Annotated in this window: 51 protein-coding genes (1 of these 51 only partly in view); 27 read left to right on the top strand and 24 right to left on the bottom strand. The window is 64.5% G+C overall.

What is annotated here, in order from left to right:
• Positions 1-195 precede the first annotated feature (195 nt).
• The gene (locus tag ACE3P0_RS11255; protein ID WP_374402711.1) at positions 196-807 is read left to right on the top strand and encodes a Crp/Fnr family transcriptional regulator; all 612 of its coding nucleotides are present in this window, start codon (positions 196-198) and stop codon (positions 805-807) included.
• A gap of 30 nt (positions 808-837) precedes the next feature.
• Here the strand turns inward: ACE3P0_RS11255 and ACE3P0_RS11260 are convergent, their stop codons facing one another.
• Positions 838-1,548: an ABC transporter ATP-binding protein gene (locus tag ACE3P0_RS11260; RefSeq protein WP_374402712.1), complete on the bottom strand. Its 711-nt coding sequence runs from the start codon at positions 1,546-1,548 to the stop codon at positions 838-840.
• On the opposite strand from ACE3P0_RS11260, the gene ACE3P0_RS11265 reads away from it, so the two are divergent.
• Positions 1,535-2,140 carry an arylesterase gene (locus tag ACE3P0_RS11265; RefSeq protein WP_374402713.1) on the top strand — a complete coding sequence of 202 codons (606 nt, stop codon included), beginning with the start codon at positions 1,535-1,537 and terminating at the stop codon, positions 2,138-2,140. The genes ACE3P0_RS11260 and ACE3P0_RS11265 overlap by 14 nt on opposite strands.
• Positions 2,141-2,155: 15 nt before the next feature.
• Here the strand turns inward: ACE3P0_RS11265 and selD are convergent, their stop codons facing one another.
• The gene (gene selD / locus ACE3P0_RS11270; RefSeq protein WP_374402714.1) at positions 2,156-3,193 is read right to left on the bottom strand and encodes a selenide, water dikinase SelD; all 1,038 of its coding nucleotides are present in this window, start codon (positions 3,191-3,193) and stop codon (positions 2,156-2,158) included.
• A gap of 67 nt (positions 3,194-3,260) precedes the next feature.
• Between selD and mnmH the strand changes: the two genes are divergently transcribed.
• Positions 3,261-4,316 carry a tRNA 2-selenouridine(34) synthase MnmH gene (gene mnmH / locus ACE3P0_RS11275; RefSeq protein WP_374402715.1) on the top strand — a complete coding sequence of 352 codons (1,056 nt, stop codon included), beginning with the start codon at positions 3,261-3,263 and terminating at the stop codon, positions 4,314-4,316.
• On the opposite strand, the gene ACE3P0_RS11280 is transcribed toward mnmH, so the two are convergent.
• Positions 4,309-4,545 (bottom strand): RNA recognition motif domain-containing protein, encoded by a 237-nt coding sequence (locus ACE3P0_RS11280; protein ID WP_374402716.1) that lies wholly within the window; start codon positions 4,543-4,545, stop codon positions 4,309-4,311. The genes mnmH and ACE3P0_RS11280 overlap by 8 nt on opposite strands.
• A gap of 33 nt (positions 4,546-4,578) precedes the next feature.
• Positions 4,579-5,145: a class I SAM-dependent methyltransferase gene (locus ACE3P0_RS11285; RefSeq protein WP_374402717.1), complete on the bottom strand. Its 567-nt coding sequence runs from the start codon at positions 5,143-5,145 to the stop codon at positions 4,579-4,581.
• Between the two features lie 177 nt (positions 5,146-5,322).
• Between ACE3P0_RS11285 and ACE3P0_RS11290 the strand changes: the two genes are divergently transcribed.
• The 13 genes from ACE3P0_RS11290 to mobA all read left to right on the top strand — a co-directional run bounded on the left by ACE3P0_RS11290 (position 5,323) and on the right by mobA (position 20,104).
• Positions 5,323-8,028, top strand: coding sequence for a GNAT family N-acetyltransferase (locus ACE3P0_RS11290; protein ID WP_374402804.1), 2,706 nt, complete (start codon positions 5,323-5,325; stop codon positions 8,026-8,028).
• Entirely contained in the window at positions 8,025-8,336 is a 312-nt protein-coding gene (locus ACE3P0_RS11295; RefSeq protein ID WP_374402718.1) for a putative quinol monooxygenase, read from the top strand. Before ACE3P0_RS11290 ends, ACE3P0_RS11295 begins: the two co-directional genes overlap by 4 nt.
• Before the next feature lie 4 nt (positions 8,337-8,340).
• The gene (locus tag ACE3P0_RS11300) at positions 8,341-8,922 is read left to right on the top strand and encodes a DNA-3-methyladenine glycosylase I (RefSeq protein WP_374402719.1); all 582 of its coding nucleotides are present in this window, start codon (positions 8,341-8,343) and stop codon (positions 8,920-8,922) included.
• Positions 8,923-8,935: 13 nt separating this feature from the next.
• Positions 8,936-9,781 (top strand): D-hexose-6-phosphate mutarotase, encoded by an 846-nt coding sequence (locus tag ACE3P0_RS11305; RefSeq protein WP_374402720.1) that lies wholly within the window; start codon positions 8,936-8,938, stop codon positions 9,779-9,781.
• A gap of 64 nt (positions 9,782-9,845) precedes the next feature.
• Positions 9,846-10,646 (top strand): phosphatase PAP2 family protein, encoded by an 801-nt coding sequence (locus tag ACE3P0_RS11310; RefSeq protein WP_374402721.1) that lies wholly within the window; start codon positions 9,846-9,848, stop codon positions 10,644-10,646.
• Positions 10,643-11,560 (top strand): lysylphosphatidylglycerol synthase transmembrane domain-containing protein, encoded by a 918-nt coding sequence (locus ACE3P0_RS11315; protein ID WP_374402722.1) that lies wholly within the window; start codon positions 10,643-10,645, stop codon positions 11,558-11,560. Before ACE3P0_RS11310 ends, ACE3P0_RS11315 begins: the two co-directional genes overlap by 4 nt.
• The gene (locus ACE3P0_RS11320) at positions 11,557-12,609 is read left to right on the top strand and encodes a glycosyltransferase family 2 protein (RefSeq protein ID WP_172199310.1); all 1,053 of its coding nucleotides are present in this window, start codon (positions 11,557-11,559) and stop codon (positions 12,607-12,609) included. Before ACE3P0_RS11315 ends, ACE3P0_RS11320 begins: the two co-directional genes overlap by 4 nt.
• Positions 12,606-14,153 carry an ArnT family glycosyltransferase gene (locus tag ACE3P0_RS11325; RefSeq protein WP_374402723.1) on the top strand — a complete coding sequence of 516 codons (1,548 nt, stop codon included), beginning with the start codon at positions 12,606-12,608 and terminating at the stop codon, positions 14,151-14,153. Before ACE3P0_RS11320 ends, ACE3P0_RS11325 begins: the two co-directional genes overlap by 4 nt.
• Entirely contained in the window at positions 14,150-15,631 is a 1,482-nt protein-coding gene (locus ACE3P0_RS11330; protein ID WP_374402724.1) for a glycosyltransferase family 39 protein, read from the top strand. Before ACE3P0_RS11325 ends, ACE3P0_RS11330 begins: the two co-directional genes overlap by 4 nt.
• Positions 15,631-16,332, top strand: coding sequence for a phosphatase PAP2 family protein (locus ACE3P0_RS11335; protein ID WP_374402725.1), 702 nt, complete (start codon positions 15,631-15,633; stop codon positions 16,330-16,332). The genes ACE3P0_RS11330 and ACE3P0_RS11335 overlap by 1 nt, the downstream gene beginning before the upstream one ends.
• 150 nt (positions 16,333-16,482) lie before the next feature.
• Positions 16,483-18,339: a methyl-accepting chemotaxis protein gene (locus tag ACE3P0_RS11340; RefSeq protein ID WP_374402726.1), complete on the top strand. Its 1,857-nt coding sequence runs from the start codon at positions 16,483-16,485 to the stop codon at positions 18,337-18,339.
• A gap of 230 nt (positions 18,340-18,569) precedes the next feature.
• Positions 18,570-19,538, top strand: coding sequence for a GTP 3',8-cyclase MoaA (gene moaA, locus ACE3P0_RS11345; protein ID WP_374402805.1), 969 nt, complete (start codon positions 18,570-18,572; stop codon positions 19,536-19,538).
• A complete protein-coding gene (gene mobA / locus ACE3P0_RS11350; protein ID WP_374402727.1) occupies positions 19,535-20,104 on the top strand; it encodes a molybdenum cofactor guanylyltransferase MobA in 570 nt (189 codons plus the stop codon). The genes moaA and mobA overlap by 4 nt, the downstream gene beginning before the upstream one ends.
• A gap of 3 nt (positions 20,105-20,107) precedes the next feature.
• On the opposite strand, the gene malE is transcribed toward mobA, so the two are convergent.
• The 4 genes from malE to rmuC all read right to left on the bottom strand — a co-directional run bounded on the left by malE (position 20,108) and on the right by rmuC (position 25,003).
• Positions 20,108-21,301 (bottom strand): maltose/maltodextrin ABC transporter substrate-binding protein MalE, encoded by a 1,194-nt coding sequence (malE, locus tag ACE3P0_RS11355; RefSeq protein ID WP_374402728.1) that lies wholly within the window; start codon positions 21,299-21,301, stop codon positions 20,108-20,110.
• 10 nt (positions 21,302-21,311) lie between these two features.
• The gene (locus tag ACE3P0_RS11360; RefSeq protein WP_374402729.1) at positions 21,312-22,928 is read right to left on the bottom strand and encodes a methyl-accepting chemotaxis protein; all 1,617 of its coding nucleotides are present in this window, start codon (positions 22,926-22,928) and stop codon (positions 21,312-21,314) included.
• Positions 22,929-23,060: 132 nt separating this feature from the next.
• Positions 23,061-23,567, bottom strand: coding sequence for a DUF1993 family protein (locus ACE3P0_RS11365; RefSeq protein WP_374402730.1), 507 nt, complete (start codon positions 23,565-23,567; stop codon positions 23,061-23,063).
• A gap of 32 nt (positions 23,568-23,599) precedes the next feature.
• A complete protein-coding gene (gene rmuC / locus ACE3P0_RS11370) occupies positions 23,600-25,003 on the bottom strand; it encodes a DNA recombination protein RmuC (protein WP_374402731.1) in 1,404 nt (467 codons plus the stop codon).
• Between the two features lie 116 nt (positions 25,004-25,119).
• On the opposite strand from rmuC, the gene ACE3P0_RS11375 reads away from it, so the two are divergent.
• Together ACE3P0_RS11375 and ACE3P0_RS11380 are read left to right on the top strand one after the other, a co-directional pair.
• Positions 25,120-25,548 (top strand): hypothetical protein, encoded by a 429-nt coding sequence (locus ACE3P0_RS11375; protein WP_374402732.1) that lies wholly within the window; start codon positions 25,120-25,122, stop codon positions 25,546-25,548.
• A 135-nt stretch (positions 25,549-25,683) separates the two neighbouring features.
• Complete coding sequence (locus ACE3P0_RS11380) at positions 25,684-26,910, top strand: sensor histidine kinase (protein WP_374402733.1); 1,227 nt, start codon at positions 25,684-25,686, stop codon at positions 26,908-26,910.
• A gap of 13 nt (positions 26,911-26,923) precedes the next feature.
• On the opposite strand, the gene ACE3P0_RS11385 is transcribed toward ACE3P0_RS11380, so the two are convergent.
• Entirely contained in the window at positions 26,924-29,311 is a 2,388-nt protein-coding gene (locus ACE3P0_RS11385; protein WP_374402806.1) for an ABC transporter permease, read from the bottom strand.
• Positions 29,312-29,655: 344 nt separating this feature from the next.
• Between ACE3P0_RS11385 and ACE3P0_RS11390 the strand changes: the two genes are divergently transcribed.
• The 3 genes from ACE3P0_RS11390 to ACE3P0_RS11400 all read left to right on the top strand — a co-directional run bounded on the left by ACE3P0_RS11390 (position 29,656) and on the right by ACE3P0_RS11400 (position 33,440).
• Positions 29,656-30,519 (top strand): PEP-CTERM sorting domain-containing protein, encoded by an 864-nt coding sequence (locus ACE3P0_RS11390; protein ID WP_374402734.1) that lies wholly within the window; start codon positions 29,656-29,658, stop codon positions 30,517-30,519.
• A 77-nt stretch (positions 30,520-30,596) separates the two neighbouring features.
• Positions 30,597-31,553 (top strand): TIGR01212 family radical SAM protein, encoded by a 957-nt coding sequence (locus ACE3P0_RS11395; protein WP_374402735.1) that lies wholly within the window; start codon positions 30,597-30,599, stop codon positions 31,551-31,553.
• A gap of 159 nt (positions 31,554-31,712) precedes the next feature.
• Positions 31,713-33,440 (top strand): alpha-amylase family glycosyl hydrolase, encoded by a 1,728-nt coding sequence (locus ACE3P0_RS11400; RefSeq protein WP_374402737.1) that lies wholly within the window; start codon positions 31,713-31,715, stop codon positions 33,438-33,440.
• Positions 33,441-33,505: 65 nt separating this feature from the next.
• Here the strand turns inward: ACE3P0_RS11400 and ACE3P0_RS11405 are convergent, their stop codons facing one another.
• The 3 genes from ACE3P0_RS11405 to ACE3P0_RS11415 form a co-directional block, all read right to left on the bottom strand.
• Complete coding sequence (locus ACE3P0_RS11405; protein ID WP_374402738.1) at positions 33,506-34,834, bottom strand: glutamine synthetase family protein; 1,329 nt, start codon at positions 34,832-34,834, stop codon at positions 33,506-33,508.
• 172 nt (positions 34,835-35,006) lie between these two features.
• Positions 35,007-36,665, bottom strand: a complete 1,659-nt coding sequence (locus tag ACE3P0_RS11410; RefSeq protein WP_374402739.1) for a DEAD/DEAH box helicase — start codon at positions 36,663-36,665, stop codon at positions 35,007-35,009.
• Between the two features lie 289 nt (positions 36,666-36,954).
• Positions 36,955-37,491: an N-acetyltransferase family protein gene (locus tag ACE3P0_RS11415; protein WP_374402740.1), complete on the bottom strand. Its 537-nt coding sequence runs from the start codon at positions 37,489-37,491 to the stop codon at positions 36,955-36,957.
• A 166-nt stretch (positions 37,492-37,657) separates the two neighbouring features.
• On the opposite strand from ACE3P0_RS11415, the gene ACE3P0_RS11420 reads away from it, so the two are divergent.
• Positions 37,658-38,110, top strand: coding sequence for a DUF962 domain-containing protein (locus ACE3P0_RS11420; RefSeq protein ID WP_374402741.1), 453 nt, complete (start codon positions 37,658-37,660; stop codon positions 38,108-38,110).
• 110 nt (positions 38,111-38,220) lie between these two features.
• Here ACE3P0_RS11420 and ACE3P0_RS11425 read toward each other — a convergent pair whose 3' ends face one another.
• Complete coding sequence (locus ACE3P0_RS11425) at positions 38,221-38,889, bottom strand: HAD family hydrolase (protein WP_374402742.1); 669 nt, start codon at positions 38,887-38,889, stop codon at positions 38,221-38,223.
• Between the two features lie 11 nt (positions 38,890-38,900).
• The gene (locus ACE3P0_RS11430; RefSeq protein WP_374402743.1) at positions 38,901-39,980 is read right to left on the bottom strand and encodes a hypothetical protein; all 1,080 of its coding nucleotides are present in this window, start codon (positions 39,978-39,980) and stop codon (positions 38,901-38,903) included.
• 152 nt (positions 39,981-40,132) lie between these two features.
• Between ACE3P0_RS11430 and ACE3P0_RS11435 the strand changes: the two genes are divergently transcribed.
• The 3 genes from ACE3P0_RS11435 (at position 40,133) to ACE3P0_RS11445 (ending at position 43,704) form a co-directional block, all read left to right on the top strand.
• Positions 40,133-42,511 (top strand): LuxR C-terminal-related transcriptional regulator, encoded by a 2,379-nt coding sequence (locus ACE3P0_RS11435; protein ID WP_374402744.1) that lies wholly within the window; start codon positions 40,133-40,135, stop codon positions 42,509-42,511.
• Between the two features lie 100 nt (positions 42,512-42,611).
• The gene (locus tag ACE3P0_RS11440) at positions 42,612-43,151 is read left to right on the top strand and encodes a hypothetical protein (RefSeq protein ID WP_374402745.1); all 540 of its coding nucleotides are present in this window, start codon (positions 42,612-42,614) and stop codon (positions 43,149-43,151) included.
• Complete coding sequence (locus ACE3P0_RS11445; RefSeq protein ID WP_374402746.1) at positions 43,132-43,704, top strand: hypothetical protein; 573 nt, start codon at positions 43,132-43,134, stop codon at positions 43,702-43,704. The genes ACE3P0_RS11440 and ACE3P0_RS11445 overlap by 20 nt, the downstream gene beginning before the upstream one ends.
• On the opposite strand, the gene frdD is transcribed toward ACE3P0_RS11445, so the two are convergent.
• From frdD to ACE3P0_RS11485, 8 genes are all read right to left on the bottom strand, one after another.
• Positions 43,701-44,060: a fumarate reductase subunit FrdD gene (gene frdD / locus ACE3P0_RS11450; RefSeq protein ID WP_374402747.1), complete on the bottom strand. Its 360-nt coding sequence runs from the start codon at positions 44,058-44,060 to the stop codon at positions 43,701-43,703. The genes ACE3P0_RS11445 and frdD overlap by 4 nt on opposite strands.
• Positions 44,057-44,455: a fumarate reductase subunit C gene (locus ACE3P0_RS11455; protein WP_374402748.1), complete on the bottom strand. Its 399-nt coding sequence runs from the start codon at positions 44,453-44,455 to the stop codon at positions 44,057-44,059. The genes frdD and ACE3P0_RS11455 overlap by 4 nt, the downstream gene beginning before the upstream one ends.
• Complete coding sequence (locus tag ACE3P0_RS11460) at positions 44,452-45,213, bottom strand: succinate dehydrogenase/fumarate reductase iron-sulfur subunit (RefSeq protein WP_374402749.1); 762 nt, start codon at positions 45,211-45,213, stop codon at positions 44,452-44,454. The genes ACE3P0_RS11455 and ACE3P0_RS11460 overlap by 4 nt, the downstream gene beginning before the upstream one ends.
• Entirely contained in the window at positions 45,206-46,990 is a 1,785-nt protein-coding gene (frdA, locus tag ACE3P0_RS11465; protein ID WP_374402750.1) for a fumarate reductase (quinol) flavoprotein subunit, read from the bottom strand. The genes ACE3P0_RS11460 and frdA overlap by 8 nt, the downstream gene beginning before the upstream one ends.
• A gap of 146 nt (positions 46,991-47,136) precedes the next feature.
• Positions 47,137-47,565 (bottom strand): PaaI family thioesterase, encoded by a 429-nt coding sequence (locus ACE3P0_RS11470; RefSeq protein ID WP_374402753.1) that lies wholly within the window; start codon positions 47,563-47,565, stop codon positions 47,137-47,139.
• 57 nt (positions 47,566-47,622) lie between these two features.
• Entirely contained in the window at positions 47,623-50,250 is a 2,628-nt protein-coding gene (alaS, locus tag ACE3P0_RS11475; RefSeq protein ID WP_374402754.1) for an alanine--tRNA ligase, read from the bottom strand.
• A gap of 119 nt (positions 50,251-50,369) precedes the next feature.
• Positions 50,370-51,107, bottom strand: coding sequence for a glycerophosphodiester phosphodiesterase (gene ugpQ, locus ACE3P0_RS11480; RefSeq protein ID WP_374402756.1), 738 nt, complete (start codon positions 51,105-51,107; stop codon positions 50,370-50,372).
• Positions 51,108-51,115: 8 nt separating this feature from the next.
• Positions 51,116-52,390 carry an extracellular solute-binding protein gene (locus ACE3P0_RS11485; protein ID WP_374402758.1) on the bottom strand — a complete coding sequence of 425 codons (1,275 nt, stop codon included), beginning with the start codon at positions 52,388-52,390 and terminating at the stop codon, positions 51,116-51,118.
• Between the two features lie 146 nt (positions 52,391-52,536).
• On the opposite strand from ACE3P0_RS11485, the gene ACE3P0_RS11490 reads away from it, so the two are divergent.
• On the top strand, positions 52,537-53,004 hold the full coding sequence (locus ACE3P0_RS11490) for a hypothetical protein (RefSeq protein ID WP_374402759.1): 468 nt from the start codon (positions 52,537-52,539) through the stop codon (positions 53,002-53,004).
• Positions 53,005-53,031: 27 nt separating this feature from the next.
• Here ACE3P0_RS11490 and ACE3P0_RS11495 read toward each other — a convergent pair whose 3' ends face one another.
• Positions 53,032-54,837 (bottom strand): putative bifunctional diguanylate cyclase/phosphodiesterase, encoded by a 1,806-nt coding sequence (locus ACE3P0_RS11495; RefSeq protein ID WP_374402760.1) that lies wholly within the window; start codon positions 54,835-54,837, stop codon positions 53,032-53,034.
• A complete protein-coding gene (locus ACE3P0_RS11500; RefSeq protein WP_374402761.1) occupies positions 54,834-56,336 on the bottom strand; it encodes an HD-GYP domain-containing protein in 1,503 nt (500 codons plus the stop codon). Before ACE3P0_RS11500 ends, ACE3P0_RS11495 begins: the two co-directional genes overlap by 4 nt.
• A 71-nt stretch (positions 56,337-56,407) precedes the next feature.
• Here ACE3P0_RS11500 and rlmM point away from each other — a divergent pair, with 71 nt between their 5' ends.
• Positions 56,408-57,300: the 5' portion of a 23S rRNA (cytidine(2498)-2'-O)-methyltransferase RlmM gene (rlmM, locus tag ACE3P0_RS11505; RefSeq protein ID WP_374402763.1), read on the top strand. The gene runs 178 nt beyond the window's last position; 893 of the gene's 1,071 nt are visible here — the first part of the coding sequence; its start codon is at positions 56,408-56,410; its stop codon lies off the right edge, out of view.

Below are 57,300 nucleotides of genomic sequence, written 5' to 3' on the forward strand. Positions count from 1 at the left end.
ATTGAACTAGCCCGATTTTTGCTTAGGGGGAGATACACCCGACCATTGAGGTGTGTCGTGTCGTGCGCGCCGTAGGCTTCGCGCCGACACGGGACTCGCCCGCCGATCGTCGTCGCAACAAAAACCGGATTCTCTCGAATCCACCAACGATGCTCGCGCCAGCCGAGCGCACCGTGCAGCAGTGGAGTAAGAGGCATGCCTCTCCAGATCGTGCAGGCCAAGCTCAGCCGCCCATGCGGTATTCGCCGCATTGCGCGCGGACAGTGCATCTATTTCGAAGGCGACAAGGGCCTTCCGTGGCATCTGATCTCCGGCATCGTGCGGCTTGACCGCAGCGAGCAAGGTGATATCCAGTTCGCGAGCCTCGCGCTGGCCGGTGATGTAATCGGCAGCGAAACACTGCTCGATGCGGACTACGCATTTCAGGCAACAGCGCTGACTGAGTGCGCAATCGAGCCCTGGAGCCTGCCACTGGCCGATGCGGGCCGCCGTGCAGTCATTCGGTCCCTGGTTGCCGCCGAACAGCGTGCGGCGGATCTGATTGCAATCCGCACGGGCCAACCGCTGGAACGGGTACGACGCCTGATGCTACTGCTTGCAGGGGGCAGCAACGCCGGCCTGATGCCGACGAAGCTGATGCTGCCAAAACTGTGCGACATGGCCGACATCACCGGACTTGCCGCCGAAACGGTCTGCCGCTCGATCAGCGAGTTACGCCGTCAAGGGGTGCTGACGCGGGAGGGGCAGCGCAGCGCACTCGTCTCGATGGTCGACCTGTCCGAACTGGAATGTCCGACCGAACAATAGGCGCAGTGGCCCTAAGCAGGATTAGCCGGATCAGTTAGCCGCTACGGTATCGCTCAGCAACTGCCCTGCCGCAAGGCGGATTACCCGGGAACAACGCGCTGCAAGGCGCTCATCGTGCGTCACCAGCACGAGCGTCGTGCCCGTCTCGCGATTCATGTCGAACATCAGGTCGGCGATCTGCTGGCCGGTTGCGGCATCGAGATTCCCGGTCGGCTCGTCCGCCAACAGCACGGCCGGCTGCACCGCGAACGCGCGCGCAAGCGCAACGCGCTGCTGCTCGCCGCCCGACAGATGTTTCGGGTAGTGGCCAACGCGATGCGAGAGCCCGACGCGCTCAAGCCAACGGGTCGCCAGCGCCGCAGCATCGCGCCGACCGGCAAGCTCAAGCGGCATCATCACGTTTTCCAGCGCGGTCAGCGCGGGCAACAACTGGAAGGACTGGAACACAAAACCGAGCGCCTCGCCGCGCAGGCGGGCACGGTCATCTTCGTTCAACTCGAATAGATTGGTGCCGCGCAGGCTGACATACCCTGACGTCGGCATATCAAGCCCCGCGAGCAGCCCCAGCAGCGTGCTCTTGCCGGAACCCGACTCACCGACGACAGCCACCGTCTCGCCCGCGCCCACCGCAAAGCTGATCTGCTGCAGAATCGTGAGCTCACCGTCGACACCGTCGACGCGCTTGAGCAGATCAACTGCTTCCAACACCAACGAGGTATTCGGGTTCATGTTGCGTTCCATTATTGCGCTTGTCTTTCTGTGCTCCGGAGTGTGCCACGCGGCCACGATTCTGGTATTCGGCGACAGCCTTTCGGCCGGCTTTGGTCTACGCACGCAAGACGAGGCATGGGCAAGCCTGCTGCAAAAGCGGCTCAGCACGGCGGGTTACCGCTATACCGTCGTCAACGCCAGCGTGAGCGGCGAGACCTCTGCCGGCGGCCGCACGCGTTTGCCGGCGGCACTGAGCCAGCACAAACCCGCAATCGTGATTCTCGAACTCGGCGCGAACGACGGCCTGCGCGGCCTGCCGCTCAAGCCGATGCAGGAGAACCTCGGCGAAATGGTGCGTATGGCAAAAAAGGCCGGCGCAAAAGTCGTCGTGGTCGGCATGCGCTTACCGCCGAACTACGGCCCCGACTACACCGAAAAGTTCCGCACCAGTTTCGCGGATATCGCAAAGGCAGAGGGCACCGCCCTTGTACCCTTCCTGCTGGAAGGCTTCGCGCAGACGAACGAATACTTCCAGGCAGACGGCCTGCACCCCACGGCCGCTGCGCAGCCGAGGGTGCTCGACAACATCTGGCCAGCGCTCAAGCCGCTGCTCAAGCGCTGAGCCGGTCACCACAGATCAGGCGATCCTGACCAGAGCAGGCCCTTCGACCAGCTGGCCGATCACGGAGGCCTCGCCAAAACCATCGGCGCGGAACGCAGCGAGCACCGCTTCTGCGCCCTCAGGCGCGCAGCTCACCAGCAAGCCGCCGGATGTCTGCGGATCGGTCACCAGCGTGCGCTGCCAGGGCTCGAAACCATCCGGCGTCAGCACCTCGGCGCCATAGCCGTTCCAGTTGCGGCCCGTCGCGCCGGTTGCCATGCCCTCCTTGGCGAAGGCGACCGCTTGCGCGATCAAAGGTAACGCGTCGAACGCCACCATCGCGGCAAGCTTGGAGCCACGAGCGATCTCAAGCAGATGACCCGCAAGGCCGAAGCCGGTGACATCGGTGAGCGCATGCACGAAATCCATCTTCGCGAGCTGCACACCAACGCGATTGAGTTGCGTCGTGTGGCGGATCATTTCGGCGTACCCCGCTTCATCGAGGCGCCCTTTCTTCAGCGCCGCGCTCAGAACCCCAACGCCGAGCGGCTTGCCGAGGATCAGCACGTCACCCGCACGCGCGTCGGCGTTGCGTTTGACCTGATCCGGATGCACCAAGCCCAAGGCGACGAGGCCGTAGATCGGCTCCGGGATGTCGATCGAATGTCCGCCCGCGATCGGAATACCCGCTTCGCGACACACCGCGGCACCACCTGCCAGTATCCGGCCGACGACCTCCAACGGCAGTTTGTCCAGCGGCATACCGACGAGTGACAAAGCCATGATCGGCTGGCCGCCCATTGCGTAGACATCCGAAATCGCGTTGGTTGCTGCGATGCGGCCGAAGTCGTACGGATCATCCACGATCGGCGTGAAGAAATCGGTCGTCGCAACCAGCGCCTGCTGATCATTGAGGCGATAGACGGCAGCGTCGTCGGAGGTTTCGTTTCCGACCATCAAGGCCGGCGGCACGATACCGGCCGGTGCGCTGGCAAGCAGGCGCGACAGCACGGCGGGCGCGATTTTGCAGCCGCAGCCGCCGCCGTGGGAAAATTGCGTGAGTTTGATATCCATATCCGGACCCTGGCGGAGAAGCCCCGGATTTTACCTGCGCGCCGCTCACCTGCTTTCCGGAGTTTTCATGCAGACACCCCGCGGCATTGCCCGCATCACCGATCTCGCTGACTTCGACGCGATCATCGACGTTCGCTCACCCGCCGAGTTCGCCGACGACCACATTCCCGGCGCGATCAACTGCCCGGTACTGGACAACGAACAACGCGTCCAGATCGGCACGATCTACAAGCAGGTTTCCGCGTTCGAGGCACGCAAGCTCGGTGCCGCCATGGTGGCGGAGAACATTGCGCGGCATCTGTACAAGCATTTCCAGGACAAACCCAAAGATTGGCGCCCGCTGCTCTACTGCTGGCGCGGCGGCCAACGCAGCGGCAGTTTCACGACCTGGATGCGGATGATCGGATGGGATGCCTGCCAGCTCGAAGGTGGCTACAAGGTATTTCGTCGCCACGTAATCGACCGCATCGCCGAACTGCCAGCGCAACTCCGCTTTGTCGTGGTGTGCGGCGCGACCGGCAGCGGCAAGACGCGACTACTCGACGCGCTGACCGCGCAAGGGGCGCAGGTACTGGATCTGGAAGGCCTTGCGCGCCACAGGGGCTCGGTGCTTGGCCGTCTTCCGGGTATCGACCAGCCAAGCCAGAAGGCCTTTGAGACCGAGCTCTGCGCCCAACTGTCCCGCATCTCGACCGAGCGACCGGTGTTCGTTGAAGCAGAAAGCCGAAAGATCGGCGTGCTCCAGGTGCCGGAGCCACTGATCGAGCAGATGCGCGCAAGCGAGTGCGTAGCGGTCGAAGCCAGTCGCGATGCGAGGATCGATTTCCTGCTTGGCGACTACGCTTACCTGGGTGACGACGTGCAGGACCTGCAGGAGCGCATCGAATGCCTGCGGAGCTTTCACAGCAACGCCACGCTGGACGAATGGAAACAGCTTGCTGCCGCTGGCAACCTGCCGGCGCTGTTCTCGGCCTTCATCGACGAACATTACGACCCGCTCTACAAACGCTCGCAGAACAAGAACTACGCTCGCTTTGCAGATGCGCGCCCCATCGTCTTGAACGACCTGGCGCCAGGCAGCCTCGCCGAGGCCGCTGGCGACCTGATCCGGACGATCACATGATCTGAACGCTGATCGTCCGCTCTTTCCAGAACATGCCATGCAGCCGCTTCTGGAATTCCTGCAACACGGTGTTGTTCACATCAGGGAAGATCAGCTGCGCGGCCGGGCGCGTGCCGTCGCCCGGCTCACGACGAATTTCCGGCACTTCGATGCCACAGTATTTCCGCACCAGCTCGCGGATGTCGTCGTCAGTGGCTTCGGGGTTTATGTTCGCAATCCATAAGCTCATCGCATCGCTCCGTGGTTGAAATGCATCGCTTGCTCAAAGCATAGCCTCATCAATCGGGCGGCGCGCACAGATCCGCTGCACGCAGGCCATGCGCGGCGCACGCTGTTCACCTTGCTCAAACGCGAGCACTTCCAGCCCGTATGCTTGCGCCCACTGCTTCAGCTCGTCCGGCGCGAGCAGAAAATCCGGATTGCTGGGCCGGCCGAAACGCTCGTTGCCCTGCATGAAAGTCTCGTAAATGACGACGCCACCGGCACGCAACAGGCTCGCCAGTTGCGGCAGATTGGGGCGATGGAGGTAGTTCGTGACGACGACACCATCGAACACTTGCCCCGCAAGCGGCCATTGCGCGGCCTCCAGGTCGCAGCACGCGGTCGTCACGCCTGCGACATTGCTCAGCTCACCGAGCGCCGCGGCATCGCGATCCGACGCGAGCACGCGCCAGCCCTGCGCAGCCAGCCACCGCGCATGACGGCCGCGACCACAGGCGAGATCGAGCACGTGCCCGCGTGGAAGATGACGCGATTGAGCGATCACCCACGGCGACGGTTCACCCGCATGCAGCGCGCCACCACCGGGCCCTGAATCCTTGTTTGACATTGTTGTGACCGTTTTTCCTTCAACAGAACGCGCGCCGGGCTTCGCAAGCGCGGGCCAACCGAAGACAATAGGCTTGCGTGGCCGACCCGGCACGCAAGTTCGGCCGGATGACCCATCGCAAGTGTGCTGTCAGCCGCGCCGCCTACGATGCCGCCAACTATCGGATCGGGTGTCACCATGGACGAGCAGCATTACCTCACCCCACTCTTTGCGCCGCAGGTGGTCGCAATCATCGGTGCCACGCCACGCGAGGGCGCACTCGGCCAGGTGCTCGTCAAGAACATGCAGGAGAGCGGCTTCAAGGGCAAGCTCTATGCGGTGAATCCGAAGTATCAGGATGTACTCGGTGCGCCCTGCGTGCATAGCATTGGGGACGTGCCGCAGCGGGTGGACCTCGCGGTGATCGCCACCCCGGCCCCAACCGTGCCCGACGTGGTGGCCGCCTGCGGCCGCGCACGCGTGCGCACCGCGGTGATCCTGTCGGCCGGTTTCTCGGAAAGTGGTGCGGATGGCGCCGCGATGGAGCGCGACATCGTGCGCCTGGCCGAAAAGCACGGCGTACGTATCCTCGGCCCCAACAGCCTCGGCATCGCACGCGCGATCGCGGGCCTCAACGCCACCTTCGCTCACGCAGCGCCGAAGGCCGGCAGCATCGGCTTCGTGTCGCAGTCGGGCGCGCTGTGCGCGGCCATTCTCGACTGGGCCAAGACGACCGGCGTCGGTTTTTCAAACGTCGTGTCACTGGGCGGCTCCTGCGATCTGGATTTCGGCGAGATTCTCGATTACCTGATCTGGGATTTCCGCACCGAGAGCATCCTGCTGTACATCGAAGGCATCCGCGACGCGCGGCGCTTCATGAGTTCGCTGCGGACCGCTGCGCGCGCCAAGCCAATCATGGTGATCAAGGTCGGCCGCCATCCGTCCGGTTCGCGCGCGGCGCACTCACACACCGGCGCGATCGTCGGCGAGGACATCGTTTTCGACGCGGCGCTGCGCCGCGCTGGCGTGATCCGGCTGAAATATCTGACGCAGATGTTCGCCGCCACGCAGGCGCTGTTCACCCGTTTCCGCCCGCGCGGCAACCGGCTCGCGATCATCACCAACGGTGGCGGCCCCGGCGTAATGGCGGCGGACCGCGCCGGCGACCTCGGCATTCCGCTTGCCGAGCTTTCACCGCAGACAGTCGCCACCCTTAATCGCGACCTGCCGCGTGCCTGGTCGCACGACAACCCGATCGACATGGTCGGCGATGCTGACCCCGACCGCTACGCCCGCACGCTGGAAACCGTGCTGGCCGACCCCGGCGTCGATGGCGTGCTCGCAATCCTAACGCCGCAGGCAATGACGCAGCCGATCGAGGTTGCACAACGCGTGGTCGAGATCGACAAGAAGGCCGAGAAACCCGTCCTTTGCTGCTGGATGGGCGAATCCCAGGTCGCGGCGGCGCGCGAGCTGTTCGTCGCCGCAGGTATCCCAAGCTTCCGCACACCCGAGCCGGCGATCGACCTGTTCTCGCAAATCTCGGCTTACTACCAGAACCAGAAGCTGCTGACCCAGGTGCCGGCACCGCTGTCCGACCTTGAGCCACCAGACGTCGCGGGGGCACGTGAGCTGATCGAAGCCGCCATTGAGAGCGGGCGCACCACGCTGACCCGCAGCGAAGCGCGACAAGTGCTCGCGGCCTTCCGCATTCCGGTGCGCCGTACGCTGGTGGCAAAGACTGCGGCACAGGCGGTCACGATGGCCTACGACATCGGTTTTCCGGTCACCATGCGTCCCAACGCGATGCTGCAGCAACGCATCAGTTCCGGGCCGAAACGTTATCCGGCCAGCGCAGTGGCGACGCACCTGGCGTTTGAAGAACTGATGGATGACCTGCGCAACCGCGACGACGAGAGCACCTCGCACGGCATCACGATCGAGCCACGCGTTGATGTCGCCAGCGCGCGTGGGCTGCTGCTCGGCGTTTCGCGCGATCCGGTGTTCGGGCCGGTGATCTCGTTCGGCGAACACGGCGTGGATGCCGAGAGTCTGGAAGGACGTACCGTCGCGCTGCCACCGCTGAACGATTTCCTCGCCAAGGATCTGGTGCGCTCACACCGCATCGCGGCCAAGCTGGGCGACTGGCGAGGCCAGCCCGCGATTGCGATGGAGCGGCTCGAATTCGTGCTGCTGCGTCTTTCCGAAATGGTCTGCGAACTGCCGTGGGTGCGCTCGGTGGACATCCAGCCCCTGGTGGCGGACGAGCAGGATGTCGTTGCCGTCGATGCCCGCATCGTGGTCGGCCGTGTGCCGAAGAAGGCTGGCCGCTACGACCACATGGCGATCCACCCCTACCCCGGCAACCTGGTGCAGCAAGTCACGCTGCGCGACGGCACACCGGTCGTGGTGCGGCCCATCATGCCGGAGGATGCGGTCCTCGAGCAGGCCTTCGTACGGCGCCTGTCGCCCGAGACGAAGTACTACCGCTTCATGAGCGCATTGTCGGAACTGCCGCCACAGATGCTCGCGAAGCTCACGCAGATCGACTACGACCGCGAGATGGCCTTCGTGGCCACCACCGAGCGTGACGGCGCCGAGTACGAGCTGGGCGTATGCCGTTACGCCGCGAACCCCGACGGCAAGAGCTGCGAATTCGCGATCGTGGTGTCGGAAGATGCCAAGGGCAGCGGCCTCGCACAACGCCTGATGGACATCCTGATCCTCAGTGCGAAAGAGCGTGGCCTGCTCGAAATGAAGGGCATCTTCCTCACCGACAACGACCGCATGCTGCGCTTCGTCCGCAAAATCGGCTTCAAGCTCACCAACGATCCGGAGGACACCTCGATTAAACTCGGCAGCCTCGATATTCAGGCCTACCAATCGCCCGGAGCCCCAGCATGAGCAAGCCCCGCATCCACGTCATCACCATGGCGGAGATCGTGCCCCAGCACGAATCCGAGGTCATCGAGGTGTTGCGCACTGCGGCTGTACTGACCCGGCAGGAAGATGGCTGCCTGCGCTACGACCTGTACCGCGACACCACCAACCCGATGCGCATCAACACCATTGAAGTGTGGTCCGACGAGGCCGCGCTCAATCGCCACATGAACGCGCCGCATGTGAAGCAGGCCATCATGAGCCTGATCGGCAAGCTCGCAGGCATTCCGCAGTTCCGCGTGCTGCAGGCGATCGACGAGTTTGAGGCCTGACGCCGTGTGCGAGGCCCCCGGCCGCTGCACCTGGGTCTCTGCCGACGCGCTCTACCTTGCGTACCACGACACCGAATGGGGTGTCCCGCTCGCAGATGCCAACGCACTGTTCGAATGCCTCACGCTTGAAGGCGCTCAGGCGGGGCTTTCGTGGCTGACGATCCTGCGCAAGCGCGAAGGTTATCGGCGCGCGTTCGCCGGCTTCGACCCTGCGAAGATCGCGGCCTTCGGCGACGAGGATGTCACCCGCCTGCTCGCCGATCCCGGCATCGTGCGCCATCGCGGCAAGATCGAAGCCACCATTGGCAACGCGCGAGCCTGGATCGCGTTGCAGAGTTCCGGCGTCGATCCGGTCAAATGGCTGTGGTCTTTTGTCGATGGACGCCCGCAGGCCGGCTCATCGCAGCAAGCGAGCAGCACCACTTCGGACCAGATGAGCCGCGCGCTGCGCAAGGCCGGATTCCGTTTCGTCGGCAGCACGACCTGCTACGCATTCATGCAAGCCGTGGGTATGGTGAATGATCACGCCGAGGGTTGTTTCCGCCGTAGCGAGGTCGCACAATCCGCCGCCTGCTTCAGTCTTTAAGGATGTCCCCCCAATGAACGACGCCGTCCAGCACATCGAATTCAACGGCCTGCCCGCCATCCGACTCACCGCCCCCGACGGCGCGCAGGTCACGATCATGCAGCACGGCGCACAAGTCATCAGCTGGATTCCCGCGCGCGGCGAAGAGCGCCTGTTCCTCAGCGAGAAGGCCCGCTTCGAAGCAGGCGTGCCGATCCGCGGCGGCATTCCGGTCTGCTTCCCGCAGTTCGGATCGCGCGGCCCCTTGCCGAAGCACGGTTTCGTGCGCACGGTGAGCTGGGATATCGACAGCACGCGCGTCGAGAAGGACTTCGCCACCGCGACGCTTTCGATCAGCGACGACGACATCTCGCGCAGCATCTGGCCGCACGCCTTCCGCGCCGAACTCACGGTACTCGTCACCGGCCAGCGACTGGACGTGGAACTGGGCGTACACAACCCCGGCACCGAGCCCATGCACTTCACCTGCGCCTTGCACAGCTACCTCGCGACCAAAGAGGTTGAGGAAAGCAAAGTGGAAGGGCTGCGCGGCTTGCGTTACCTCGATGCGACGCGCGGCACCGAGCACAAGGAAACCGGCACCGAACTGATGATCGAAGCCGAAACCGACCGGATCTACTTCGATGCAACCAAGCCGCTGCTGTTGAGCGAACGCCGCCGTGCGCTTGGCATCTCGGCCGAAAACCTGCCCGACGCCGTGATCTGGAACCCGTGGGAGCATCTGTCTGCGGCGCTGCCCGACATGACGCCACTGGGCTTTCGCCGCATGCTGTGCATCGAGCACGGCGCGATTGGCAAACCGGTCGAACTGGCGCCCGGTGCTGAATGGTGGGGCCGCCAGAGTATCGTCGCCCTCTGACCGACAAACCAGGCCCTTCGGGCGCCGATGTTAGAATTAGCGGTTTTTCCGACATTCTGAGTCGATGCCCGAATCCGACGCGCCCGCGGCGCCCGCCCAACTGCTGCGCCCCCTGCTGATCTGGCTACCGCCAGCAGTGCTGCTGGGTGCTGCACTCTGGCTGCTTCACGTGGACGCCAATGTGCCGGTGTTCGTTGCCCTCAATGCCACCGCCCAAAGGCTGCCAGAGCATTTCTGGTCGTGGGCGACGGCGCTGGGCACCGGTGCCTGCGCCTACGCGCTAATCGCCCCGACGCTATCGAAGCAGCCGCGCCTGATGGCCGCCGCACTGCTCACCGGCGCCTTCGGCGGCATCTTCACGCACACGATCAAGCCGCTGCTTAACGCAGCTCGCCCGGCAGCCGTGCTCGCAGCCGATCAGATCCATGTGATCGGTGACACCCTGACGCGCAACTCTTTTCCGTCCGGCCACGCGATGACGGCCTTTGCCTTCGCCGCAACCTTGGTGTTCTTCAGCCAGCGACCGGCACGCCTGGCGCTGGCGCTGCTGCCCGTGGCGATCGTGGTTGCCCTGTCGCGCATCGCGGTTGGCGCACACTGGCCGCTTGATGTACTGGTGGGCGCGGCCGGCGGCTGGTTGTCCGGCGCGGCCGGCGAAGCGGTGTCGCGTCGCTGGTTGATCTGGCAACGCCCCGCCATGCAGGCGCTGATGGCATTTGCACTCGTCGTGATGGGCGCGAGCCTTGCCTTCACCAACCTCGGCTATCCGCAGGCTGATCTGCTGAAGTGGGCGCTTTCTGCACTCGCCTTCGTCAGCGGCATCGTGGCGCTGCGTCAGCAGTGGATGCAGAAGGCTTCCTCATGATCAAACGCGTGATCGCCCTCGTCATCTCGCTCGCGCTGCTCGGCTGGCTGGCGGCCAGCGGCAACTGGCGTGACGTCGGCAGCCGGCTAGCGACGATCCCGCCGACCACGCTCGCGCTGGCCCTCAGCGGTTTCCTGCTGAGCTACCTGCTGCGCGCCGCGCGTATTCGCGACGAGTTCGCCGACGTTGCCAAGGGTCACTTCTGGGCCATGGCGCGTGTCACCACCGCCCACAACGCCGCGATCAACGTGGTGCCTTTCCGCGGTGGCGAAATCGCGCTGCCGGTGCTGCTGCAACGTGAATTCGGGGTACCGATGGGGCGCGCGCTGGTGTCGCTACTATGGCTGCGCATGCAGGACGCCTTCGTCGTGTTGCTCCTGGCCGCGTGGGTCTGGCCTGGCCTCGACGTGGCGCTGCGTGGCGCATGGAGCCTCGCCGTGCTCGTCGCTGCCTGGGGTGTGCCGGCCTGGGCTCGCGCGCATCCGGTCGGCGCTGCGCCTCAGCCCGGCTGGCAAGGCAAGCTGGCAAAGGTGCGCGTCGCACTGGCGCATTCCACGCGCGGCGCAGCGCGCAGTTGGGCGTGGACGCTGTCGAACTGGATCGTGAAGTTGTCCGCGCAAACCTTACTGCTCGGCGCACTGCTGGGCCAGGCAGGCCTGCTTGCCAGCGCTGGCGTACTCGGTGGCGAGTTGGCCGCCATCCTGCCGGTGCAAGGCGTGGCCGGTTTCGGCACTTACGAAGCCGGCGTTGCTGCCGCACTGACGCCGCACGGCATTACACTCGCAAACGGGCTGCAGGCCGCGCTCGCGTTGCACCTCGTCATCATCGCGGCCGCGGTCAGCGCCGGCGCGGCGGCATTCGTCGCGCTCCCGGCAGGGCCCCATTCGGCCAATGCAAACGGAAAATCACAATGAACACTGTCGCCACACCGGCCACAAGCCAGGCTCCCGTATCCATTCCGCCGCACCGTCTGTCGGTCGTGGTGCCGATGTACAACGAAGCCGAAAACGTCGCGCCACTCGCAAAGCGCGTGCATGAAGCGCTGCACGACTACGCGTATCCGTGGGAACTGATTCTCGTCGACGACGGCAGCTCCGACGGCACGCCGGGCGAGCTCGAAGCCGCTGCGCGCCACTACGGCCCGCATGTGCGCGTCGTGTCGCTGATGCGCAACTTCAAGCAGACCGCGGCGATGCAGGCTGGCGTTGACGCTGCGCGCGGCGACGTAATCGTGACGATGGACGGCGACCTCCAGAACGACCCGATCGACATCCCGCGCATGGTCGGCCGCCTGCTGAACGAGAACCTCGACCTCGTCGCAGGCTGGCGCAAGAACCGCAAGGACGGCATGGTGCTGCGCAAGATCCCTTCGCGCATCGCCAACCGCCTGATCGCCCGCATCACCGGCGTCAAGCTCAACGACTACGGCTGCAGCCTCAAAGCCTTCCGCGCCAGCGTGATCAAGAACGTGCGCCTGTACGGCGAAATGCACCGATTCATCCCGGCCTGGCTCGCCACCGTGACGACGCCGCGCCGCATCGCTGAAGAGGTAGTGACGCACCATGCGCGCCAGTTCGGCCAGAGCAAGTACGGCATCTCGCGCACCTTCCGCGTGATCCTGGATCTGATCTCGGTGTTCTTCTTCATGCGCTACCGCGCTCGCCCCGGCCACTTCTTCGGCGGCATCGGCCTCGGCATGGGGGTGATTGGCGGCCTGATCCTCAGCTGGCTCGCAGCCCTCAAACTGTTCACCGGCGCTTCGATCGGCCAGCGCCCCTTGTTGCAGCTGGGTTTCTTCCTGATCATCGCGTCGTTCCAGTTCATCTCGACCGGCGTGCTGGCGGAAACGCTTGCGCGGATCTACTTCGAATCCGGCGCCGCCTCGCAGTATCGGGTGCGCGACCCCGATGAACCCGACGAAGGCGACGCCTGGCACAAACCCGGACAGGCCGAGGCCGAATGAGCGCCACCTTGCCGGCGCCGACTTTACGCGACCGGCTGGTACTGTTCCTTGTACCAGCCGTGCTGTTGTTGTTGAACCTCGGCGGCGCGCCGCTGTTCGATGTGGACGAAGGTGCGTTCTCGGAAGCCACGCGCGAGATGTTCGAGCGCGGGGACTTTCTCTCCACCTGGCTCAATGGCGTTCCGCGCTTCGACAAACCGATCCTGATCTACTGGCTTCAGGCAGTGCCGGTCGGGCTGTTCGGTGTTTCGGAGTGGGCTTTCCGCTTGCCGTCCGCGCTCGCCGCCGCGCTGTGGTGCGCGGTGATCGGCAACTTTGCGTGGCGCCGCTTCGGCCGCGAAGCCGCGCTGTTGGCAGCCCTGGTGGCGGCCACCAGCGTCGGCGTGTTCGTGATCGGCCGCGCCGCGACGGCCGATGCACTGCTGAACCTGCTGCTCGCGCTCGCGCTGACCGATGCCTGGCGGCACCTCGAATCCGGCGCGCGCGCGCCGCTACGGCGGATGTATCTCTGGATTGCGCTCGGTGTGCTGACCAAGGGGCCGATCGCGCTGGCAATTCCTGGCGCCGTCACGCTTGTCTACTGCGTCAGCCGCGGCGAGTTCAAAACCTGGCTGCGCGCGGTCGTCGACCCGGTCGGCTGGGTCATTCTCATCGCCGTGGCTGCACCCTGGTATGCCGCAGCGCTGATGATCCACGGCCAAGCCTTCATCGACGGCTTCATCATGAAGCACAACGTCGGCCGCTTCTCTGGCCCAATGGAAGGCCACGGTGGCAGCCTGTTCTACTACCCGATCATCGTGCCGCTGCTGTTGCTGCCGTGGATTGCACCGTTGCTGCGCGCTGTGAGCGCGTTGCGCAGCGACAGCACTGACCCGCTACGCCGCTTCCTGTGGATCTGGTTCGGTTTCGTGCTGGTGTTCTTCTCGCTGTCCGGCACGAAGTTGCCGCACTACGCGCTGTACGGCTGCTCGCCGCTGTTCCTGCTCGTCGCACTGCATCGCGAACGTTTGAAAACGGTGGCGCTAGGCGTGCTGCCGGCAATCCTCGCCCTAGCCTTCTTCGCTGCGCTGCCGACGCTGGTGCAGCGGCTGCTGGCCGACGGCCGCATCGCCGATCCGTACTACGTTGCGCAACTCGCACGCTCAGGCGAAGCGGCCGGCGCGGGGTACCACTTTGCGACCCTCGGCGCGCTAATTGCCGCGCTGTTGATTGCGATGCTCTGGCGCGCAGCGCCGTGGCGTCGCCTTGCCGCCATCGCTGCGATTCAGGGCGTGTTGCTGGCAACCGTGGTAACGCCTTACGTGGGTGATCTGCTGCAAGGCCCGGTCAAGCGCGCCGCCATCGCCGCACGCGCCATGCCGGAGCCTGGCGTGCAATGGAACTTCTTCCAGCCCAGTTTCGCGGTCTATCGCGAACGTCAGGCGCCGGCTCGTGCACCGCTGCCAGGTGAAATCGCGCTGACGCGGGCCGACCGCATCCCGGCCGACGCAAATATCGACGTGCTTTACAGCGAAGGCGGCGTACGCCTGGTTCGACAACGATGAGCATGACACGCATGTTTTCCGAGGATCGCCCCGCCACGCCGGCGGGCCCGGCGCTGTTGGCGCTAGTGGCCGCGATCGTGGTGCTGACAGTGTGGCGTGTCTGGGTGATCGGCCACACGGGTGCGACGCTGTACGTCGACGAGGCCTACTACTGGGGCTGGTCGCAAGCGCTCGCCTGGGGCTACTTCTCCAAACCGCCGCTGGTCGCTGCGGTCATCAAAGCAACGACAGCGTGGCTGGGTGATGGGCTCGTCGGCGTGAAAGCCGGCTCGCTGTTGCTCTACCCTGCGACCGCCCTGCTCTTGTTCGGACTCGGCCGCCAACTGTACGACACCCGCACGGCGCTGATCGCCGGCCTCGCGTTCCTGACCCTGCCGATCACCACCGCGCTGAGTCTCTTCATCTCCACCGACGCGCTGCTACTGTTCTTCTGGACCGCCTCGCTATGGGCGCTGCATTCCGCGCTGGAACGCGACCGACCGCGCGACTGGGTGTTGCTGGGCCTGACCTGCGGCCTTGGGCTGATGTCGAAGTACACGATGGCGGCCTTCGCGCTGACCGCTGCGCTGCTTCTGCTCACCAGTCCTGAAGGGCGACGCAAACTGGTCAGCCCCGGGCCGTGGATCACGGCGATCGTAGCCCTGGCTGTACTGGCGCCGAACCTATGGTGGAACTGGGCCAACGGTTTCCCGACCTTCCGCCACACCGCCGAAATCACGCAGCAGCACAAGGACGCCAACCTGCTGGAGTTCATCGGTGCGCAGATCGGTTCGATCGGCCCGCTGCTCGCGATCGGCTTCATCGGCGCGATCGTCACGCTGCGCACCACTTGGCGCAACGCGGGCGACCGGTTGCTGTTCGCCGGCTCGGTGCCGCTGTTGCTGCTGGTGATGGCGCAGGCCAGCACCAGCGAGGCCAACGCAAACTGGGCGGGGCCGATCTTCGCCGGTGGCACCTTGCTCGCGGTCTCCTGGCTGTCGCGCAGCGCCGGCCGCCGCAAGCTGCTGGCTGCTGCACTCGGTTTGAATGTGCTGATCGCTGTGGTCGTTTACCAGTGGCCACAAATCCTGTCGGCCGTGCATCGGCCGCTGACTTCGAAGATCGACCCGTTCAAGCGCATGAAGGGCTGGGATGCGCTCGCACGCGGTGTCGCGCCGTGGATCGCTGCCAACCCGGACGCCTATGTCGTCGCCGATGAACGCACGCTTCTGGCCCATGTTGCCTACACGCTGCGCGCGCAATCGCCGCGCATCGCCAGTTGGAACCCAGCGCGCGCGGTGCACGACCAGTACCAACTGACCCACTCGCTGCCGGATACCAAGGGCATCACTATCCTGTTCCTCGCGCAGGGCGACCCTGCTGAAGTCGCCGCGCGCTTCGAGCATGTCGAAAAGGTCGGCATGCTCAAGGTTCAAACACACCCGGACTTCGCGCTGCGGACCGATGTGTGGCTGATGCAAGGCTTCAAGGGATACTGATGCCCGGGCGCATCGAAGCCGGGATTCTTGCGCTGGTCTTCGCGCTGGCGGCGGTGGTTTTCACCCTCTGGCCGCAGCTCGACCTGCAGATCACCGCGCTGTTCTATTCCGCCCAAGAAGGCTTCCCGCTCGATCGTATGCCCATCGTGAAAGCGGTTTATTGGGGCGTATGGGGCGGTTCGCGCCTCGCCGTGATCACGGTGATCCTGTTGTGGCTCGCGAGCTTCCTCCTCCCACGGGGTTGGCTCGCGTCGCGCCGCCGCTGGTTCGGCTTTCTGGCGCTCGCGTTTGCGCTGGGCCCGGGCCTGATCGCCGATGCGGGATTGAAGAATCACTGGGGCCGCGCCCGCCCGCACCAGATCGAAAACTTCGGCGGCGCCCGGCATTTCACGCCGGCCCTGGTACCGGCAGCGGAGTGCGATCGCAATTGCTCCTTCGTCAGCGGCCATGCCACCGGCGCGTTCGCGCTGATGGCCTTCGGTTGGCTGGCTGCACCGCGCCGACGGGCGCAGTGGCTAGGCATTGCCGCGCTTGCCGGCACCGTGGTCGGGTTCGTCCGCGTCATCCAGGGCGGGCACTTCGCGAGCGACGTGGTGTTCGCGTTCTACGCAGTGTGGCTCGGCTGCTGGCTCGCATCCACCCTGCTCGCTCGTCTCGGCTGGCTTCCCTCCGGCGAACAGATCCCCGCATCGCTGCGCTGATCAAGCACCGCAACCGCGGTGCGAGAAATCGCATGTCATAGCCCTCATTTCCCTCAAGGCAGGTGCCCACACTGCCGTTATGGTCATTCTGAGTCCTTCCTTCATGTACGACCGGTGAGGCTTTCAATGATGAACACGCTGAGAGGGAAGTTGATCGTAGTCACCGCGGCGCTGATGCTCGCCGCGCTGCTTTCGGTGACACTGGCGATCTACGTGATGATGCGCGCCGAGCTGATACAGCGCATGGACGCCGAGATCCGCGGCGTCGCCCGCGCCACAGCGGCGGCAACCGGCGAATGGATCGCGTCGCGCTCGCAAGTCACGCAAGCTGGGGCTGGCGCAGCACTCGCCGCAGACCCGATGCCGGTGCTGATGCAGGCCAAGGCCTCCGGTCAGTTCGATCTGTTCTACGTCGGTTTCCCCGACAAGAAGATCCTCTTCACCGACAACCAGCAGCTGCCCGAAGGCTACGATGCCACGCAACGCCCCTGGTACACCGCCGCGGTAGCCAGCGACAAGCCGATCATGACCGCGCCCTACGTCGACGCATCGACCGGGCAGCTCGTCGTGTCCTTCGCCTACGCGGCCAAGGACGGCGGTGCGCTCAAAGGTGTCGTCGCTGCAGACATCACGCTCGACCGCGTGGTGCAGCAGATCCTCTCTGTGCGATTCAGCGCCAAGGGTTACGCCATGCTGATCGGCAAGGACGGCAAGATCCTCGTGCATCCCAGTAAGGAGGTGCTGCAGAAGCCCACCACCGATCTCGCACCGGAACTCACGGCCGATGCGATCCTCGCGGCGCAGAAGAACGATCAGGCGAGCGACCTGAAAGTTCAAGGTGTCGCGAGCTTCGTTGAGATGTTCCCGGTTCCCGGCACCGATCTGACACTCGGCGTGGTGGTCGACAAGAGCAGCGCACTGGCGCCGCTCGACAAGCTACTTGGCACCGCGCTGGGCATTCTGGTGCTGGCGCTGGCCGTCGCCCTGCCGCTGCTGATTGCGGTGCTGACCAAGATGCTGGGTCGCCTCGCCACGCTGCGCGATCTGATGAAGGAAATTTCGGCAGGCGGCGGCGATCTGACGCGTACCTTGAACGTGTCGGGCAACGACGAGATCGCGGAGACTTCCGCCGCCTTCAACCGCTTCCTCGACACGCTGCGCTCGATGTTCCTCGAAGTGCGCGGCGAGGCTGAGCGGCTTTCCAGCGGCGTTGAAACGATCGACGATACAGTGCAGCGCCTCGCGCAGCACTCCACCAGCCTCTCGGACACCGCCAGCGCGAACGCCGCGACGATCGAAGAGATCACTGTATCGGTGGCGCATATCGCTGACAGCGCCGCCGTCGCCAACGGCCTGGTACAGCAGACGGGGCAAATGTCCGAGCACGGCGCAAAGACCATCGCGCAGGTATCACAGGAGTTCTCGCACTCGTCCGAATCGGTGCGAGAACTGGGTGACATGATTCATACCGTCAGCACGCGCGCCAATGAAATCAGCGGCATCGTCAACGTGATCAAGGAAATTGCTGACCAGACCAATCTGCTCGCGCTCAACGCCGCGATTGAAGCAGCCCGCGCCGGCGAGCAGGGGCGCGGCTTCGCCGTCGTCGCCGACGAAGTGCGCAAGCTCGCCGAACGCACGGCGAAAGCCACGCTCGAAATCACGCACATGATCAGCGGCATGAACGAAGACACGCGGCGCGCGTTCTCCGGCATGGAAGGCACGATCGAAACCGTCGGCAAGGGTGCATCGGCCAGCGAGGAGGCCGCACGCCAGATGGGTGAAATCCAGCAGAAGATGATGGAGGCGGTCGCGCGCATCGACGAGATTGCCGCTTCGACCAGCGAGCAGCAGCAAGCCACGACGCTGATGGCTCAATCGGCCGAGCAGATCACCGGCCGCATGCATGAGAACGACGCCGCAATCCAGGGCGTGCGCGACACGCTGAGCGGCCTGCACGAGGTAGCCGACACGATGCGCAAGCTGATCTCCGGCTTCCGCCTTTAATCGACAAACAGGCCCCAGAAATGGGGCCCGCCGTTCTTGAGCGGAATCATTCGCCGGCTCTTGGCGCAGCGGCTAAACTTGCTCTACCGCTGCCCGTTGCGCCCTGCGCCGACCCGATGAACGCTCGCCCGCCGATTCCGATCTTCCCTGTCGCCTCACCTGCTCCCGCAGCCGTTGCACTGACAGCGGACGACCCTGCGCAGCCGGCGATCGACCAGTTCGGCCGCGCCATGCACGACCTGCGGATCTCGGTCACCGACCGCTGCAACTTCCGCTGCACCTACTGCATGCCCAAGGACGTGTTCGACCGTGATCACGCCTTCCTGCCGCGCACCGCACTACTGAGCTTCGAAGAGATCACCCGCATTGCCCGCCTGTTCGTGGGCCAAGGCGTGCGCAAGATCCGCATCACCGGCGGCGAACCGCTGCTGCGCAAGCAAGTTGAGCGCTTGATCGAACAGCTCGCACGGCTGGATGTAGAAGTCACGCTGACCACCAACGGTGCCCTGCTCGCACAGAAGGCCCGCAGCCTCGCCGACGCTGGACTGCGGCGCGTCACGGTGAGCCTCGACGCGCTGGATGATGCGATCTTCCGGCGCATGAACGACGTCGACTTCCCGGTTGAACGGGTGCTTGCCGGCATCGCCGCGGCGGCCGATGTGGGCCTCGGGCCGATCAAGGTCAATTGCGTGGTCAAGCGCGGCACCAACGACGGCGAGATCCTGCCGCTTGCCCAGCACTTCCGCGGCAGCGGTCATATCCTCCGCTTCATCGAATTCATGGACGTCGGCAGCCACAACGGCTGGAACCTCAATGCGGTGCTGCCCTCGCGCGAAGTCGTTACCCGCATCAACGCCGAGTTCCCGCTCGATGCGCTGGATGCCAACTACAGCGGCGAGGTCGCGGAGCGCTGGCGCTATCGCGATGGTGCCGGTGAAATCGGTGTGATCTCCTCGGTCAGCCACGCGTTCTGCCGCGACTGCACGCGCATGCGCCTCTCCCCTGAGGGCCAGCTGTTCACCTGCCTGTTCGCAGACCGCGGCCACGATCTGCGCGATCTGCTGCGTGCCGGAGCCGACGACGGCGCGCTGACGGCACGTATACGCCAGGTCTGGCGCAGCCGCGACGACCGTTATTCCGAGCTTCGCGGCGAAGCCAGTCGCGCCGCGAAGATCGAGATGTCCTACATCGGCGGATGACGCCCGCGGCACCGACAAGCGGTCTGATTCTCGCCGGCGGCGCCGGGCGCCGCATGGGGGGCGCCGACAAGGGCTGGATTCATCATCAAGGCAAGCCACTGGTCGAACATGTGTTCGAGCGACTCGCGCCACAGGTCGACCAGGTCTTGATCAGCGCCAATCGCAATCTCGATCGCTACGCTGCGCTGGGTGTTCCGGTGCTGGCTGATGGCGACGCCGATTTTCGCGGCCCGCTGGCGGGCATTGAGGCCGGCCTCCGCCATGCGGCGGCCGGCTGGCTGCTTTGCGTGCCCTGTGACAGCCCTGCCCTGCCCGGCGACCTCGCGCGCCGCTTGCATGCGGGCCTTGCTGGCGGCAAGGCTGCGGTCGTGACACTGGCAGGGCGTTGGCAGCCGGTGTTCTGCCTGCTGCACACCAACCTTGTCGACTCGCTAAGCGCCTACCTCGCGTGCGGCGATCGCAAGGTTGCAAGCTGGCTCGAATCGGTGGATGCACGGGCGGTGGACTTCAGCGACGAAGCCCCCGCTTTCGCAAACCTCAATTCCCCCGAACTGCTCAGCCCCTGACACTCACTTGGGCGGTGGTGGCGGCGCGAGCATGTCTTTCGCGGCTTGCCCCAACGCTTCGTCCGGCTTCTTCTTGCCGTCCGCAATCTGCTTGAGCGCGAGCGTGAAGGAGGTCCAGAAGCGCCCCATCTCGGGGTTGGACGGCATCGGCCTGCCGAAGGTCACGCCATCCATCGAGATGCGAATCTTCTCGTCACTCATTAGCGACCAGAACAGCTTCTTGTTCAGCGGCACACCGATTGGCTTGTCGGCATTCACCGTTTTGAGGCCTTCCTCGGTCATCAAGAATTCCTCAATGAACTTCGTCGCCAGATCGCGGTTGGGCGAATCAGCCACGATCATCGCACCGAGCACGCCAACGAAGGGCCGCGCCGGCTTGCCCTGCAGCGTCGGTAGCGGCGCCACGCCAAAGTCGATGCCGGCCTTGCGCAAGGCATCCCAAGCCCAAGGGCCGTTGATCCACATGGCCTGCTTGCCGCTCGTCATCGCCTTCTCAGCGTCACCGTAGGGCAGGCCGCCCTTGGGCAAAACGCCTGCTGCGATGTAGTCGGCCAGCAACCGCCCGCCGGCCAGTGCACCCGGGTTCGCGACGCCAACATCGCCCGCGCTATAGCTGCCGCTGCTCTCGCGCTTGAATACGTAGCCACCGTTCGCCGCCATCAGCGGCCAGGTGAAATACGAGTTGGTGTAGTCCCAGCCGATCGCCTTCACTTCCTTGGCGGCGAGTTCCTTGTCGAGGGCGATGATTTCCTCGAAAGTCGCAGGCGGTTTGGGCACCAGCTTCTTGTTGTACAGCAGCATGATGGCCTCGGCACCGACCGGGTAGCCCCAGACCTTGCCGTTCACGGTGAAGGCATCCCAACCGACCGATACCAGTTCCTTGCGCAGCTTTTCGGATGGAGACACCTCGCTGATCAGGCCCTTGCCGATCCAGTCACCGATGCGGTCATGCGCCCACAGGAAGACGTCGGGCCCATTACCGCCCTTGGCGGTTTCCTCGAACTTCTTGGTCGGGTCCTCCGGGTGCTCGACCTTCGCGGTAACGCCGTACTTCTTGCCGAAGGCATCGGCGACCTGCTGCAGGCCGGTATAACCCTTGTCACCGTTGATCCAGATGAGCAGCTTGCCTTTTTCACCCGCCATCACGGGCGCCGCCAGCAGCAGGGCGACGAGGCAGGTAGTGATCTGTGCGCGCATGCCAGTGCCCTCAGTAGCGGTAGCGGGAAATCGCGCTGACCATCTTCTCGGCCAGCGCATTCAGATCGGAGGCGGACGACGCGGTATGCCGCGCGCTCGCGGTCGTCTCCTCGGTCATCGTGGCGATGCGTTCCACCTGCTGTGCGATCGAAGTGCTGGCGGCACTCTGCTCGCGGATCGCATCGGTGATGTCGCTCACCATCTCGACCGCCTGGTCCGACGACCCCCGGATCGTACGGATCGCCTCGCCTGCGGCAACCGCTTCGCTCGCGCCCTCCTTCACCGTCGCCACCGTGCGCTGCATCCGCTGCACCACCTGCTGCGCGCCGGACTGGATGCGCGCCACCATCTCGGTGATTTCGCTGGTGGACTTTGCCGTGCGCTCGGCCAGACCGCGCACCTCATCCGCCACCACGGCGAAGCCACGCCCCTGCTCCCCGGCGCGTGCCGCCTCGATCGCCGCGTTGAGCGCGAGCAGATTGGTCTGCTCCGCCACATCGCGGATCACGCCGACCACCGAAGAGATCCGCGCCGTCTCGCCCTGCAAGACATCGAGGCTCGCAGCGGTCTGGTCGACCTCATTGGCAATGGTGCCGAAGCGCTGAACCGTGGCGCCCACCACGGCCTCGCCGGAACCGGCGCTGCTGCTGGCATCTGCCGACAAGCTCGCGGCATCCTGCGCGCGCTCGGCGACATGGTTGATGCTGACAGTCACCTCTTCGACCGCAGCGGCCATCGCCGAGGCCGAATCCGCCTGCACACCGGCGCCATGGGCCAGTTGCTGCGAGGTTTTCTCCATGCCGCGGGCCGCTTCGCCGACTCGCGTGGCGCTCTGCGCCAGCTCTGCGAACGAGGCTTGCACCGACTCGACCATGGTGTTGAAGGCCGTCACCGTCTGGCCGATCTCGTCGCGCCCCCGCGAGGGAATGCGTCGCGTGAAATCGAGCGAACTGCCGATTTCCACCACGGTGTTACGCAGCGCCGTGAGCGGCCGCGTGATCGACGTGGCGAGCAGCCAGCCGAGAATCACAATGCCGACGACCGCCAACGCGATCAGCCCGGCCAACACGCCGAACGCCGTTTTGTAAGTCGCCGCGGAGGCCTCGCGGGTAAGGCTGACGCGGTCGGCCGCTTCCTTGGCCAAGGCACCGAGGATCTCGTTGCTGAGCACCGCGGCGTCTTCAATGAAGGGGCTGACCGCGAGCTCCATGGCCGCTTCAGTCTGGTTCTGGCGCGAGCGCGTCAATGCGGTTTCGCACACCAGCAGATAGGCCGCGACCGTTTTGCGGAATTCGGTCACCCGGGCGCGCGCAGCAGCGTCTTCAAGCCGGTTCTCGAAGCGCTGGATATCCTGCTCCAGCGCGGCGCCCTTGCTCTTGAGTTCGCTGTCGAGGGCTGCCTTACGTTGTAGATCCGGGTCGGCAATGTGCCGGAAGATCAGCGTACGCAACTCGTGGTAGCGGGCTTCGAAGCCCTTGACGGCCTCCAATGCCGGCACTTCCTGCTCGGTCACCTGGCGCACCGAGGCATTGAGGCGCCCGAGCTGTACCAAGCCGATTGCGCCCACCACCAGCAGCGCGAGAATGGCACCGCCGATCAGACTGGCGAGCCGGGTCGTGATGGTCATGTAGATCGCCCCAAAGAGTCGACACACCCGTGTCGCCGCGTCTGCGGCGGGCACTCAGCATCGTCGCAACTCTAGCGGTTACGGCAGTTGCAGGCGACGACTTGAGCACCGCCTGCCCAGGCCGGATTGCTGCTACACGTCGCCGATGAAATCGCGCTTGCCGATCGGCAGGCCGCAGTGGCGCAGCAGATCGTAGGCGGTGGTGTAGTGGAAGTAGAAGTTCGGCAGCGCGAAGTCGACGAGGTAGGTCGCACCGTCCATGCGCAAGGTGCGTTCGCGCAATGGGATCACAACGGTACGTGCGTCGGCACCAACGAAATCGGCCTGCGACAGCCCGCGCAGGAAACCCATGGTCTTGTTCACGCGGATGCGCAGATCCTCGAAAGTCTGCTCATCGTCTTCATATTTCGGCACTTCCACGCCGGCGAGCCGGGCGCCGGCGCCTTTGGCGAAATCGCAGGCGATCTGCACCTGACGTTTGAAGTCGAACATGTCCGGCGCGAGCCGCGCGCCGAGCAGATCCTGCGGGTCGATGGCATGTTCGGCACAATGGGCCAGCGCGCGATTGAGCAAGGCGTCGATATGCTCGAGATGGCGCTGGAAGGTGCCAACCGAGAGGCGATAGAGATCGATGGACATGTGTTCAGACTCCCCCTTGAATGTGGCCGGTCTTATTGCGAATCGTCGTCGCTGAGCGCACGCGGCAGGTCTTCAAGCTGCACCTGCTCGATCCGCGTGAAGTGCCCGGAGATCTTCTTGCTCGACGTGTGCACATCCTGCACGTCTTCGTGGGCCTGGCGAATATGCGTGGCGAGCTTCTGCATGCGTTCGTCGAAGCGCGTGAAGTCCTTCGCCAGTTTGCCCAGCGCATCCTTGATCACATGGATCTGCTTGCGCGTCTCGACATCCTTGAGTACCGCGCGCGCCGTGTTGAGCACCGCCATCAAGGTCGTTGGCGACACGATCCAGACCCGGCGCGCGAGCGCGAACTGAACCACCTCCGGGTGGTAAGCGTGGATCTCGGCGAACACCGCCTCGGCCGGCACGAACATCACGGCGCCATCGGAGGTTTCACCCGGAATGATGTACTTTGATGCAATCGCTTCGACATGGCGCTTAACGTCAGCCCGGAAGGCCGTCTGCGCGGCCTTGCGTTCGGTGTCGCTCACATCGGTGTCAAACATGCGATGGTAGTTCTCGAGCGGGAACTTGGCATCCACCGCAACGCGGCCCGTCGGCTCCGGCAGGTTCAGCACGCAATCGGCGCGCACGCCACTGGCAAGCTGAACCTGGAACGCGTAACCATCCGGCGGCAGCGCGTTCTTGACCAGCGCTTCAAGCTGGACTTCACCGAAGGCACCACGTGAGCGCTTGTCACCCAGCAACTCCTGCAGGCTGACGACGTTGGTGGTAAGGCCATCGATCTTCTTCTGCGCCTCGTCGATCGTTGCAAGCCGCGCCATCACGCTGGCGAAGGTTTCGTTGGTCTTCTTGAAGCCCTCATCGAGGCGCTGGTGCACCACGCCGGTGATCGCGTCGAGGCGCTCGCTCAAAACCCGCATCAGTGCCTCGTTGCTGGTCGCCATCTGCAACGACGCGGCCTTGAGGCCCTCCTGCAGCAACTCGCGATCGGCACGCGCCTGCTCCGCCACGCTCTTTAGCATGGCCTCGGTCAGTTGGCCGCGCAGTTGTTCGTGCCGGGTCGCGGTCACTTGTGTCAGTTCAGCCAGCCGTGTGGCGAGATCCTCGCGCTGCTGCGCGCCGCCCTGCTCCACGCTGCGCCGTGTGTCGGCCACCGCGTCAGCGGTCGCACGCAAGGCCTCGAAGATCTGCGCCCGCAACCGCTCAGCCGTGTCGGCCTGCGCGCTCGCCACCCGCTCGGCTTGGCGCTCCACGCCTGCAGCGAGATCCGTCTCGGTCAGCCGCAAGGCCTGCACCAGCGCGCTTTCAAGGCGCTGCACGCGCGCCTCGGCGTTCTGTTCGGCAGCGGCGAGCGCCGCGCGGGTCGTAATTGCCAGCCACGCCACGGCGGCAAGCGTCAGCAGGGCAGCCAACAAGGGCAGGAATTCAGTCATCAGCACTCCGGTTTCAAGCGCGAAAGTATAGCTGCCCGAACCGGCACCCCCATCGCCCACCCCGCGCAAACGCCTGCGACGCTAAAGCTCACAGCCCAAATCACCGTTAGCAGCACATGGCACCCGACGACACGACGCCCCCTGAAGCTGGCCGCCCCCGCCCGACCCGCGTTTGGCGTTGGGCAAGCGCGCTGGCGCAAGCGCTCATCGTTGTGGTGATCGGCGAAACCGGCGTGCAGCTGGAGCTCGCGCGTCAGGCGGAGGAACAGCGGGCGCTAGTGCTTGCGCACGTCGCGGGCGTGCGCGCACGCCTGGAGACCGAACTCAACTCGACCCTTTACCTGTCATCGGGGCTCGTTGCCTTTGCCAGCGCAAGGGCCGATCTGCTGGACGTTGCTCGGGTGAACGACCTTCTGTCGGCGCTCTACAAGACGGGCCGAAACGTCCGCAACATCGTGATCGCGCCGGACAACCGCGTGAAGTGGGTCTACCCGCTTGCTGGCAACGAGCGTGTGATCGGCCTTTACTACCCGGACAATCCGTAACAATGGCCGGCGGTCAAACGGGCAATCGAGCGCCGCGGCACCATCGTTGCGGGCCCGGTCGACCTCGTACAAGGCGGGCGCGGGCTGGTTTCTCGCACGCCGATCTTTCGTGCCGACGGACAGTACTGGGGGCTGTTGAGCTTAGTAATCGACTGGGACGGCCTTCAGCACACAGCAGGCCTCGTTGCCGATTCGCCCGACTACCAGCTTGCGATCCGGGGGCGCGATGTCGAGGGCTCGCATGGCGCGGTGTTCTTCGGCAGCGAGCACGTGTTCGCCACGCGGCCGGTGGCATCGCAGCTCGAACTCCCCGGTGGCAGCTGGACCATTGCGGCCATTCCGGCGAACGGCTGGTCGACGCCCTCTTTTCGAATTCATGCGCTGCGCTTGCTCTACGGCGTGATCGCCGCGCTGATCGGCTGGTTCGCCTATCGACTGATGCGCGAAAAGCATGAACGCGAAATCGCACGTGAAGCGCTTGCAAGCCTCAACAGCGAGCTGGAAACCCGCATCGACGCACGCACGGCCGAGCTGCGCAACGCCAACGACGAACTTGCGCGCCTGGTGCAAACCTTGCGCAAAACGCAAACCGATCTGGTGCGCAGCGAGAAACTCGCCGCGCTCGGTGCGCTGGTGGCCGGCATCGCTCACGAGCTGAATACGCCGGTCGGCAACAGCCTGCTTGCTGCCAGCACTTTGACGGAACAGCTACGCCAGCTGACCCGAATGGATGCCAGCCTGAAGCGATCGGAGTGGAATGCCGCGCTGGCGCACATGCAGGAGGCCAGCGACATCATCCAGCGCAGCCTCGGGCGCGCGAGCGAGTTGATCAGCAGCTTCAAGCAGGTGGCAACGGACCGCACCACGGCACAGCGACGCCGGTTCACCCTCGCCGGCGCAATCCATGACCTCGCCGTCACGCTGCAACCGAGTGTGCGCCGCGCGGGCGTTACCATCGAGGAAGATGCGATCGCCGACGTGAAGCTGGACAGCTACCCGGGCCCGCTCGATCAAGTGCTGATGAACCTGATCCAGAACGCGGTGCTGCACGCCTACCCAAGCGGCGGCCCCGGGCGCATCCGCTTGTCTGCCACCGTGGACGGCGGCTGGGTCTGCATCGTGGTGGAAGACTTCGGCGTCGGGATTCCGCCCGAAAACCTGTCCCGCGTTTTCGACCCGTTCTTCACGACGCGCCTCGGACAAGGCGGCACCGGGCTGGGATTGCATATCGTGCACAACATTGTCACCGGCACATTGGGCGGCGAGATCGATGTGCAGTCAGAGCCCGGCCGCGGAACGCGTTTTTCGCTCAGGCTGCCATTGCACGCGCCACTGCAAGCTGACGCAACGACCGATGACTGAGGCCGCGCGCAGATCAGGCAAGCGCGCGCAGGCTCGCCAGCGGCGGTGTGCGCAACACCCGACGGGTACCCGCCCAGCCAGCCAAGGTCACCATGATGACCGCCACGACAGCCGCCACCGCGAAGGCCCCCAGGCTCGGGGCATAGGCAAACTGGAATACCTGCGTCGCAAGTGCCCAGCCCACGCCAAGCGCCCCGCAGCAACCCAGCAGCGCCGCAATCAGACCAAGCGCCGCAAATTCTGCCAGCAAGGCCGAGCGCAACTGCCCGTCACGCGCGCCCAGCGTGCGCAGGATCGCCAACTCATGTGCTCGCTCGTCATGCGTCGCCTGCAAGGCCGCGGCCATGACGATCAGACCCGCGGCTAGGGCGAGGCCGAACACCAGCTTCACTGCACCGATCAGGGTGTCGGTGGTCTGCTGCATCTGCCCAAGTATCGCGCTCGTGTCGATGATCGTGAGATTGGGATAATCGCGCACCAGTGCCATCGTCAACGCCGCGTGCTGCGGCGGCAGATGGAAGCTCGTGATGTAGCTCGTGGGTTGCCCTGCCAACAAACCGGGCGAGCCGATCACGAAAAAGTTCACGCGCATCGAATCCCATTCCAACGCGCGCAAGCTGGTGACTGGCGCCTCAACCAGGGTGCCGGCAATATCGAATCGCAAACGATCGCCGAGTTTGAGCCCAAGTGTCTTGGCAATCCCTTGCTCGACCGAAAATTCTGCCTTCGTTGTGTCGCCATGCCAGGCGCCGGCGACGACCCGGTTGCCAAGTTGCATCCTGGCGCCGTGGCTGAGGTTGAACTCGCGCTCGGCAAGCCTTTGGGCGCGTCCGTCTTCGTACGCCGCCGGATCGACCCGATTGCCATTGATCTCCACGAGCCGCCCGCGAATCATTGGCATCAATTCCGGCGGCACGAGCCCGTCCTTCTCGAAGCGCTGACAGATGCCATCGAGCTGGTCCGGTTGGATGTTGATGATGAAGCGGTTCGGTGCATCGGGCGGCAGCTTGCGCCGCCATCCGTCGAGCAAGTCGCCGTGCCCGACCGACAGCAATAGCATCGCCGTTACGCCAAGCGCCAATGACACGGCTTGCACGGTTGCGCCAAGCGAGCGGCGGCCCAGCGAGGCGAGCCCGTATCGCCAGCCCCCGCCCGCAGCACCTGCCAGGCGGCGCGTGCGCGCAAACAGGGCAATCGTTACGCGCGCCGCGAACCCGTAAACAATCAGGGCAACGGCGAAACCGCCCGCCACCCAGGCGCCCAATCGCCAGTCACGCGCCACCCACAACATCAATGCAGTCAGGGCAAGGCCTGCGGCGAGCCAGGCAAGACCGCCACTCGTCTCGAAGCCTGCCCACTCCCGCCGCAGCACGCGCAGCGTCGACACACGCCCCAAGCGCAAGAGTTGCGGCATCGAGAAGCCAATCAGCAACACCAGGCTTGCCACCATGCCTTGCAGGGCAGGCCAGACAGATGGCAACGGCAGCTCCGCCGCAATCAGGCTACTCAGTGCAGCAGCGAGCAGCAGATGGGCCAGCAAACCCAGCACCGCTCCGAGTAAGGCAGCAAGGAGCCCGAGAAGCGTAAATTCGGCGAGGAACAAACTCAGCAGCGTCCGCTGCGTCGCGCCAAAGCAGCGCATGACGGCGCATCCGTCGACATGGCGGAGCACGAAGCGGCGCGTCGCAAGCCCTACCGCAACGGCCGACAGCACCACCGCCAGCAAGGCCGCAAAGGAGAGGAAACGGTGCGCCCGTTCGAGCATGTCGCGTAACTCGGGCCGTGCGTTGGCGATCGACTCGATCGATTCGCCACGCCCGAGTCGCGGCTTGCTCGCGCGCTCGAAGGCGGCCACCGCTGGCGCATCGCCCGCAACATGCAGCCGGTAGGTAACACGACTGCCCGGTTGCACGAGGCCACTCGCCGGCACATCGTCGAGGTTCATGATCAAGCGCGGCGCCAACGCGAAGAAGTTCGTGCCGCGGTCCGGTTCGTAGCTCAGGACTGCACCGACGCGCAGCTTCAGCAGCCCGACATTCACCGCATCGCCCACCCGCACCCCCAGCGCCGCGATGAGACGTTCATCCAGCCACGCCTCCCCCCGCGCCGGCCCGCCTTTCACCGATTGCTCGGGTGCATCAGGGCCTAACCGGGTACGCAGGCCGCCACGCAGTGGGTAATCAGCGTTCGCGGCCTTAACGCCGGCCAGCTGAGCCTGCTCAGCCGTGCTGACCATGCTTGAGAAAAGCCAGGTCTGCGCCTGTCGCAAGCCGCGCACACGCGCATCGGCGGAGAACGCTGGGGGCAATGGATGATCCGCCACCAGCAGCATGTCGCCGCCCAGCAATTGGTTCGCATCGCGATCCAGCGCACGACCGACCCGGTCGGTCAAGAACGCCACACTGGTCAAGCTAGCGACTGCAAGTACCAGCGCAATCAACAGCAAGTTCAGTTCGCCGGCACGCAGATCGCGTCGAAGCGCGTTCAAAGCCACCCTTAAAAATGCCATTGGTATTTCCAGCCGAGTAACTAGATTTGAGAAAGCCGCACGGCCATTAGGTTCCGGACATCGTGACGAAGATCACTCGTGCCGCCCCGTTTCACGGTTTTTAACAAGCCTTGTAGCGCGGGGTTTCTTTAGGCTACACAGCAGCAAGGCCAATGCCTTGCTGCGTATGCAGACACCGCCCCCCGCCTTGTGCGAACGGTGTCGGCAAGCGCAACACCAAACCGAGGAAATACATCATGCACAAAAAGATCGCCGTCGGGCTGCTTGCCTTGTCGGCCGGCGCTGCGGGCACAGCCGCAGCCGCACCGATCAGCAGCCTCATCGGCACCACCACCACCCCACAGGTCCAGATGGGCCCGGAGTGGTTCAGCCGTTTCGACGCATCGCTGATCACCACCAGCCAGTTCAACGCGCTCAAGACCAGCCCGGCCGCACCGCTCGGCCTGTTCGCAACATCCGAAAAGGTGCGTGTCACCTATGTCGGCACCGGCGCAGCGCGCGACTCCAACCTCTTCCTCGCCAGCGACGGCGGTGCATTCGACACCACCGCTTTCTGGAACCCGATCTACGCCAGCGGCGGCACCAACAACCTGAGCATCTACAACCCGGTCAATAGCTCGAACGAGCTGTTCCAGACCCGCGCCGGCTGTTCGTACCAGACCGCCAAGGCCGGCAACACCTGCCTTGCAACGCAGATCGGCATGTCGCGCGACATCACCGGCCTGACGGTCGGCAGCCAGCTGGTGTTCGGCCTGCAGACCCAACGCTTGGTCTACGACGGCATCAACCTGCCGAACGTCGAGTACTTCTTCACCGGCCCGGGCAGCACCAATGACGATCCGCGCGGATGGAACGATGACGCGATCCACGCCCGCGCATTCGCGCTGGATATCGGCGACGACCGCCTGCTGGTCGGTTTCGAAGACACCTGGCTGGGTGCCGGCACTCGAAGCGACCGCGATTTCAACGACATGGTCTTCATCTTCGAGGGCGTGGCGGTTGAACACCCGAATCCGGTACCGGCACCGTCCACGGCCGCACTGCTCGCCCTGGGCCTCGGCCTGATGGGCTGGCGCACGCGCGCGCAACTGCGTCGCTGATCGCCGCAATGTAGCATCGCGCATTGATCCGACCCGTATCAAGGCGCAAACGAAGCAATGTCGGGAGAATCCGCGCGATGGATGCCTCTGACAACGCCTCGCCCTTCGGCAAACGCCGCTACAACGCCTACAACGACTGGATCACCCGCACACACGGCGGCCGCGTTCAGAAAGTCTCGGTTTCCGCCGGATTCACCTGCCCCAACCGCGACGGCACCGTCGGCACCGGTGGCTGTACCTTCTGCAATAACGCAGGCTTCACCCCGGGCTATCTCGACGCACGCGCCGATATCCACGCGCAGATCGACACCGGCATCGGCTTCCTCGGTCGACGTTACCCCAACACACGCCGCTACCTCGCGTACTTCCAGACCTACAGCAACACCTACGGCGAACTCGAGCGCCTGAAGGCATGTTACGAAGCAGCACTGGCGCATCCGGCGATCAGCGGGCTGGCAATCGGCACGCGGCCCGACTGCCTCTCCGATGCAGTGCTCGACTACCTCGCTGAACTGGCAGGGCGAACCCAGATCGAACTAGAAATCGGCATCGAATCAACCTGTGACGCGGCGCTGAGCCGCGTGAATCGAGGTCACGATTTCGCCTGCAGCGCCGACGCGATCGAACGCGCAGCGGCACGCGGTCTGTTCATCACCGGCCATCTGATCCTTGGCCTGCCCGGCGAATCGCGCGAAGAGATGCTGGCCGGCGCGGCGCGGCTCTCGGCATTGCCGCTGCACGCGATCAAATTCCATCAACTGCAGCTGGTGCGTGGTACTGCGCTGGCGCGCGAATGGCAGAAAGATCCGGACGCAGTCCCGCTCTTCAACGAAAACGACTATCTGGCCACCCTGGCTGATTTCGTTGAGCGCCTGGCGCCGCGAATCCTGATCCAGCGACTCGGCAGTGAAGTACCGCCCCGCCTCAAGCTCGCGCCAAACTGGAACCTGCGCCTGTCGGAGCTGGCGCCACGGCTGGAAGCCGAGCTCTCCGAACGCGACAGTTTCCAGGGTACGCGCTATCGCGAAATGTGAATTCGCGCCAAAACCACAAAAACCGACAAGACGCTCCTGCCGGCCCCCCTTAGCTTAGCGCCCACACGCAGAAGCGCGCGCCCGCCTGCGGGCGGCAGCGACGCCAGGGAGGCTCGGGCTCATAAGCCCGAATCCACATCAATCAGGAGCAACAGACCCATGCGCAGCACCTTGTTCAAGCAGATCCCGATCGCCGTTGCACTCTCGCTCGCCCTCGGCGCCTGCGGTGGCGGAGGTGGCGGCGGCGACACAACCACGCCGACGACCCCCACCACCCCCACGACGCCTTCGGACGGCGCGATCACCATCTCCGCCGCCGCTGCCAGCACCGACAGCCGCCTCGCCTGCTTCAAGGGCACCGTCAGCACCGAGTGCGGGCTGCGCGTCTACCAGATCATGGTCGAGTCCTTCGTGGACGGCGATGCGAGCGCCAACTACAACTTTGGCTACGGCACCAGCCACCACAAGGGCGACCTGCAAGGCATCATCAACTCGCTCGACTACATCAAGAGCACCGGCTCGAACGCGATCTGGCTGACGCCGATATTCGAGTCGACGGCCAAACCGGGGCAGGATGTCTGGGCCAATCGTCTTGATGCGACTGGCTATTTCACCAGCGACTACTTCAAGATCGACCCCAAGTTCGGCACGCTCGCACAAGCCAAAAAGCTGGTCGATGAAGCGCACAAACGCGGCCTCTACGTCTTCTTCGATGGCGTCTTCGGCCACCACAAGGACAATCTGGCCCAGTCGCCAACCGGGAAACTCCCCGCCACCACGACGACCTGTACCAGCGACAATGGCACTTACAAAGCAGGTACCAACCAGCTTTGCGACGATTACACAAAACCCGAGACGCTTGCGTTCTACAAGGAAGTCGCAACTTACTGGGTTACGCAACTCGGTATCGACGGCTGGCGCCTTGATCAAGCCTACCAAGTCCCGGTCTCGGCTTGGCAGGAACTCAAGAGCGCTGTTGCCACCGCGTCGCAAGCGGTGACTTACAGCAATGGATCGAGCGTCATACATCCGCTTGGCTACATGGTGGCGGAGGTCTGGAGCGGCGAAAGCACGATCACGGCCAAAGCCTACGGCAGCAGCAACAGCCCCGCGCTCAGTTCTGCATTCGACTTCCCCAGCCGCTATCGCGTCGTGCAAACGCTGGCTGTTGAAGAAAGCGGCACGGGCAAGAAGCCGGCAAGTACGCTGAAGGAGGTCTACGCGACGGTTCAGGCCGCCTACCCTGCCCACGCCATGCCGAACCTGATGCTGACCAACCACGATCTGGTCCGCTTCGGTGATCTGCTGCAGCGTGGTGGCATCGCGCAGCCCTCGGACGACGCCTACTGGAATCGTCACAAGCTGGCCTTCTCGTTCATGGCCGCCTACAGCGGTCCGATCACGCTGTATTACGGCGACGAGATCGGCCAGGAAGTCGCCAATTTCGCAGCCAGGGTCACCAACAACTGTGCAGAACAGGGGCTCTGCGACGATCACGTCAGCCGCGACAGCGCGCTGATCGACGGCGTGGCAACCACGGTCGGCGGCGCGGTCGGCGCGCTCAGCGCACGCCAGAGCGATCTGAAGAACTACGTCGCTCAACTGTGGGCGCTGCGCGACAGCAACCCGGCGCTCGCCTTCGGTTCGCGCACGCACATCTACGCTGACAACACGCTGTATATCGATCGTAAGGATGCCGGCGCCAACCGCGTGCTGGTGATCCTCAATACCGGCAGCAGCGAAGCAACGATCAAACTCGATAGCAAGGCCATCAGTGGCGTCACGACCGATCTAAGCGATCTGCTCGCAAGCAGCACGATCAGCGCTGCCGACGGGATCTACACGATCAAGGTGCCGGCGCTCAGCGCCCGCTTCCTTAAGTTCTGATCAGGCACGACACCCAGCAAAAGGGCCGGAGCAATCCGGCCCTTTTTCGTTCACCCAGCTTCTATTTAGACCTGTAACGCGAGATGCCTGCGCTCCCAAGCGCCGACCTCGCCCATGAAGGCATCGAACTCGGTCTGTTTGACACCGCAGTAGGCGCGTACGAATCCCGCACCCAGCATGTCGGCAGCCGGTGCACTGTCACGCAACTGCTGCAGCGCCGCCTCCATGCCCAAGGGTAGTTCGCGCGGGAAGGCGTAGCCAGAACGCGCGCCGATCGAATCGCGCCTCGCCAGGCTCTCTTCCATGCCGCGCAAGCCGCACGCCAAGGACGCGGCAATCACGAGGTATGGATTCGCGTCGCTGCCAGCGAGCCGGTTCTCCACCCGCCGCCCAACCGGCGGCGCGCTCGGCACACGCAAGGCCACGGTGCGGTTGTCTTCCGCCCATTCCAGGTTAACCGGCGCCTGGGAACCGTTGACGTAACGCCGCCAAGAATTGATGAAGGGCGCGAACACCAACATCAGATCCGGCATGTAGCGCTGCAAGCCGCCCATGAAGGCGCGGAACGCATCGCTATCACTGCCGTCAGCCGTCGCGAAGATGTTGTTTCCCGCCGCATCCACCACGCTCTGATGCAGATGCATCGAGCTCCCGGGTTGTCCGGCGACCGGCTTGGCCATGAACACGGCGAGCAGGCCATGCCTCGCGGCGATTTCGCGCAGCGCCATCTTGAAGTAGATCACCTGGTCCGCCAGATCCATCGGATCGCCATGCAGCAAGTTGATCTCGTACTGCGATGCGCCCACCTCATGCAGCCAGGTGTCCGTGCGCACCCCCAAACCATCCAGCGTCGCCGCGAGTTCGTCCCAGAATGCCGCATGCTCATTCGCCGCATCCAGGCTGTAGCCCGCGGGTGTTTGTTCCACCACGCCACCGCGGCCACGTGGCGCCTCGAACCCGTGCTCGATTCGATCGTTACGATCGAAGAGGTAAAACTCGATCTCCGGTGCGACTACCGCCTGCAACCCGCGCTGCCGGTAAGCATCGAGTACCCGACGCAATACCGCACGGGCCGCGAAGTCCGACGCACGCCCGTCGCCGTGCACCGCGTCGTGAATGGCAATCGCACGGTTCGGGCGCCACGGCAGCACGCGCAAGCTGCGCGGGTCGGCAATCAGCCGGATATCCTGATCCGCGTCACCGGTGATGTCGTCGTCCGGGTAGTTACCGTCGATCGTATGCAAACCGATCGCCTCGGCAATCCGCAACTCCGCGCCATTCTTGAAGTCGCGCAACGGCCGGATCTTGCCGCGCGGCACCGCATTCACATCAGGGAACATGCAGGCGACGTCGCGCACCGCGGCGAGATCGATCGTTCGGGTCTGATAGGACATGGCGGCTTCGTCGTCCGTGGCGCGACAATGAAAACCGAATAGCGTACCCGCCAATCAGCCTTACCGCGAGAGCCATTTGGGCGCGCGCGCCCACACCACCTGCCCCGCTCAAGTCCCAATACAAAGAAAAACGGCCGGGATATCCCGGCCGTCTCTGGCAATCGAAACGCGATCAGTCGAACTTGCGACGCGGGCGCTCGGCACCGAAGGGCTTGCTGTCACCCCAGGACTTGCGCGGCGCGTCCGGACGACGGTCGCCAAAACCGCGATCGCCGCTCGGGCGGGCGTTGCGCTGCGGGCGGTCACCGTAAGGTGCGGCGTCGCGTGCCGGGCGGTCGCCATAGCTACGCGGCGCATCGTCGCGGCCGAAAGATTCACGCTTCGGATAGCGGTCGCCATTACTGAAGCCTTCGCGGCTGGCCGGGCGTTCGCTGTTGCCGAAGCTTTCGCCACGCGGGGCACGGTCGCCAAAGCTACGCGGTTCGCTCGCGAACGGGCGACGATCGCCAAAGCTGCGCTCGCCTTGCGGACGGCGATCACCAAAACTGCGTTCGCCCTGCGGACGACGGTCGCCGAAATTGCGATCGCCAAACGGGCGGCCTTCGCGACGCTCGCCTTGCGGGCGACGCTCGTCCCACTTGCGCGGCGCCGGGCGACGACCATCACCACGGGCGCCCGGCTTGAACTCGGCCACCATGCCTTCGACTTCGGTGATCTTCACCGGGCGACCGATGAAGCGCTCGATGCCGCGAAGCGCGCCCACATCGTCGCGACCAACGAAGGACACCGCGGTACCGGTGGCGCCGGCGCGGCCAGTACGGCCGATACGGTGCACATAGTCTTCGGCGAACTTCGGCAGATCGAAGTTGAATACATGCGTGATCGCCGGCACGTCGATGCCGCGCGCGGCAACGTCGGTGGCCACCAGCACGCGCACTTCACCGCGGCGAAGCTGGTTGAGCATGCGAGTACGCTGGCGCTGCTGCAGGTCACCATGCAGCGCGGCGGTGGCGTGACCCTCCGCGTCCAGCGCGGCGGCGAGTTCGTCGGCGCTGCGCTTGGTCGACGTGAACACGACTGCCTGGCCGCTCGCTTCGCCGTTGAGCCAGTGGCTCAGCAGGCGGCGCTTGTGGCCGAAGTTGTCGACGAAAACGATATGCTGGTCGATCGCGTCGGTGCGCGCGACTTCGGCCTTCACTTCGATCGTCTGCGGATTCTTTTGCAGTTGCGACGAGAGCGACATCACGGTGCGCGACATCGTGGCTGTGAAGCACACCGTCTGGCGATCGGCCGGCAGCTTGGCGGCAATCGCCATCACGTCGTCAGAGAAGCCCATGTCGAGCATGCGGTCGGCTTCGTCGAGCACGAACACTTCGATACGCGAGAAGTCCAGACGGCCCGATTGCATCTGGTCCATCAGGCGACCCGGCGTCGCGACGAGGATCTCGTGCGGCGTCGAGATGGCGCGGTTCTGTTCGCGGTACGACTCGCCACCAGTGACGCAGATCGTCTTGACACGATTGAGCTGGCGCGAAAACTGTTTGGCGGCGTTGGCAACCTGTTGCGCCAATTCGCGGGTCGGCGTCAGCACGAGAACGCGCGGACCGATGCTCTTGGTCTTGGGCGGTTGTGCGAGACGAGCAAGGGCGGGGAGCAGGAAGGCGGCGGTTTTGCCGGTTCCGGTCGGCGCGGACGCAATCAGGTCAGCGCCTTGCAGCAGCATCGGGATTGCTTGCTGCTGCACGGGTGTCGGTTGAGTCAGGCCTTGCGAGGCAAGGGTGGACTCGATGGTTTGGCCAAGGCCAAGGTCGGCGAAGCCGATATCGGACATTCAATTCTCCAGTTCGGGCAAACAAAAGCCGCCTCGGCGCATGAATCGAACATTCGATTCAGTGGCGCAGAGCCAATGAGGGCTTGCTTGGGAGCAACCCGGGATGGCGCATCGCAATAAACATCGATGCCAACCGGGTATGTCGAACGGGGAAGTCCGGAAACGACGGGAAGCTGGAAATCGATGCGTGCCGGAACTGAAACCAACCGGCAGCCGAGACGAGAGGCCGGATTATGCCACGATGACCAGGAAACACCAGCTTTATTTTGCGGCGCAGCGCGCCAGCCCTTCAGCTGCCGCGCAAACGCCCGCTCTGACCGGCGCGTAACCCGCGGATGCTCGGGCCTTCGAGTTCGCGTTCGCCGCGCATGAAAACATTGTCGCGCACCATCGCAAAACCGAGTGCGGTGGCCAGACTAGTCATCGGCAGGTTGGACGCCAGGCAACACAGGCGCACGCGTCGCGCGCCCTGCGCTGCGAGCATCCGCAGCATCCGCTCGCCAAGTCGGCGCGCGAAACCGTTACGCTGCGCCCGCGGCAGCACCGAGAAACTCAACTCCCAGGCGCCATCCCACTCGGGTGCAGCCTGGGCCAGCGCGACAAGATCGCCATCCGGTGAAACCATGCCGCAGAAGATATCGCTTGCGAAATCGAGGTCTTCGGCAAATCGTTGCAGGGTGGCGTCAGGCAGGATGTGTCCGAAACGCTTGTAGCGCGCGCCGGCTGGAAGTGACAGCCAATGCCTTGCGATCGCTTCGACATCGGCGCCCGAGAGGCGTCGCAGTTCCCATTCCCTGCGCGGAGGCGTTTGGCTCGGCCAGCTCATGATGCTGTGCATCATCCACCAAAACGCCGGACGCGGCCACCTTGACGCGGCTTTGCGCTGACGCGGATCAGGAGCCAATGCAACACTGTCGCCCTGGCGATCACTGCGTCGGCCGGAAAGCCCTAATCTCGCCCGCACAAAAGCCAACACCCACGGAGCCAAGCCCATGCAGACAAGCACCGCCAACGGTTCAATGCGCGAAGTCGATCGTCTGCTCTCGCACTACGGCGAGAGCCACCGCAACCCGACCAACGAGAAGATCCACTTGGTCTGCATTCCGCTGATTCTGGCGAGCCTCGTTGGTCTGATGTGGGCCGCGAGCGCTTGGCTCGCGCTGGGCTTCATTGCGGCAAGCCTCGTCTACTACGCGCGGCTGTCACCGGCCTTCCTGATCGCGATGAGCCTGGTCAGCGTCATCGTGCTTGGCATCGTGTCGGCGTTGGGCGAACAGCGACTGCTGATATCACTCGCAGTGTTTGTCGTGGCGTGGATCGGCCAGTTCGTGGGTCACCGCATCGAGGGCAAGAAGCCGTCATTCTTCGAGGATCTGCGCTACCTTTGGGTGGGCCCGCTGTTCTGTCTGAGCTTTGCGTTCCGCGCGCTCGGCTTGCGCTGGTAACGCTTGATCCACAGAAAATGTGTGTGGTCCTGTGGATAAACACTGTGGGGGTGCGCCAAGCCATTGAAGCAAATGCGATTTGGCGTTCTGCTCAAGAATGAGGCAGACGATCAGGCCGGCGCCGCCTCACAGGATATCTGCGCCAACCATTCGTCATAGTCGCTTGCGTTCCAGCGGGCACCTTCGGCCAGTGCGGCGCTGGCCGACATGCCGGTAAGTATCGCCGCGACCGGGCAGCCTGCCGCAACACCAGCCTGAATGCCAAGGCGCGAATCCTCGTGCACCAGGGCTTCACCCGGAGCAATGCCGAGTCGAACGCAGGCTTCGATGAACGGGTCGGGATGCGGCTTGCCGCGCTCGACATCTTCTGCACCCAGCGTCAGCTTGAAGACGCCCTCCAACCCAAGTTCGGACAGCGTGAAATCGATATTGATGCGCGGCGCATTGGTCACCAGCGCAGCCGCAATTCCTCGCGCCGATAGCCAGGACAGATAGGCGGCGAGGCCGGGCAAGCAGGTCATGCGCCCGCGCGCGAGCGCATGAAAACGCAGCTCCTTATCGTCGTGCAGGCGCTGCGCTTCCTCACCGGCGACATCGCGACCGAGCACCGCACGCACCACGTCAAGGGTGCGACCCGGAACCAACCTCGGATCGCCGGGCGCAAGCCCCCCGCCGGTATGCTCACGCGCAAAAGCGTCCCATGCCGCGTCATGCAGCGCGGTGCTGTCGGTAATCGTGCCGTCCATGTCGAACAGCACTGCTTTGAAGGGGAAGTGCATCGCTTCTCCGCTCATGTCGCAATCTGCCAACGTACCGCGCTTGCGCGATCGTCTGCCAGCTGGGCGAGCAAAGCCTCGCGAGAAAGCCCGGCGTCGTGCCAGAAGAACGCATCGAGCGCCTTGAGCGCCACGAAATGTTCGCTGACTGCTTCGATCAACCAATCGGTACGCGCCAGCGTGCGACGAGTGCAGGTCTGCCCGCGCAGATCGTCATCCAGATCCAGGCGATGTGAACGCCAGCCTTCAGCCAGGTAAAGCGCGGCCGGGTCTTCGCGCAGCGCGCGTGTCCACCGCGCGATGATGGCAGTGAACAAGCCGATTACCGTGTGCGTTGCGCCCATGGCGCGAAGACCACTGACGAGCCTTTCGTAGGCCGCAAGCGCAATCTGCTTTTCAAGCACGAAATCCTTCAAGGCGGCACCCTGCCCCGCCGCCTTTTCGCGCTCCAGCAGCACCGCAAAGTAGTTGCGCGTCTCGAAGCGCTCGGCGGGGTGGAACAGCAGTGCGTCAAGACCGTTGGAATTGAAATCCACCCGCGGATCGAAGCGATACATGTAGCCAAAGTCGAACATCCAGAGTCGCGAGCCGTCGTCGACCACGTTTCCGGGCGACACATCCCACTCGAAGAAGCCGCGTAGGTAGAGATCGACAAGCAGATCGAACAGGCTCGACAGCGTCCGCTCGTCCCAGCGCCGTGCGATCTCGCCGTCAATCCACGGCGACACGATCAGGCCTTTGCGGAACGAGGCATAGCGCGTCCGCACCACTCCGGGCGGACAGTCGTCCCCCAAGGCTTCGAGCTCGCAGCGGCGCTGCACCTCGTTCAGAAACGAAGTCTGGCCGTCCGGGTTCTGGACCAGGCTGGCGCTGCGGGCGCGCTTGATGTTCCAGTCGCCGGTCGGGGTGCGCAGTCGATACACGAAACCCGTCAGGCCGCCGGTATGCGCTTCGACGACATCCGGGTGGGTCTCGTCGAGGGTAAGCAGCTGCTCGATCGGCATCGGCAGCGCGCCGGCATCCCCCAGACCAATCTCTTCGCCGCTCGCTGCAAACGCCAGTTGGGCGGCTTGGCGGGCTTCATCACGGGTCATCTGCGTACTCCTGATTGTTTCGCTGTTTTGCTGTGGTGACCATGCTCCGCTTGCGCTGAAACGAAGTCGTCAAACCCTGAGGTTGATTGTCGCGGTACGATGCTCGGATGCAGATGGACACCCTCCACCCACCCGCACCATTCCAACCCGACATGCCACGTCCGCGCGTTGCTGCAGCCCTTCAGGCTGCGCTGCAGCGCCCCTTGGTGACCATGCTGGCGCCCGGCGGTTACGGCAAGACTTGCGCTCTGCGCAGCCTCTGGAACGACTGGAAAGGCGCGCGCGCCTGGATTGGCTGCAAACGCGACAGAGCCGGGCTGAACAAGACGCTGGATCGTGCGATCAAAGCGGTCGGCGACGAAGGTCTGTTGATCATCGACGGCATCGAGCAACTCGACACAACCGGCGCCGAAACACTTGCCGCATCGGTCGACACCCTCCCGCGCGGCGTTAAGCTGATTCTTTCCGGCCGCAACGCGGGCTCGTTGCCGGTGTCGCTATGGCGCTCACAAGGCCGACTGTCGGCGCTCAACGCCCATCACCTCGCGCTATCGCCGGACGAATGGCGCAACGCCGGGCTGGAAGACGACGCGGAAACCTGGGCAGGCTGGTGGGGCGCGAGACAGGCCACCGTGCATCCAGACGCCGCCTGGGACGAAGAACTGGCGCACTGGCTCGATCTGGCCTGGCTGAATGAACTGAGTGACGCGCAGATCGCTGCACTGGGCCGCGCGGCGCTGCTGCCGGAGTCACGCCCCGAGTGGCTGATGGCGCTGGGTATCGGCGCCAAGTCACAAGCCGATGCCGCAATGCTGCAGGTCGCAACGCTCGCCGGCCCGCTGTGCAACGCCGGCGGTGGTGTGCGGCTCGCATCGCGTTTCCGCCCCTACATCGTCGCCGCATGGCGCGCACGCGACCCGGAGGCTTGGCGCGCTGCACTCGATAACGGCTGTGCCGCCCTGCTCGCGCGCGGCGAGCACGCGCCGGCTGCGATGCTCGCGCTGGACGCAGGCGACACGGCGCTGTGTCTTGGCGTGATCGAGTCGGCCGGCTGGCGCATGCTGTTTGATCGCAATCGCAGCCTGCTGCGCACGCTGCTCGACGCGACCGCCACCGAAACCGGGCACGTGCCGCGTGCGCTACTCGATGCCGCCTGGAAGGTAGAAGTCGCCAAACTGCCGCACGAAGCGGACGCCCAGGTCAGCCGCCTTTGCGAACACCCGGACCCGGCCATCGCCGCACCGGCGCGCGCGCTCGCGGCATCCATCTCGTTTCAGTACGACGGCTTTTCATGCGCAGCGGGCCATGCTGATGCGGCGTTGAAAGCCCTGCACGAAGACCTCCACCCCAGCTTCGCATTGGCAGAGCATGTCGCCGCAGGTTGCGCGCTGGCGCTGGGTGATCTTGAGCATGCCCAGCGCGCACTGACCCATATGCAGGCCTGCGCCGACCGTGATCGGCTCGACTGGCTGCAGTTCGAAGCTTTGCATCGTCGCGCCGCGCTGATGCTCGAACGCGGCGATCTCGACACCGCCATGCGCTGGTCGATAGAACGGCGTAAGCGGGTACGCATCGCTGGGCTTGAATCAGCCGCTGCACTGGACCCCAGCGTGCGGCTGGAAGCGACGATCCATCTGCGCCGCCTCGATACCACTTCCGCCCGCCGTCTCTTGCAAGCCGGCACCGATGCAGCCTGCACCTACGGCGAATACTGGAGTTTCACCTACGGCACGCTGCAGACGATCAGCTCGCTGATCGAAGGGCGTGCCCACGAAGCAGACGATGGCGTAACGTGGTTGGAAGGGCAGCTTGCCGAGCGCTTTCTGTGCCTGAAATGGCGCGCCGAAGCGCTCTTGCCGCGGATCTGGCTGCGGGCGCGCGAAGCCAATCGCGAAGGCCTGCTTGAGATCGCCGCACGCGCGGAAGCTGAATCCTGGCCCGATTGCCTCTATCGCGATCGGCGCGATCTGCTGTGCGCCGCGGCACGCATGCTTGCGGGTGAGGCGCCCGACACCGACGCCCTCGCCGCCCGCGTCAACCGCCTTGAACAAGGTGGTGCGGCGGATCTGGCAACGCTCGGCCGCCGCTTGCTGGCGCTACACACGGTCGACAGTGCCGCTTTGCTGCATGAAGTTCGACATGCAGCCGCGCACAACGACCGCCTGGACTGGCTCTGGCTCGCCCCGCGCGCCCTGGGGCCGCTCGAAGCATTGCTGGGCGACACCTCCCTTGCTGGCGATACGGTGACGCGGAATTTCCTGCGTGAACTCGTGCAACGTCTGCTTGAACGGCGGCGTGACAACAAGCCCGTCGAAGCGGACGACGCCGCCGCCGAGAGCCCGCCGCCTGCCGGGCTCACGGCCAAGGAATGGCAGATCCTGCAGTTGATCGGCGAACAGCTCACCAACGAGCAGATCGCCACGCGGCTGCATGTGTCGCTCGCAACGGTGAAGACGCACATCAACCACATCTACTCCAAGCTCGGCATTCGCACGCGGACCGAAGCAGTGCATCGCGCGCGAACGCTCTAGCAGCCGCCTCGGGTAGCCACGCCCGCAGCTGCGCGCTAGCATCATCGATATGACAGGCGAAGCGGCGCGCGGTCTCCGGCGGCGCGGATCGGGAGGAAGCATGGCTGGCGCACGCACACCAGGCCCCACGGGCATCGGCAACACCAGTCCGCTCGAGGACGACGGAACGCTGGCACTGATGGAAACACCTGTGCCAGGGCCTGCCACCCCGCCCGCCGAAGCCGCACCGGCAACGAGTGCGCCGGGCGACACGTCGACAGCGAGCACGCGGGTCAAGGTCGACGACATGATCAAGCATCTCGACGCACACGCCCACGCCACCAGCCAGGGACAATGCGCGAAATACGTGCGACTCGCGATCGAAGCCGGCGGTATTACGATCGCGCCGCCACGCCCGGTATACGCCAAGGACTATGGTCCCAAGCTCGCCTCGCTCGGGTTCAGCAAGATCGACACCGCGGACTACACCCCCCAGAAGGGCGACGTGGTCGTGATACAGCCGCCCAAGGGGCAAACCGCTGGTCACATCCAGATCTACAACGGCACGACCTGGGTGTCCGACTTCGTGCAAGGCAGCGGCATCTACCCCGGCCCGGCATACCGCAAGGAAAAGGTTGGGTATGAAATCTATCGCCCGTAAAGCGCTGCGCTGCGCCGCGCTGGCGTGCCTGCTCAGCGGCGTGCCCGCGCTGGCGGACAGCGGCACGGTTGCGATGACCGATCCGTTGTTCGGTTTGTCCTTCGACCCGGCGGCCGTGCGTTTCCCGACCTGGCAGGACAGCCAGGTCACGCGGCGTGAGCTGGGCAGCAGCCGCAAATGGGTATTCGGCTGCGCTCAGTCCGGTGACGCCAGTACTTGTGTGATCGCCGGCATGCGTTCGGTGCAGAGCGACGGGGGCGGAAAAGCCGTGAGCGAACCGGATTTTGGCGCTGTCGTGTATCGCCGCGGCACGATGCAACAGGTGCTGGGTACGCCCGATCGCATGTTCGACGCGAAGCCCATCGTATCCGAGCGCGTGCGCAAGGCGCTGCTTGCCGACGCCGTGGCGCGCTACACCCGCGCGTTCGGCGGAAAAGAAAAACTGCAGGCCGAGATCACCGCGCAGCAGCTGACGCGCGACGCGCTGCAAGCCGCTGCGGTCGAAGCGCTGGAGGCGGGCGGCTTGTCAGTGCCCGCCGAGTCGACGCCTTAAAACCCGATCGAAAGCAGCGCTGCCGCCGCAAGCACGGTTGCTGCCGCCGGCACACCATAGCAGACCGCACGCGCAACACCACCGGCATGAATGCCGAAGTCGTGCAGGCTGTGGAAGATGCGATGGCCGGCGTGCCACAGGAACAGCGACACCACGAGGAACAGGAAGCCCTTGCCCAACCAATGCCGGGCAAGCGCGTGGGCGTGCTCATAACGCAGCGCGTCGGGTGCGAACATCACACCCAGTGGTACCGCTAGGCCGGTGACGATAACCAGCGCGGGGCCGATCAGCGCAGAGAACATGCCCCCTGCCCCGAACAGCAGCCAGAAGATGGGTTCATTGCTGCGCTTGGTCATTGCAGGACTCCCCAGGCAAGCCCGATTACCAACGCACTCGCGATCATCGCGGCCAGCAAACCGCCACCGGTAATCGCGCCTGCGGACAGGCGTTTGCCCCCCAACACAACCGGCGGCAAGGTCTTGGGCATGATCTTGAACCAGGTGTAGCTGTGGTAACACATCGCCAGCAGCATCACGCCATGCGCGAAGATCGACCACGGGCTACGCAACACAGCGAGCCACAGGTTCCATGCCGCTTCGCCTTGCACAAGGCACAACAACCCGCTCAGCAACACCAACGCATAGGCCGCCACAAAGCAGGCCGTCGCCTCATGGATGACGTATTCAACGAAGTACGGATTCTTGCGCCACCACCCCTGCATCGGGCGCTTGTATGGGCGTCGGGCCGTCATTCGCAGTCTCCCTTTGCCTTGGGTCGCACGAAGCGCAGGAAGTAGTCCTGCGCCACTTTGGTCTTGTTCACGTTGACCGCGTTGGCCGGATCAACGCCCTTCGGGCATACCTCGGAGCAGTAGCCGACTGCCGTGCAGTTGAATACGCCCTCGTGGCCGTGGATCTCCTGCATCCGTTCGGCCTCTGCACCATCGCGCGAATCGGCGTTATAGCGATGCAGCAAGGCGATGATGCCGGGGCCGAGGAACTTGTCGTTCAGGCCGTACTGCGGGCACGCCGCATAGCAAAGCATGCAGTTGATGCACGAGGAGAACTGCTCGTAGACGTCCAACTCAGCTGGCGTCTGGATGTACTCGCCCTGCTCCAGCGTGCGCGCCTCTTTCGGGATGATCCAGGGCTTGATGCGCTGAAGCTTCTCGATGAAGTCGTCGGCGACGATGACCAGATCGCGTTCGATCGGAAAATGCGCCAGCGCCTCGATCCGCACGCGGTTCGGGTAGTAGTCGCGCAAGAAGGTCTTGCATGCGAGCTTGGGCACGCCATCAACCATCATCCCGCAACTGCCGCAGATCGCCATGCGGCACGACCAGCGGTAACTGAGCGTACCGTCGAGCCAGTCCTTGATGTACTGGACGCCTTGCAGCACCGACATGTCGTCGGTAAAGGGTACCTTGAAGACCTGTGGCACCGGCTTCTCGTCCTGCTCGGGGCGATAGCGCATCACCTCGATCTCGATAATCTTTTCCTGTTCAGACACCGGCGGCACTCCTTTCCTGCTCGACGCGCTCACCTTCGGCGCCGTAGGCACGTACGCCGGGCGGCAGGTGTGTGATCTTCACCGGCCCATACTCGATGCGCGGCGCCTCGCGCCCGGCATAGACGGCCAACGAATGCGCAAGGAAATTCAGGTCGTCGCGCACTTCAAACCCGTCGAGACGCTGGTGTGCGCCGCGCGACTCGCGTCGCGCCAGCGCCGAATGCGCGATCGCCTGAGCAACCTCGAGTTGATAGCCCAACTCGATGGCAAGCAGCCATTCGGAGTTCCACACGCGGGATCGGTCATCGAGCTTCACGCGCCGGAAACGCTCGCGCAGTTCGGCGAGCTTGTCGCACGTCGCCTGCATCTCATCTCCGAGTCGATAGATGCCGCAGCCCTGCTCCATCGTCTGCGCCATCTCGGTTCGCAGCGTGGCGATGCGTTCGCTTCCCTCAGTGTCGATCACCGCGCGCACGCGACTTTCAATGTCCGACGCCTGCTCGGCGAGGTGGTTGCGCCGCAGGGGCGCCGAATCTTGCGCGAATCGCGCTGCTGACTCGCCCGCCACCTTGCCGAAAACGCACAGCTCAGCCAGCGAGTTCGACCCAAGCCGGTTGGCACCATGAATGCCAACGCTCGAACACTCTCCGGCCGCGAACAGCCCGCGCAAGGGCGCAGCACAGTTGCCATCGACCAGAATGCCACCCATCGTGTAATGCACCGCGGGCCGCACCGGGATTGGCGCCTTCGCAGGGTCGATGCCGAGGAACTCTTCGGCCAACTCGCAGATCTGCGGCAGGCGCTCGCGCAGCTTCTTTTCGCCCAGGTGGCGCAAATCCAGATTCACGACGGAGCCGTGCGGCCCATCGATCGTTCGCCCCTTGCGCTCCTCATGCCAGAAGGCCTGTGAGAGTCTGTCGCGCGGCCCCAATTCCATCGCCTTCTTGCGCGGCCACGGGTCGGCTGGGCCAAGCCCGTAGTCCTGCAGGTAACGGTAGCCATCGCGGTTGGTTAGAATCCCGCCTTCTCCGCGACAGCCTTCGGTGAACAACAGGCCGGTACCTGGCATGCAGGTCGGGTGGTATTGCATGAACTCCATGTCGCGCAGCGGCACGCCGTGACGATATGCGAGCGCCATGCCATCCCCAGTGACGATGCCGCCGTTGGTGTTCTGACGGAACACACGGCCGGCACCACCAGTTGCCAGCACGACTGACGGCGCCTGAATCTGCACCAGCTCGCCGCTCGCAATCTGGATCGCGACCACGCCCCCGCAACGCCCCTCATCAACCAACAGATCGGCGCAGAAGTACTCGTCGAAACGCTTGATCGACGGGTATTTCATCGACGTCTGGAACAGCGTGTGCAGCATGTGGAAGCCGGTCTTGTCGGCGGCGAACCAAGTGCGCTCAATCTTCATGCCGCCAAAGGCACGCACGTTGATATGGCCGTCATCCTTGCGGCTCCAAGGGCAGCCCCAGTGCTCCATCTGCACCATCTCTTCGGCGCAATGCGCGACGAAGTAGTCCACGACATCCTGCTCGCAGAGCCAGTCACCACCGGCAACGGTGTCGTGGAAATGGTGTTCGAGACTGTCGTGCGCCTGGACCACGGCGGCAGAGCCGCCTTCGGCCGCCACGGTGTGGCTGCGCATCGGATAGACCTTGGAGACCAGCGCGACCCGCAGACGCGGATCGAATTCGGCGACCGCGATAGCGGCCCGCAAACCGGCGCCGCCGGCACCGACGATGACGACGTCGGCCTGATAAGTCTGCATGCCCAGCCCTTTCCTGTGGCGTCGCAGGTGGGCACCGAAATACTCACCGGCGGCAGGGAGCCCCAGTGTGCGCGCCGTCGCAGCGCAATCTTTTCGTCTGGATCAAATGCGGGAGCCACGCACCGGCCCCCGCATCGATCCAGAGCTCATGCCTTGGGCCAGAGAATCATCTGCGTGCAGCGGAAGAGTGCGATCTTGCTACCGTCGGCACGGCGCACTTCGGCATCCCAGACCTGCGTGGTGCGGCCAAGGTGCACCGCACGCGCTTCGCACAACACCTCGCCCTCCTTCGCAGTGGCGAGGAAATTCGTCTTGAGTTCGATCGTCGTGAAGTTGCTCGCGCCTTCCGGTAGATGCGCAATCGCGCCGTATCCACACGCCGAATCCGCCAGCAAGACGACGCTGGCAGCGTGCAAGAAGCCGTTCGGCGCCATCACCTCCGGCCCCAACGGCAACTTCGCGATCAAACGCCCCTGCTCGAGTTCCAGCACCTCGAAGCCATGGTGCCCGGGCAGGCAGCCGGGGCTCCACGCGTTGAGTTTGTCGACCGTCATGTCGGAGCGCAGTCGCGTCATGTCGTGCTCCACAAATGAAAAGGGCCGCCCGAAGGCGGCCCTTTGATTGAAGCGCGATTAGAGCTTCGAATCTAGCAACTGCAAGACAGTCTCGAAGGCCTCCGGCAGCTTCTCCGGTTGCGTGCCGCCCGCTTGTGCCATGTCGGGGCGGCCACCGCCCTTGCCACCGACAACCTGCGCCGCCGCGCCGACGATTTCGCCAGCCTTGAGGCGATCGGTCAGCGACTTGGTCACCATCGCGACCAGCGAAACCTTGCCGTCGGTCACCGCGGCCGCCACGACGACACCTTCACCGAGACGGTCGCGCGCCTTGTCCGCCACCTCACGCAAGGCAGCGCCATCAACGTTGTCGAGGCGCAGGGCAACGATCTTCACACCCTTGATGGTACGCATGCCCGCCGCCACCAGTTCGTCGAGACGCATCACGACCATTTCGCTCTTGAGCTTCGCGAGCTCCTTCTCGGCCGCCTTGAGCTGTTCCTGCAACTGACCGACACGTGCGACGGCCTCACCGGCCGGCAGCTTGAGCTTTGCCGACAGATCGGCCAGCAAGGCATCCTGAGCCTGAACGATGGCGAACGCCGCATCGCCAGTCACCGCCTCGACGCGGCGGATGCCGGCCGCGACGCCGCCTTGTGCGACGACCTTGAAGAGCCCGATGTCGCCGGTGCGGCTCACATGCGTACCACCGCACAGCTCGCGCGAGGAACCGATGTCAAGCACACGGACTTCATCGCCGTACTTCTCGCCGAACAGCATCATCGCGCCGGTCTTCTGCGCTTCCGCGATCGGCAGCACGCGGGCCTGGGTCGCTGCGTTGGCGAGGATCTCGCGATTGACGATCGCCTCGACCTTCCGGATTTCCTCGTCGGTCATCGGGCCGTTGTGGGCAAAGTCGAAGCGGGTCTTCTCGGCATCAACCTGCGAGCCCTTCTGCTGCACATGCTCGCCCAACACTTCGCGCAGCGCCTTGTGCATCAGGTGGGTCGCGGAGTGGTTGCGCATGATGCGCGCGCGCGACTCGCCATCGACCTTGGCATTCAAAACGTCACCGACACGAACGGTGCCTTCGACAACCTGACCGTGATGGCCGAACACGTCGGCCTGGATCTTCTGCGTGTCTTCGATCACAACGCGCGTGGTGCCGTTCTGCAGCACACCGGCATCGCCGACCTGACCGCCGGATTCGGCATAGAAAGGCGTGTTGTCGAGCACGATGACGGCATCCTGCCCCGCAACGGCCACATCAACGGCCACGCCGTCGACGTAAACCGCCGTGACGCGCGCACCGTCGACGTTGAGCTTGTCGTAGCCGTGGAAGGTGGTCGCACTGCCGCTGTATTCCAGCGCCGCGGCCATCTTGAACTTGCCGGCAGCGCGCGCCTGCTCGCGCTGGCGCGCCATCGCGGCATCGAAGCCTGCGGCATCCACGGTGTAGTTGCGCTCGCGGCAGATGTCGGCCGTCAGGTCGAGCGGGAAGCCGTAGGTGTCGTGCAGTTTGAAGGCGACTTCACCGTCGAGCTCGGTGCGCCCGTTGGTATCCATCACCGCCAGCGTGGCGTCGAGGATTTCCATGCCGTTCTGGATGGTGCGGAAGAAGCTGTCTTCCTCTTCCTTCAGGATCGCGGTGACCTTGCCCTGTTCCTTCACCAACTCGGGGTAGGCCTCGCCCATTTCGGCGACAAGGTCCGGCACCATCTTGTGGAAGAACGCGGCGCGCGCACCAAGCTTGTAGCCGTGGCGGATCGCGCGGCGGATGATCCGGCGCAGCACATAGCCGCGGCCCGCGTTGCCCGGAATCACTCCGTCGGCGATCAGGAACGAGCAGGCGCGGATGTGATCGGCCAGCACCTTCAGCGAGGGGCTATCCATGTCCGCGCTACGGGTCTCGCGCGCAGCGGCCTTGATCAGGCTCTGGAACAGGTCGATCTCGTAGTTGGCATGCACATGCTGCAGCACTGCCGAGATGCGCTCCAGGCCCATGCCTGTGTCCACGCTGGGCTTGGGCAGCGGATGCATCACGCCAGCCTCGTCCCGGTTAAACTGCATGAACACGTTGTTCCAGATCTCGATGTAGCGGTCGCCGTCTTCATCCGGACTTCCCGGCGGGCCGCCCCAGATCTGCTCGCCGTGATCGTAGAAGATCTCGGTGCAGGGGCCGCAAGGGCCGGTGTCACCCATCATCCAGAAGTTGTCGGATGCGTAGCGAGCGCCCTTGTTATCGCCGATACGGATCACCCGCTCGGCCGGCACGCCGACTTCCTTCGTCCAGATGTCGTAGGCCTCGTCGTCCTCCGCATAAACCGTGACCCACAGCTTCTCGGACGGCAGCTTGTAGACCTCGGTCAGCAACTCCCACGCGTACTTGATCGCATCGCGCTTGAAGTAATCACCGAAGCTGAAATTGCCCAGCATCTCGAAGAACGTGTGGTGACGCGCGGTGTAGCCAACGTTCTCGAGGTCGTTGTGCTTGCCGCCGGCGCGCACGCATTTCTGCGAGGTCGTCGCGCGGGTGTAAGGGCGCTTGTCGAAACCGAGGAACACATCCTTGAACTGGTTCATCCCGGCGTTGGTGAACAGCAGTGTCGGGTCGTCGCCCGGCACCAGCGAGCTGGATGAAACGATCTGGTGGCCCTTGGAGGCGAAAAAATCAAGGAACTGGCGGCGGATCTCTGCGCTTTTCATGGCGTTCCGTGCGGTGCTCGCGCGCTGGCGCGATTCGTTGACTGGAAACACGGGATTGTAACTGAAAGCCCTGCCGGGCCATGCACCGCCGGGCCTCGCGCGCCACCCTGGCCAAAGGCTCAGACGTTGGCGGTAACCAGATCGGGGCGATCAGTGATCACCGAGTCGACACCCCAATCGAACAGCTGACGTGCGCGAAGCGGATCGTTCTCGGTGTAGACCGCCAGCCGCAAACCTTCATGCTTGACGGCCGCGATGGTCGCTGCGTCCAGCCGACGGGTATTGCACACGACGCCCTGCGCATCGAGCGCCCTGACCTGCTCACGCCAGTCGGGGGGAAGTTGGTCGAACAGAATCGCGCGCGGCAGATGCGGCGCTGTTTCGGCAGCGGCGGCGAGAGCCGCAACGCAGAAGGAGGAAAGCAGCGGTTGCACCTCAGCGCCCGCCCAACCGGCCGCTGCCGTAGCCGCGGTGATGCGCCCGGTGGCAACCTCGAAGCCTTCGGCGGGCTTGATCTCGACGTTCGCCGTAATGCCCAGCGCTCGGCAGCGCCGGATCGCATCAGCAAACAAGGGAACGCGTTCGCCAGCGAACCGCGCCGAATGCCAAGTACCGGCATCGCACAGCAAGAGCGCCGAATCCGGCGTATCGCAGACACGGCCGTGGCCGTCGGTCGTGCGATCCAGCGTTTCATCGTGGATCAGGACCGGCGTGCCGTTCGAAGACAGCATGACGTCGAACTCGACGCCGAAACAGCGGTGCGCGATGGCAAACTCAAGCCCGATCAAGGTGTTCTCGGGCGCCAGTGTGCCGCCACAGCGATGCGCAAGCACCCGCGGTAGCGGCCACTGGTTCATGACACGACTCAGCTAATACCCAGCGCGCGGTTGCGCGCGACCGCTTCGTCGAGCGCCAGCTTGGCGGCCTTGCCCTGGTTCCAGACGGAATCGAGCTCGTCGTTCAGCACTTGCAAAACACGCGGGCTGCTGCCCAGCGTGGTGGCGCGGGAGTTCGCCGTAGCGGGCGTAGCGATCAGCTGATCGATCGCAACCTTGATGTGCCCGAGTTCGGCGCCCAGCGTGCGGCTGCTGGCAGCAAAGTAACCCGCGCGGTTAAGCGGCAGGTAACCGGTGGCGCGCATCCAGTCGACCTGCTGGGCCGGCTCGAGCCAGAACTGCACGAAGCGGGCAATCGTCTTGTATTCCGCTGCGCTGCGACCCGCGGACACCCACAGCGCGGGGCCATCGGCAAGGGTGTTTTGGTGCGCACCGGGCACATCTTGGTAGTACGGCAGCGCGCTCACGCCCACCGCAAAACCGCCCTTGCTGGCCACCGGCATTGCCGACTGCGGCGCAATCAACATCGCGCAGCTGCCACTGGCGAAGCGATCAACCGCTTCGTCGCCGTGACCGAAGATCTGCAGATAGCGCGACTTCTGCCAGGAGGCCATGCGCGCGAGGTGGCGAACATAGCTGAGACCGTTGACCGCGACTTCACCCTTGCCATTCACGAAAGCCTCGTTATGCCAGGCTGCCGTGTTCTCAAGCAGCACGGTTGCGGGGCGTGCCACCGTTAGCGGGCACGAAACGCCCGAATCGATCAGCTTGCCAGCCACGTCCTGCACTTCAGCCCAGGTATGCGGCACCGCGGCCGGGTCCAGCCCGTTCTTGCGGAATATATCCTGGTTGATGAAAAACACCGGGGTCGCGAGACCGATCGGCAAGCCGAGCAAACGGCCCTTCGCGTCCACCGCGACAGGGGCCACCACTGGCGAGGCCCGTTCTGCAACATCGAGCTTCACGCCAGCATCCTTCACCACTGCATACAACGGCTTGTAGCGCTGCTTGCCGGAGAGGAAGGCATCTTCGCTGGCGCCATCGAGAATCTGCGCCGCGGCCGGGGCCCCCGTATCCCAAGCGCGATCGCTCAACACGATGCGCGCGCCCTTGTTGCTTTCGTTGAAACGCGCGATCAGCGCTTGCAGGGCTTCCTGCTTGTCTTTCGGCAGCTGGCTGGTGATCTCGATATCCGCCACGGCAGCGGCGGGTGCAGCCGGTTTGGCCTTGGGTGCAGCGAAAGCGGGGCCGGCGACAAGAGCGAGCGACAGTGCAATCGGTGAAATCAGACTACGAGTATTCATGGTTGTGCGACTCGATGAAAACGGCATGGAGAGGCTCGATTATAGGCGCGCCAAACGTCATAAATGTCCTTGACACGAGAATTCGGTCAAGTTCTGTCGGCGGGGGACGTAATCATTGCTGGAAGACCTTGCTCCGGAGCCCTGTCATGCAACGCCGCCGCCCGATTCTGACCTTCATCACCCTGATTGCGCTCGGCGCGTTGGCGGGCTGCGAACAGCTTGGTCTGGAGGACGGCAAGGCGGTTGAGGCCGAGGGCAAAGCCATCGGGGCAGCATGCCGGCACGCCGGCCGCGCACTGGAAGACTGTTACCAGATCAACCCAAAGGCGCCGAAGGCCGCGATATTCGCCGGCTGGAAGGAAATGAACGACTACATGACCGAGCAGAAGCTCGAGATCATCAAGCCTTCGCTGCCGCCACCGCTGCCGAAGGCCCGCAAGAAGGCCGACGCTGAAGCGGATACCGAGGCGGACGCGGAAGCGCAAAGCAAGCCGGTCTCGACCGATGCCTCGGCGCCTGAAGCCGGCACCGAGGCCGACAGCAAGAAAGCCGCTGAAGGCGAATCGGGCAAGGCCTCGGGCAAAACTCCTGCCCGCAAATCCGCGGCCCACTGACAACGCCCCTGTCGCAGGGCTCTGGCGTTAGCCCGTAACGGGCGGCCATGCGGCCTGCGTTTCGCTATTCCAGCGCCGCCACCAGGCGATGAAGCCATCAAGAGGCATTGGTCGCGCAATATGGAAACCCTGCGCGGCATCACAGCCCATCGCTCGCAGCATATGCACATGCTCTTCTCGCTCAACGCCCTCAGCGATCACGCTCAAACCAAGGCCTTGCGCGAGTTGCACCACCGACCGCACGATCGCGCGGTCTTGTGCAGTCTCGGGCATCTTATGGACGAACATCCGGTCTATCTTCAGGCGCGTTGCCGGAAGGCGACGTAGCCAGGCAAGCGATGAGTAGCCCGTACCGAAGTCGTCCAACGCAACACCATGGCCGGCATCGCGCAAACGCGCGATGACGCTCATTGTCTGCGCGTCGTCCGCGATCATCGAGCCTTCGGTCAGCTCCAGCGCAAGGCGCGACGGCGCGATGTGCCATGTCGCGAGCGCTTGGGCGATGAATTCCGGCAACTCCGGATCGCGCAGATCACCGCCGGCAAGGTTCACTGCAATGCCGATCGGCACGCCCTGCTCGCCCAACTCGCTCAACATCGCCGTCGCCCGCTGAATGACAAGGCGGGTGAGTTGCTGCATCAATCCGAATTGCTCCGCCATTGCCACCACCGTGAGCGGCGGCACGGCGGTACCGTCGGCGCGCTGCCAGCGGAGCAAGGCTTCAGCGCCAGGACACTCGCCGTCAGAGAGCTGGATCACCGGTTGAAGGTGAAGCTCAAACGCGTTGTTGCGCAGCGCCTCGATGAACTCGCGCTCGGTCTGCACGCGCTCTGCCCGCTCCATTTCGAGTTCTGGGCCAGCGATTCGGATGGTGCGCCCTTCGCGCAGGGCCGCTGCACGGGCACGCCGCGCCGCGTTGAATACCTCGTCCGCGGTGCTCCCGTCCTCCGGCGTCAGCGCCCCACCCACCGCGAGCGTCGCATGCACCGCAAGGCCGACGTTGCGCATGGCCTGCTCGCCGGATTCGAGCAAGGCCGCCGCTGCAAGCTGCGGGCGCACGCCAGCGCCGATGCCGGGGGCCCAGAGCACCCATTCATCGTCGCCCACACGGCACAGAGAATCACCCGCCCTCGCCCGCTTGGCCAGCGAACGCCCGACCTCGGTTCGGGCCAGATCGCGATCCGCGCTGTTGAGTACGATCGCACTGCCGCCCCACATCAGCGCGACGGCAAGCATCGCACTTGAGGGCTCATCGGCCTCCGCCGGCAGGAAAATCTGTTCGAGCGCAGCGCGATTCGGCAAACCGGAACCCGGCTCGACATACTCGGCGAGCAAACGTGCCTGCGCTTCAGTGACGCTGGCAGCACCATCCAGCCAGCCAACAAGGAAAAAACCGATGCGCGAGACGATCTGGATCAGCGAGGCATCAAGCGATGACAGGCTGACACGCTGCGCGGCAAGGTCCGCCTGCAAGGTCGCCACCACCACCGATGCCACCCGCGCTGCAAGCCCCACCGGGACGACCCCAAGCTGAAGCGCCAGCCATAGCGAACGCATCCGCTCCGGCCAGGCCGGATCAAGTTCCCAGCCGATCACATCGAGACAGGTGCTGAAGAAGCTGGCAACCGATGCATGGCCAGCCCTCATCGATGCCTCGTCCGCCAACGGCGCAAGCGCCACGCACAAGCGCTCCCGTAGCGCAGCGGTATCGGCGCTGCGCCAAAGCGCCCGCAGCGCAGATTGCTCGAACTCGCCGAGCCCATGCGCAGCGAGTTCCGCCACGATCTCGGTCGGCGCCGGCACGAACGGCAGAATGGCGTTGAGACGATTCATGCGAGATAGAACTGTGTAGGGTCAATGCCGAAGGCACCCTCGGGCAAGGACCGGGCGATCCGGTAAGCCTCTTCCCGCCCCGGCACCACGGGGTCGTAAAGCAGATCGATCGTGTGCGGATTTGCGTTGGGCGAGTGGTCGTGCGCAAGCAGCACCATCACCCGTGGCTTCAGCCGCCGGATCCGGTTCTGCGCCACGACCACCGCGACCTCGCCAGAGTTGAGTTCGACCAGCGTGCCCGCCGGATAAATACCGATGCACTGCACGAATTGATCAACCAGCCCGGCACTGAAGCGTTCGTCACGCAGACCGATCAGCGCCTCCAGCCCCTGTTGCGACGACAGGGCCGGCCGCCATGAGCGATGACGCGTCATCGCACAAAAGGTATCGACGATGCCGGCCATTTCACCGAACACACCGATCGCCTCACCCGATAACCCGCTTGGATAACCGCTGCCATCAAGCCGTTCGTGGTGGCGCGCCACGACATCCACCAGCGCCAGGTCGATCGACGCATCGGCCCGCAAGATCTGCACCGCGGAATCGACATGGGTCTTGAACAGATCGTATTCGAGCGGCGTCAGCGCAGTCGCCTTCGCCAGCAATCGCGCCGACAGACGCAGCTTGCCGATGTCGAAAAGCATGCCGGCCATGCCCAGCATTGCGATGCGGTCCTGCGGTAGCCCGAGGTGGCGTGCGAACACCATCATGTAGGTGCTGCAATCGAGCGCGTGATCGTAGGTGTAGCGATCCGTTCGCTTCAAGCGCGTGAGCCACAGCAAAGCGTCGGGATGGCGCGTCACGCTGTGCATCATGTCCTGCACGACCTCGCGCGCCCTCCCCAGATCCGGCGGGGCCTGGCGTTCAACGTCGCGCAGGATGTCCTTCACCGCCAGCATCGCCTCGGCGTGGATCGGCGCGGCCGCGAGCAACTCCTGCTCCAGCGGCACATCGATCGGATAGGGATGGTCGGAGCTGATGTCTTCAACGACATCAGACTCCGCTTCGGATGACGCCTCACGGCGGCGCAGCTTGCGCGCGCGGGCGCGCAGCCAGGCCCACACGCCGGCCTGCGCAACGGGCCCAGGCTCCAGCTCTGTACCGCCAACGCTGCGGGCGCCGCGCGATACCGACCAAGCAAAAACCGGTGCCTCACCGCGCACCGTTTCCGCGGACTCGCTGTCGTAAGCCTTGAGCAGCTTCAGAAGCTGGAAGAAGTCCGTCGGTGCCGCCTGGCTCACCATCGTCAGCGGGCGCTCAGTCGGCGGTAGCGCCGGTGCCGGCGGATTCGGCGCCACCACTTTCGCGCGCATATGCCGCGATTCGGAGCGCTCGCGATCGATCAGCACGATGCGGCAGAGCCCGCGCAACTGCGCGAGTTGCTGGTCGGACTCAATCAGGAAGCCTTGCATCAGGAAAGGCGTCTCCAGCCACGGGCGATCGAGTTCGGCCACGAACATCCCGAGTTCGAGCTCCGCTGCCGCAAGAAACTCCTTCAAATCAAGTACTCCTCAAGTTCTGCCCGGCCCATCGGGTAACATCGCAGGCTTGCTTCCGCAATGGATCCACCATGGACTTTACCAGCCGCGCCATCGCCTACTGCCGCCCCGGCTTCGAAAAAGATCTTGCCGCCGAATTCGCGGCGCGCTGTGCGAAGTCCGCTGTTGCCGGCCACTCGCTCGCCACGCCGGACAGCGGCTTCGTGCTGCACGAATTCGATGCGCCGCTCGAAGAGGCGCAACGCGTCGTTTCCTACGACGACCTGATCTTCGCGCGCCAGCTCGTGTGGGTGCGTGAATCGCTCGAAGACCTGCCCGAGAAGGACCGGCTGACGCCGATCCTCGCCGCCATCAACCGGGTGCATGGCCGCTTCGGCCGCGTGTGGGCAGAGACTGCGGACACCAATGAGGCGAAGACGCTGTCGTCCTTCCTCAAGCGTTTCATGCCTCACCTGGAACGCGCGCTGCAAGAAGGCCGCCGCCTGATTGACCGGAACGATGCGCCCAACTTGCATTTGTTCTTCATCGATTCTTCGCATGTGTTCATCTGCACATCCGACCCCGCCAACGCGTCGCCCTGGCCGATGGGCATTGCGCGCCTGCGGATGCCGCGCGAGGCGCCCAGCCGTTCGACACTCAAGCTCGCCGAGGCCTTCTTCGGCCTGCTCAGCGAGGACGAGCGCAACGCATCGCTGCGCGCCGGCCTGCGCGCCGTCGACCTGGGTGCGGCACCCGGCGGCTGGACCTGGCAATTCGTCAACCGTGGCCTGTTGGTCACTGCCGTAGATAACGGCCCGATGAGCGAAAGCGTTAGGGCAACCGGCCTCGTCGAGCATGTGCGCGCGGACGGTTTCGTGTGGAAGCCGCCCAAACCGGTTGAGTGGATGGTGTGCGACATGGTCGAACAGCCTTCGCGGGTTGCGCAGCTCGTGGCGGAGTGGGTGGCTTCGGGTCGTTGCCGGCG

Source organism: Niveibacterium sp. (assembly GCF_041909475.1).
Classification (GTDB): Bacteria; Pseudomonadota; Gammaproteobacteria; order Burkholderiales; family Rhodocyclaceae; genus Niveibacterium.

Coding starts and splice junctions, on each gene's coding strand:
- ACE3P0_RS11255 (WP_374402711.1), top strand. CDS start 196: ATGCCTCTCCAGATCGTGCAGGCCAAGCTCAGCCGCCCATGCGGTATT.
- ACE3P0_RS11265 (WP_374402713.1), top strand. CDS start 1,535: ATGTTGCGTTCCATTATTGCGCTTGTCTTTCTGTGCTCCGGAGTGTGC.
- ACE3P0_RS11260 (WP_374402712.1), bottom strand. CDS start 1,548: ATGGAACGCAACATGAACCCGAATACCTCGTTGGTGTTGGAAGCAGTT.
- selD (WP_374402714.1), bottom strand. CDS start 3,193: ATGGATATCAAACTCACGCAATTTTCCCACGGCGGCGGCTGCGGCTGC.
- mnmH (WP_374402715.1), top strand. CDS start 3,261: ATGCAGACACCCCGCGGCATTGCCCGCATCACCGATCTCGCTGACTTC.
- ACE3P0_RS11280 (WP_374402716.1), bottom strand. CDS start 4,545: ATGAGCTTATGGATTGCGAACATAAACCCCGAAGCCACTGACGACGAC.
- ACE3P0_RS11285 (WP_374402717.1), bottom strand. CDS start 5,145: ATGTCAAACAAGGATTCAGGGCCCGGTGGTGGCGCGCTGCATGCGGGT.
- ACE3P0_RS11290 (WP_374402804.1), top strand. CDS start 5,323: ATGGACGAGCAGCATTACCTCACCCCACTCTTTGCGCCGCAGGTGGTC.
- ACE3P0_RS11295 (WP_374402718.1), top strand. CDS start 8,025: ATGAGCAAGCCCCGCATCCACGTCATCACCATGGCGGAGATCGTGCCC.
- ACE3P0_RS11305 (WP_374402720.1), top strand. CDS start 8,936: ATGAACGACGCCGTCCAGCACATCGAATTCAACGGCCTGCCCGCCATC.
- ACE3P0_RS11310 (WP_374402721.1), top strand. CDS start 9,846: ATGCCCGAATCCGACGCGCCCGCGGCGCCCGCCCAACTGCTGCGCCCC.
- ACE3P0_RS11315 (WP_374402722.1), top strand. CDS start 10,643: ATGATCAAACGCGTGATCGCCCTCGTCATCTCGCTCGCGCTGCTCGGC.
- ACE3P0_RS11320 (WP_172199310.1), top strand. CDS start 11,557: ATGAACACTGTCGCCACACCGGCCACAAGCCAGGCTCCCGTATCCATT.
- ACE3P0_RS11325 (WP_374402723.1), top strand. CDS start 12,606: ATGAGCGCCACCTTGCCGGCGCCGACTTTACGCGACCGGCTGGTACTG.
- ACE3P0_RS11330 (WP_374402724.1), top strand. CDS start 14,150: ATGAGCATGACACGCATGTTTTCCGAGGATCGCCCCGCCACGCCGGCG.
- ACE3P0_RS11335 (WP_374402725.1), top strand. CDS start 15,631: ATGCCCGGGCGCATCGAAGCCGGGATTCTTGCGCTGGTCTTCGCGCTG.
- moaA (WP_374402805.1), top strand. CDS start 18,570: ATGCACGACCTGCGGATCTCGGTCACCGACCGCTGCAACTTCCGCTGC.
- mobA (WP_374402727.1), top strand. CDS start 19,535: ATGACGCCCGCGGCACCGACAAGCGGTCTGATTCTCGCCGGCGGCGCC.
- malE (WP_374402728.1), bottom strand. CDS start 21,301: ATGCGCGCACAGATCACTACCTGCCTCGTCGCCCTGCTGCTGGCGGCG.
- ACE3P0_RS11360 (WP_374402729.1), bottom strand. CDS start 22,928: ATGACCATCACGACCCGGCTCGCCAGTCTGATCGGCGGTGCCATTCTC.
- ACE3P0_RS11365 (WP_374402730.1), bottom strand. CDS start 23,567: ATGTCCATCGATCTCTATCGCCTCTCGGTTGGCACCTTCCAGCGCCAT.
- rmuC (WP_374402731.1), bottom strand. CDS start 25,003: ATGACTGAATTCCTGCCCTTGTTGGCTGCCCTGCTGACGCTTGCCGCC.
- ACE3P0_RS11375 (WP_374402732.1), top strand. CDS start 25,120: ATGGCACCCGACGACACGACGCCCCCTGAAGCTGGCCGCCCCCGCCCG.
- ACE3P0_RS11390 (WP_374402734.1), top strand. CDS start 29,656: ATGCACAAAAAGATCGCCGTCGGGCTGCTTGCCTTGTCGGCCGGCGCT.
- ACE3P0_RS11395 (WP_374402735.1), top strand. CDS start 30,597: ATGGATGCCTCTGACAACGCCTCGCCCTTCGGCAAACGCCGCTACAAC.
- ACE3P0_RS11400 (WP_374402737.1), top strand. CDS start 31,713: ATGCGCAGCACCTTGTTCAAGCAGATCCCGATCGCCGTTGCACTCTCG.
- ACE3P0_RS11405 (WP_374402738.1), bottom strand. CDS start 34,834: ATGTCCTATCAGACCCGAACGATCGATCTCGCCGCGGTGCGCGACGTC.
- ACE3P0_RS11410 (WP_374402739.1), bottom strand. CDS start 36,665: ATGTCCGATATCGGCTTCGCCGACCTTGGCCTTGGCCAAACCATCGAG.
- ACE3P0_RS11415 (WP_374402740.1), bottom strand. CDS start 37,491: ATGAGCTGGCCGAGCCAAACGCCTCCGCGCAGGGAATGGGAACTGCGA.
- ACE3P0_RS11420 (WP_374402741.1), top strand. CDS start 37,658: ATGCAGACAAGCACCGCCAACGGTTCAATGCGCGAAGTCGATCGTCTG.
- ACE3P0_RS11425 (WP_374402742.1), bottom strand. CDS start 38,889: ATGCACTTCCCCTTCAAAGCAGTGCTGTTCGACATGGACGGCACGATT.
- ACE3P0_RS11430 (WP_374402743.1), bottom strand. CDS start 39,980: ATGACCCGTGATGAAGCCCGCCAAGCCGCCCAACTGGCGTTTGCAGCG.
- ACE3P0_RS11435 (WP_374402744.1), top strand. CDS start 40,133: ATGCCACGTCCGCGCGTTGCTGCAGCCCTTCAGGCTGCGCTGCAGCGC.
- ACE3P0_RS11440 (WP_374402745.1), top strand. CDS start 42,612: ATGGCTGGCGCACGCACACCAGGCCCCACGGGCATCGGCAACACCAGT.
- ACE3P0_RS11445 (WP_374402746.1), top strand. CDS start 43,132: ATGAAATCTATCGCCCGTAAAGCGCTGCGCTGCGCCGCGCTGGCGTGC.
- frdD (WP_374402747.1), bottom strand. CDS start 44,060: ATGACCAAGCGCAGCAATGAACCCATCTTCTGGCTGCTGTTCGGGGCA.
- ACE3P0_RS11455 (WP_374402748.1), bottom strand. CDS start 44,455: ATGACGGCCCGACGCCCATACAAGCGCCCGATGCAGGGGTGGTGGCGC.
- frdA (WP_374402750.1), bottom strand. CDS start 46,990: ATGCAGACTTATCAGGCCGACGTCGTCATCGTCGGTGCCGGCGGCGCC.
- ACE3P0_RS11470 (WP_374402753.1), bottom strand. CDS start 47,565: ATGACGCGACTGCGCTCCGACATGACGGTCGACAAACTCAACGCGTGG.
- alaS (WP_374402754.1), bottom strand. CDS start 50,250: ATGAAAAGCGCAGAGATCCGCCGCCAGTTCCTTGATTTTTTCGCCTCC.
- ugpQ (WP_374402756.1), bottom strand. CDS start 51,107: ATGAACCAGTGGCCGCTACCGCGGGTGCTTGCGCATCGCTGTGGCGGC.
- ACE3P0_RS11485 (WP_374402758.1), bottom strand. CDS start 52,390: ATGAATACTCGTAGTCTGATTTCACCGATTGCACTGTCGCTCGCTCTT.
- ACE3P0_RS11490 (WP_374402759.1), top strand. CDS start 52,537: ATGCAACGCCGCCGCCCGATTCTGACCTTCATCACCCTGATTGCGCTC.
- ACE3P0_RS11495 (WP_374402760.1), bottom strand. CDS start 54,837: ATGAATCGTCTCAACGCCATTCTGCCGTTCGTGCCGGCGCCGACCGAG.